The 56,031-nt window shown below is 71.3% G+C and carries 53 protein-coding genes (2 of these 53 running past the window's edge); 23 read left to right on the top strand and 30 right to left on the bottom strand.

Annotated elements, in window-relative coordinates:
* Both murQ and OG303_RS27570 read right to left on the bottom strand, forming a co-directional pair.
* Positions 1-627: the 5' portion of an N-acetylmuramic acid 6-phosphate etherase gene (gene murQ / locus OG303_RS27565; protein ID WP_405871649.1), read on the bottom strand. 309 nt of this gene lie to the left of the window's left edge; the window shows 627 of its 936 coding nt (coding positions 1-627); it begins with the start codon at positions 625-627; its stop codon lies off the left edge, out of view.
* A 140-nt stretch (positions 628-767) separates the two neighbouring features.
* The gene (locus OG303_RS27570) at positions 768-1,691 is read right to left on the bottom strand and encodes a MurR/RpiR family transcriptional regulator (RefSeq protein ID WP_405871651.1); all 924 of its coding nucleotides are present in this window, start codon (positions 1,689-1,691) and stop codon (positions 768-770) included.
* A gap of 55 nt (positions 1,692-1,746) precedes the next feature.
* Between OG303_RS27570 and OG303_RS27575 the strand changes: the two genes are divergently transcribed.
* Together OG303_RS27575 and OG303_RS27580 are read left to right on the top strand one after the other, a co-directional pair.
* Positions 1,747-2,130 carry a hypothetical protein gene (locus OG303_RS27575; RefSeq protein ID WP_405871652.1) on the top strand — a complete coding sequence of 128 codons (384 nt, stop codon included), beginning with the start codon at positions 1,747-1,749 and terminating at the stop codon, positions 2,128-2,130.
* A gap of 100 nt (positions 2,131-2,230) precedes the next feature.
* Positions 2,231-2,509, top strand: a complete 279-nt coding sequence (locus tag OG303_RS27580; RefSeq protein ID WP_405871653.1) for a DUF4031 domain-containing protein — start codon at positions 2,231-2,233, stop codon at positions 2,507-2,509.
* Here the strand turns inward: OG303_RS27580 and OG303_RS27585 are convergent.
* Together OG303_RS27585 and OG303_RS27590 are read right to left on the bottom strand one after the other, a co-directional pair.
* Complete coding sequence (locus tag OG303_RS27585; protein WP_405871654.1) at positions 2,491-3,558, bottom strand: GNAT family N-acetyltransferase; 1,068 nt, start codon at positions 3,556-3,558, stop codon at positions 2,491-2,493. The genes OG303_RS27580 and OG303_RS27585 overlap by 19 nt on opposite strands.
* 10 nt (positions 3,559-3,568) lie before the next feature.
* Positions 3,569-4,231 (bottom strand): hypothetical protein, encoded by a 663-nt coding sequence (locus tag OG303_RS27590; protein ID WP_405871655.1) that lies wholly within the window; start codon positions 4,229-4,231, stop codon positions 3,569-3,571.
* Positions 4,232-4,278: 47 nt separating this feature from the next.
* Here OG303_RS27590 and OG303_RS27595 point away from each other — a divergent pair, with 47 nt between their 5' ends.
* Entirely contained in the window at positions 4,279-4,953 is a 675-nt protein-coding gene (locus OG303_RS27595) for a maleylpyruvate isomerase family mycothiol-dependent enzyme (protein ID WP_405871656.1), read from the top strand.
* 119 nt (positions 4,954-5,072) lie between these two features.
* The gene (locus tag OG303_RS27600; protein WP_405871657.1) at positions 5,073-5,774 is read left to right on the top strand and encodes a copper homeostasis protein CutC; all 702 of its coding nucleotides are present in this window, start codon (positions 5,073-5,075) and stop codon (positions 5,772-5,774) included.
* A gap of 200 nt (positions 5,775-5,974) precedes the next feature.
* On the opposite strand, the gene OG303_RS27605 is transcribed toward OG303_RS27600, so the two are convergent.
* On the bottom strand, positions 5,975-8,101 hold the full coding sequence (locus OG303_RS27605; RefSeq protein ID WP_405871658.1) for a HelD family protein: 2,127 nt from the start codon (positions 8,099-8,101) through the stop codon (positions 5,975-5,977).
* Between the two features lie 191 nt (positions 8,102-8,292).
* Here OG303_RS27605 and OG303_RS27610 point away from each other — a divergent pair, with 191 nt between their 5' ends.
* Entirely contained in the window at positions 8,293-8,478 is a 186-nt protein-coding gene (locus OG303_RS27610; RefSeq protein WP_405871659.1) for a hypothetical protein, read from the top strand.
* A gap of 41 nt (positions 8,479-8,519) precedes the next feature.
* On the opposite strand, the gene OG303_RS27615 is transcribed toward OG303_RS27610, so the two are convergent.
* Positions 8,520-10,166: a DNA repair helicase XPB gene (locus tag OG303_RS27615; RefSeq protein ID WP_405871660.1), complete on the bottom strand. Its 1,647-nt coding sequence runs from the start codon at positions 10,164-10,166 to the stop codon at positions 8,520-8,522.
* A 177-nt stretch (positions 10,167-10,343) separates the two neighbouring features.
* Positions 10,344-12,848 (bottom strand): helicase-associated domain-containing protein, encoded by a 2,505-nt coding sequence (locus OG303_RS27620; RefSeq protein WP_405871661.1) that lies wholly within the window; start codon positions 12,846-12,848, stop codon positions 10,344-10,346.
* Positions 12,849-13,115: 267 nt separating this feature from the next.
* On the opposite strand from OG303_RS27620, the gene OG303_RS27625 reads away from it, so the two are divergent.
* Both OG303_RS27625 and OG303_RS27630 read left to right on the top strand, forming a co-directional pair.
* Entirely contained in the window at positions 13,116-14,099 is a 984-nt protein-coding gene (locus OG303_RS27625) for a hypothetical protein (RefSeq protein ID WP_405871662.1), read from the top strand.
* A gap of 132 nt (positions 14,100-14,231) precedes the next feature.
* Complete coding sequence (locus OG303_RS27630; protein ID WP_405871664.1) at positions 14,232-14,876, top strand: HAD family hydrolase; 645 nt, start codon at positions 14,232-14,234, stop codon at positions 14,874-14,876.
* Here OG303_RS27630 and OG303_RS27635 read toward each other — a convergent pair.
* Positions 14,855-15,103: a hypothetical protein gene (locus OG303_RS27635; protein ID WP_405871665.1), complete on the bottom strand. Its 249-nt coding sequence runs from the start codon at positions 15,101-15,103 to the stop codon at positions 14,855-14,857. The two genes, OG303_RS27630 and OG303_RS27635, sit on opposite strands and share 22 nt — an antisense overlap.
* A gap of 164 nt (positions 15,104-15,267) precedes the next feature.
* Here OG303_RS27635 and OG303_RS27640 point away from each other — a divergent pair, with 164 nt between their 5' ends.
* Positions 15,268-15,651 (top strand): cold-shock protein, encoded by a 384-nt coding sequence (locus tag OG303_RS27640; protein WP_405871666.1) that lies wholly within the window; start codon positions 15,268-15,270, stop codon positions 15,649-15,651.
* Between the two features lie 194 nt (positions 15,652-15,845).
* Here the strand turns inward: OG303_RS27640 and OG303_RS27645 are convergent, their stop codons facing one another.
* The 4 genes from OG303_RS27645 to OG303_RS27660 form a co-directional block, all read right to left on the bottom strand.
* Positions 15,846-16,700 carry a 1,4-dihydroxy-6-naphthoate synthase gene (locus OG303_RS27645; protein ID WP_405871667.1) on the bottom strand — a complete coding sequence of 285 codons (855 nt, stop codon included), beginning with the start codon at positions 16,698-16,700 and terminating at the stop codon, positions 15,846-15,848.
* A complete protein-coding gene (locus tag OG303_RS27650; protein WP_405871668.1) occupies positions 16,690-17,358 on the bottom strand; it encodes a futalosine hydrolase in 669 nt (222 codons plus the stop codon). The genes OG303_RS27645 and OG303_RS27650 overlap by 11 nt, the downstream gene beginning before the upstream one ends.
* Positions 17,359-17,369: 11 nt before the next feature.
* Positions 17,370-17,861: a DUF2771 domain-containing protein gene (locus OG303_RS27655; RefSeq protein WP_405871670.1), complete on the bottom strand. Its 492-nt coding sequence runs from the start codon at positions 17,859-17,861 to the stop codon at positions 17,370-17,372.
* A 61-nt stretch (positions 17,862-17,922) separates the two neighbouring features.
* The gene (locus OG303_RS27660; RefSeq protein WP_405871672.1) at positions 17,923-19,347 is read right to left on the bottom strand and encodes an MFS transporter; all 1,425 of its coding nucleotides are present in this window, start codon (positions 19,345-19,347) and stop codon (positions 17,923-17,925) included.
* A 467-nt stretch (positions 19,348-19,814) separates the two neighbouring features.
* On the opposite strand from OG303_RS27660, the gene OG303_RS27665 reads away from it, so the two are divergent.
* From OG303_RS27665 to OG303_RS27680, 4 genes are all read left to right on the top strand, one after another.
* A complete protein-coding gene (locus OG303_RS27665; RefSeq protein ID WP_405871673.1) occupies positions 19,815-20,741 on the top strand; it encodes a DUF3027 domain-containing protein in 927 nt (308 codons plus the stop codon).
* 313 nt (positions 20,742-21,054) lie between these two features.
* Complete coding sequence (locus OG303_RS27670) at positions 21,055-24,222, top strand: sacsin N-terminal ATP-binding-like domain-containing protein (protein WP_405871675.1); 3,168 nt, start codon at positions 21,055-21,057, stop codon at positions 24,220-24,222.
* A gap of 246 nt (positions 24,223-24,468) precedes the next feature.
* Positions 24,469-25,380: a hypothetical protein gene (locus OG303_RS27675; RefSeq protein WP_405871677.1), complete on the top strand. Its 912-nt coding sequence runs from the start codon at positions 24,469-24,471 to the stop codon at positions 25,378-25,380.
* Between the two features lie 206 nt (positions 25,381-25,586).
* Complete coding sequence (locus OG303_RS27680; RefSeq protein WP_405871678.1) at positions 25,587-26,456, top strand: hypothetical protein; 870 nt, start codon at positions 25,587-25,589, stop codon at positions 26,454-26,456.
* Between the two features lie 15 nt (positions 26,457-26,471).
* Here OG303_RS27680 and OG303_RS27685 read toward each other — a convergent pair whose 3' ends face one another.
* On the bottom strand, positions 26,472-28,865 hold the full coding sequence (locus OG303_RS27685; protein ID WP_405871680.1) for an HAD-IC family P-type ATPase: 2,394 nt from the start codon (positions 28,863-28,865) through the stop codon (positions 26,472-26,474).
* A 161-nt stretch (positions 28,866-29,026) separates the two neighbouring features.
* The gene (locus OG303_RS27690; protein WP_405871681.1) at positions 29,027-29,293 is read right to left on the bottom strand and encodes a DUF2530 domain-containing protein; all 267 of its coding nucleotides are present in this window, start codon (positions 29,291-29,293) and stop codon (positions 29,027-29,029) included.
* Positions 29,294-29,406: 113 nt separating this feature from the next.
* Here OG303_RS27690 and OG303_RS27695 point away from each other — a divergent pair, with 113 nt between their 5' ends.
* The gene (locus OG303_RS27695) at positions 29,407-30,858 is read left to right on the top strand and encodes an NCS2 family permease (RefSeq protein WP_405871682.1); all 1,452 of its coding nucleotides are present in this window, start codon (positions 29,407-29,409) and stop codon (positions 30,856-30,858) included.
* A 7-nt stretch (positions 30,859-30,865) separates the two neighbouring features.
* Here the strand turns inward: OG303_RS27695 and OG303_RS27700 are convergent, their stop codons facing one another.
* A complete protein-coding gene (locus tag OG303_RS27700) occupies positions 30,866-31,048 on the bottom strand; it encodes a ribbon-helix-helix protein, CopG family (protein ID WP_405871683.1) in 183 nt (60 codons plus the stop codon).
* 181 nt (positions 31,049-31,229) lie between these two features.
* Between OG303_RS27700 and OG303_RS27705 the strand changes: the two genes are divergently transcribed.
* Positions 31,230-31,667, top strand: coding sequence for a MarR family winged helix-turn-helix transcriptional regulator (locus tag OG303_RS27705; protein ID WP_405871684.1), 438 nt, complete (start codon positions 31,230-31,232; stop codon positions 31,665-31,667).
* 29 nt (positions 31,668-31,696) lie between these two features.
* Positions 31,697-33,058, top strand: coding sequence for an MFS transporter (locus OG303_RS27710; RefSeq protein WP_405871685.1), 1,362 nt, complete (start codon positions 31,697-31,699; stop codon positions 33,056-33,058).
* Between the two features lie 21 nt (positions 33,059-33,079).
* On the opposite strand, the gene OG303_RS27715 is transcribed toward OG303_RS27710, so the two are convergent.
* Positions 33,080-33,598: a GNAT family N-acetyltransferase gene (locus OG303_RS27715; RefSeq protein WP_405871686.1), complete on the bottom strand. Its 519-nt coding sequence runs from the start codon at positions 33,596-33,598 to the stop codon at positions 33,080-33,082.
* Between the two features lie 26 nt (positions 33,599-33,624).
* On the opposite strand from OG303_RS27715, the gene thpR reads away from it, so the two are divergent.
* Positions 33,625-34,197 (top strand): RNA 2',3'-cyclic phosphodiesterase, encoded by a 573-nt coding sequence (thpR, locus tag OG303_RS27720; RefSeq protein WP_405871688.1) that lies wholly within the window; start codon positions 33,625-33,627, stop codon positions 34,195-34,197.
* Positions 34,198-34,438: 241 nt separating this feature from the next.
* On the opposite strand, the gene OG303_RS27725 is transcribed toward thpR, so the two are convergent.
* The 3 genes from OG303_RS27725 to OG303_RS27735 are packed head-to-tail and all read right to left on the bottom strand — an operon-like array spanning position 34,439 to position 36,546.
* A complete protein-coding gene (locus OG303_RS27725; protein ID WP_405871690.1) occupies positions 34,439-35,431 on the bottom strand; it encodes an aldo/keto reductase in 993 nt (330 codons plus the stop codon).
* A gap of 6 nt (positions 35,432-35,437) precedes the next feature.
* Entirely contained in the window at positions 35,438-35,704 is a 267-nt protein-coding gene (locus OG303_RS27730; protein ID WP_405871692.1) for a DUF397 domain-containing protein, read from the bottom strand.
* Positions 35,701-36,546, bottom strand: a complete 846-nt coding sequence (locus OG303_RS27735; RefSeq protein ID WP_405871693.1) for a helix-turn-helix domain-containing protein — start codon at positions 36,544-36,546, stop codon at positions 35,701-35,703. Before OG303_RS27735 ends, OG303_RS27730 begins: the two co-directional genes overlap by 4 nt.
* Positions 36,547-36,593: 47 nt before the next feature.
* On the opposite strand from OG303_RS27735, the gene OG303_RS27740 reads away from it, so the two are divergent.
* Positions 36,594-37,049: a hypothetical protein gene (locus tag OG303_RS27740; RefSeq protein ID WP_405871694.1), complete on the top strand. Its 456-nt coding sequence runs from the start codon at positions 36,594-36,596 to the stop codon at positions 37,047-37,049.
* Here the strand turns inward: OG303_RS27740 and OG303_RS27745 are convergent.
* Positions 37,021-37,671 (bottom strand): maltokinase N-terminal cap-like domain-containing protein, encoded by a 651-nt coding sequence (locus tag OG303_RS27745; protein ID WP_405871695.1) that lies wholly within the window; start codon positions 37,669-37,671, stop codon positions 37,021-37,023. The two genes, OG303_RS27740 and OG303_RS27745, sit on opposite strands and share 29 nt — an antisense overlap.
* Before the next feature lie 144 nt (positions 37,672-37,815).
* Here OG303_RS27745 and OG303_RS27750 point away from each other — a divergent pair, with 144 nt between their 5' ends.
* Positions 37,816-39,432, top strand: coding sequence for an amidase (locus tag OG303_RS27750; RefSeq protein WP_405871697.1), 1,617 nt, complete (start codon positions 37,816-37,818; stop codon positions 39,430-39,432).
* A gap of 9 nt (positions 39,433-39,441) precedes the next feature.
* Here OG303_RS27750 and OG303_RS27755 read toward each other — a convergent pair whose 3' ends face one another.
* Positions 39,442-40,029, bottom strand: a complete 588-nt coding sequence (locus OG303_RS27755) for a Uma2 family endonuclease (RefSeq protein WP_405871699.1) — start codon at positions 40,027-40,029, stop codon at positions 39,442-39,444.
* Positions 40,030-40,234: 205 nt separating this feature from the next.
* The gene (locus OG303_RS27760; protein ID WP_405871701.1) at positions 40,235-40,909 is read right to left on the bottom strand and encodes an SGNH/GDSL hydrolase family protein; all 675 of its coding nucleotides are present in this window, start codon (positions 40,907-40,909) and stop codon (positions 40,235-40,237) included.
* 118 nt (positions 40,910-41,027) lie between these two features.
* On the opposite strand from OG303_RS27760, the gene OG303_RS27765 reads away from it, so the two are divergent.
* Positions 41,028-42,005: a WD40 repeat domain-containing protein gene (locus tag OG303_RS27765; RefSeq protein ID WP_405871702.1), complete on the top strand. Its 978-nt coding sequence runs from the start codon at positions 41,028-41,030 to the stop codon at positions 42,003-42,005.
* Positions 42,006-42,180: 175 nt separating this feature from the next.
* Positions 42,181-43,716 (top strand): cellulase family glycosylhydrolase, encoded by a 1,536-nt coding sequence (locus OG303_RS27770; RefSeq protein ID WP_405877510.1) that lies wholly within the window; start codon positions 42,181-42,183, stop codon positions 43,714-43,716.
* A 49-nt stretch (positions 43,717-43,765) separates the two neighbouring features.
* Here the strand turns inward: OG303_RS27770 and OG303_RS27775 are convergent, their stop codons facing one another.
* The 8 genes from OG303_RS27775 to OG303_RS27810 all read right to left on the bottom strand — a co-directional run bounded on the left by OG303_RS27775 (position 43,766) and on the right by OG303_RS27810 (position 51,376).
* A complete protein-coding gene (locus tag OG303_RS27775; RefSeq protein WP_405871703.1) occupies positions 43,766-44,248 on the bottom strand; it encodes a hypothetical protein in 483 nt (160 codons plus the stop codon).
* Between the two features lie 158 nt (positions 44,249-44,406).
* Positions 44,407-45,525, bottom strand: a complete 1,119-nt coding sequence (gene serC / locus OG303_RS27780) for a phosphoserine transaminase (protein ID WP_405871705.1) — start codon at positions 45,523-45,525, stop codon at positions 44,407-44,409.
* A gap of 85 nt (positions 45,526-45,610) precedes the next feature.
* Complete coding sequence (locus OG303_RS27785) at positions 45,611-46,831, bottom strand: cytochrome P450 (RefSeq protein WP_405871706.1); 1,221 nt, start codon at positions 46,829-46,831, stop codon at positions 45,611-45,613.
* A 101-nt stretch (positions 46,832-46,932) separates the two neighbouring features.
* A complete protein-coding gene (locus OG303_RS27790) occupies positions 46,933-48,147 on the bottom strand; it encodes a cytochrome P450 (protein WP_405871707.1) in 1,215 nt (404 codons plus the stop codon).
* A complete protein-coding gene (locus tag OG303_RS27795; RefSeq protein WP_405871708.1) occupies positions 48,144-48,776 on the bottom strand; it encodes a GTP-binding protein in 633 nt (210 codons plus the stop codon). The genes OG303_RS27790 and OG303_RS27795 overlap by 4 nt, the downstream gene beginning before the upstream one ends.
* Complete coding sequence (locus OG303_RS27800) at positions 48,757-49,104, bottom strand: DUF742 domain-containing protein (protein WP_405871710.1); 348 nt, start codon at positions 49,102-49,104, stop codon at positions 48,757-48,759. The genes OG303_RS27795 and OG303_RS27800 overlap by 20 nt, the downstream gene beginning before the upstream one ends.
* Entirely contained in the window at positions 49,101-49,508 is a 408-nt protein-coding gene (locus tag OG303_RS27805) for a roadblock/LC7 domain-containing protein (RefSeq protein ID WP_405871712.1), read from the bottom strand. Before OG303_RS27805 ends, OG303_RS27800 begins: the two co-directional genes overlap by 4 nt.
* Positions 49,505-51,376: an ATP-binding protein gene (locus OG303_RS27810; RefSeq protein WP_405871713.1), complete on the bottom strand. Its 1,872-nt coding sequence runs from the start codon at positions 51,374-51,376 to the stop codon at positions 49,505-49,507. The genes OG303_RS27805 and OG303_RS27810 overlap by 4 nt, the downstream gene beginning before the upstream one ends.
* Before the next feature lie 224 nt (positions 51,377-51,600).
* Between OG303_RS27810 and OG303_RS27815 the strand changes: the two genes are divergently transcribed.
* From OG303_RS27815 to OG303_RS27825, 3 genes are all read left to right on the top strand, one after another.
* Positions 51,601-54,534 (top strand): FAD-binding and (Fe-S)-binding domain-containing protein, encoded by a 2,934-nt coding sequence (locus OG303_RS27815; RefSeq protein ID WP_405871714.1) that lies wholly within the window; start codon positions 51,601-51,603, stop codon positions 54,532-54,534.
* Between the two features lie 294 nt (positions 54,535-54,828).
* The gene (locus OG303_RS27820) at positions 54,829-54,960 is read left to right on the top strand and encodes a hypothetical protein (protein ID WP_405871715.1); all 132 of its coding nucleotides are present in this window, start codon (positions 54,829-54,831) and stop codon (positions 54,958-54,960) included.
* A 93-nt stretch (positions 54,961-55,053) separates the two neighbouring features.
* Positions 55,054-56,031: the beginning of an ABC transporter ATP-binding protein gene (locus tag OG303_RS27825; protein WP_405871716.1), read on the top strand. 1,149 nt of this gene lie beyond the right edge of the window; only the first 978 of its 2,127 coding nucleotides appear in the window; the start codon lies at positions 55,054-55,056; its stop codon lies off the right edge, out of view.

The following is a 56,031-nucleotide window of genomic DNA, read 5'->3' on the forward strand; positions in this document are numbered from 1 at the left end:
GCCCGCCTTGAGCCGGGTGGAGCCGGTGAGGAGTTCGGGGCCGACGACGACCTCGATGCCGTGTTCGGCGGCCGCGGCGAGCGCGCTGTCGGCGTTGCAGGCGAGGCCGACGGTCAACGCTCCCAGCCCGCGCGCGTGTTCCACGGCGGCGATCGCGTACGGGGTGCGACCGGAGGCGGAGATGCCGACCACGGTGTCGGCGGCGATGAGGCGCAGGGCGTCGAGGTCGCTGCGGGCGAGCTCGGCGGAGTCCTCGGCGCCCTCGACGGAGGTGATCATGGCGCCGGGGCCGCCCGCGATCAGGCCCACGACCTGCTCCGGGTCGGTGTTGAAGGTCGGCGGGCACTCGGAGGCGTCCAGCACGCCGAGTCGCCCGGGGGTCCCGGCACCGGCGTAGATCAACCGCCCTCCCCGCGCCATGCGTTCGGCCACGGCGTCGATGGCGGCGGCGATCTCGGGGAGGCGTTCGACGACGGCGGCGGGGACGGTGGCGTCCTCGCCGTTCATCAGCCGGGCGATGTCGAGGGTGGGGAGTTGATCGATGTCCGCGAGTTCGGGCCGGAAGGCCTCGGTGGTCAGCGATTCCAACTCGGCGCGGAGTTCACGGGGGTTGGAGGTTGAGGTCATGGGGGGTCGGCTCTTTCGACGTACGGTTCGGTGAGGGTTTCTTCAGGGGCGCGGGTCTGTGTCCCTGTGCGGCTCCGCCGCGTGGCGCGACCAGCCACGACGGACCCGCAGACACCCGCGACCCTTGGTCCAGCAGGGCCCTAGCGCCTGTGCCGGTGCGCCAATGCCTCGTAGGAAGCGGCCAGCGCCGGCGCCGCCGTCTCATAGGTCCGCTGCGCCACCCCCACGAACAGACAGTCCACGACGAGCAGTTGACTGGTCCGCGAGGACATGGCCGCCGGCCGCAACTCGCTCTCCCGAGCGGTGGACGTCGTCAGCACATGGTCGGCGTACTGGGTGACCGCCCCGTCCGGGCGCCCGGTGATCGCCACCGTCGACGCCCCGTGCTCGAAGGCGACCCGCAGCGGCTCGATGACGTCCCCGGTCGACCCGGAGTGCGTGATCGCGATGGCGAGATCACCCCCGCGCAACTGCACGGCGTTGGTCACGGCGAGGTGCGGGTCGCTGTGCGCCTGGGCTATGAGCCCGATGCGCAGCAGCTTCTGCGCGAGGTCCTGGGCGACGAGTCCGGACGCCCCCACGCCGTACACGTCGATACGGCGAGCGGTGGCGGCCGCGGACACGGCGGCCCCCAACTGCACCGTGTCGAGCCCGGCCGCGGTGTCCGCGAGGGTCTGCTGCTCGTCGTAGGCGAGTTTGGCGACCACGTCGGCGATGGGGTCGTCCACCGCTATGTCGGTCGTGATGGCGGGCGCCCGCCCGGACTGCTGCTGGGCGGCCAGCCCGGCGAGGGCGAGGCGCAGATCCCGGTACCCGGGATAGCCGAGCAGCCGGGCCGTGCGGACGACGGTCGCCTCGCTGGTGCCGGTGAGCTCGGCGAGACCGGTGACCGTGAGGGCCGCGCAGCCGGCCGGATCGCCGGCGACGGCCTCGGCGACCCGCTGCATGGAACGGGTCATGGAGGGGGCGAGGGTCCGCACCTTGGCGGCGAGGGCGGCCGGCGCGGGGGGCGCGGGCGCCTGACTGCTCGGCATCGCGAAAATTTCCTTCACTTTCTGGGTCACATATGAAAGATATTTTCGGCTCGGTCTCGCGGTCAAGAGTGCGCACAATGGGGGCATGCACCCCATCAGCCCCCTGGAGCAGGCGTTGCACGCGGCACGCGCCCTCGTGCTCGCCGACCTGGCCGCGGGCGAGGTCGCCGCGGCGGACGTGGTGTCCATGGTCGAGGAATCCGTCGTACAGCGGCGCTGGTGGGTCGAGCAGTGGCCGGACGGAGTGGAGTACGTCGCAGGGCTGGTCGCGCAGGACGTCCAGGACGCCCTGCTGGAGGCGTACGGACGCTGGCCCCTGTGCCCGGTCTGCGGCGGGGGCGATCCGCACGCCCTGGACGTCGAGCCGGAACTCGGCCCCGACCCGCACTGGGTCTGCCACAAGGCGGGCGTGAAGGTGGCGGCGCTGGGGGCGTTGGGGCGGGCCACGGGCGGGATGTCGTCGTCATGAGGCTCGTGAGACTCCGAACAAAGCCCGTGAGACTCCGAACGAAGCCCGTGAGACTCCGAACGAAGCCCGTGGGGCTCCGCATGACGCTCGTGAGGCTCCCGTGACGATCTACATCGATCCACCCACCTGGCCGGGCCACGGCAGGATGTGGTCCCACCTGGTCAGCGACCTCTCGTTCGAGGAACTGCACACGTTCGCCGAGCAGTTGGGCGTGCCGGGGCGCGCCTTCGAGCGCGACCACTACGACATCCCCTCCCACCGGTACGCGGACGCGGTGCGCGCCGGCGCGGTGGAGGTCAGCAGCCGCGAGGTGGTGCGGCTGCTGACGGGGGCGGGGTTGCGGCGGCCGAAGGGGCGGGCTCAGCGCCCCAGTTCGTAGGCGAGCCCCTCCTCGTCCTCGCTCACCTTCCTGAAGCCCGCGCGGGTGACCACCGCCTGGGAGGGGAGGTTGTCCCGGTCGATCGTCGCGAAGAGGGTGCGGACGTCGTCGCGTGCGAGGGCCCACTGGGACAGTGCGCGCAGTGCCTCGGTCGCGTAGCCGTTGCCGCGGGCGCTCTCGACGAGGTCGTAGCCGATCTCGGTGCGGCCCTCCTCGTCCGGGACGCCGTGGAAGCCCATGCCACCGACCGCCCGGCCGTCCTCGCGCCGGACGAGGGCGAACACGCCGAACTCCGGTCGGTGCACGCCCCCTTCGTACGCCTTCAGCAGGAAGCTCGACGCCTCCCGTGTGCCGTCGAACGGGCCGCCCTCGGTCCACTCGAAGCCGCCGTCGCCGCCGGCCACCAGGTCGCGGGCGGCCGCGGGTGTGATGCCCTGCAGGGTGAGGCGGGCGGCGGGGATGACGAGGTTGTTGTGCCAGCGCCACTCGGTGACCGGGGCCCGGCCGGGAAGTTCGCCGCGGCCGGTGGCCCACAGGAAGGTGCGCCAATAATCGGGGCCCGGCTGCACGTGCGGGAAGATCTGGGTGAGGACGAACTCGGGCAGTGCGGCGGGCGGTTCGTACGGCAGGCCCAGGCCCTCGGCGATGTCGTGCGTGTGGGCGAGGATCTCGGCGATGCCCATCGCGGCGAAGCCCTCGCGGTTCGCGCTGCGGAAGGGGTACGGGTGGAAGCCCCGGGCCTCGCGGGGGGCGGTGCGGACGGCTGCGGCGAGCAGCGCGCCGGTCGCCTCGATCACGTGCACCAGGTCCGCGTTGCCGGTGCCCTCGTCGAGGGTGATCTCGAAGGGGACGTAGTCGTCCTGGGCGCGTCCGGCCAGGTTGGCGGCGTACGCGATGAGGTCCTCGGCGATGTGGAACGCCGTCGTGTGGCAACTCCACTCCACCCGGCCGGCGTTGACCGCCGCCCAGTCCCGGTCCAGTGCCGTCCGCAGCAGCGCCGCACAGCTCTCGACGGCCTCGCTGACTCGTTCCCCGCCCCATGCACGCATGGCTCGCAGACTATGTGGCCGGGTCCGTCGGAAGCGACAGCATTTCCAGCTCGGAGCCGATGTTGTAGCGCGCCGTCGCCTCCCACTCCGTCTGCCCGTACGGCGTCCTGAACAGCCTTGGCAGATCGAGGAGTTGGCGCAGGATCACGGAGCGGCCGTCGCGGAAGGCGTCGTTCGGGACGAAGTGGTACTCCTCGCGGACGGCTGCCGTGTAGCCGGCGTACGCGGACGGGGGCGCGGCGAGGATCGCGAGGTCGGCGTCGCACAGGACCTGGCCGTCGCGGTCGTCGTCGGACGGGTCGTGGGTGACGGTGAGGCGGACCAGGCGGGCGACCTCGGCGGTCCCGGCGTCCGGCACCCCGGCCTCGGTCAGGGCCCGTTCGGCCAGCCGGGCCGAGCGCTCCTCGTTCTCGGAGCGGTCGGGGAGGTAGACCGCGTCGTGGAACCAGGCGGCGAGGCGGACGAGGTCCGGTTCGGCCGCGTACTTCTCCAGTACGTCGATGTGGTCGAGGACCGCCGTGAGGTGCGTGAGCGTGTGGTAGTGGCGCTGCGGTTCCTGCCAGCGGGCGAGGAGGTTGTCGGCGTACGGGGCCGGGTCGGGGCCGGCGGCGGGGGGCCGGGCTCCTTCCAGGGCGTGGGTCCAGCGGGTGCGCAGGGCGTCGAGATCGGCCATGCGTGCATTCTCCCGCGATCCGCGGGCGGGGCCCTAGCGTGGGATCCATGACTGATCTACATGCCGAACTGCGGGATCCCGAGCTGCCCGGGCGGCTGCTGACCGGCGAGCGGGACGCCCTGGTACCGCTGCTGCGGTCCCGCCCCGACGCGGACTTCGCGCTGCCGACCGCCGGGTGTCCCGGCTGGACCGTCCGGGACGTGCTCGCGCACTGTTCGTCCGCGCTGATGCGGGTGGTGGAGAGCCGGTACGAGAAGGGGGTCTTCTCGCCCGAGTCGAACGACCGCGACATCGCCGAGCGCGCCGACTGGACGAACGCGCAGGTCGTCGACGAGCTGGAGCGCGGGATGACCGAGGCCGGGCCGGTGATCGCCAAGGCGGGCGGTGTGCTGGACATGGTCGCGCTGGGCGAGTGGGTGCACGCCGGCGACGTACGCGAGGTCTTCGGGGAGCCGGGGGCGTACGCGGGCGCCGGGCTCCCGGACGCGCTCACTCTCCTCGCGCGGATCACCCGGGAGAAGGGCCACGTGCCGCTGCACGCCGACCTCGACGAGGTGGACGAGCCGCTGCGGCTGGGCGAGGCGAGCGGTGAGCGGACGCCGGCCCGTTTCATCGGGGACGCCGCCACGCTCGTACGGCTGTATTCGGGGCGTCCCGTGGAAGAAGCCGGTGCGTACGAGCTCGCGGGGGCGGATGTCGGGGAGCTGAACATCTTCGGGTGACGGGAGCCGGACATCTGCGGATGACGGGGGGTGATCTCGCGGCCCTCCGCCCTCCCGTCGTACCCTGAGATTGGACTAGACCTGTAGCCGCTCCAGGGAGCACAGACGGAAGGGGTCCTATGAGCACGCGTGCAGTCCTGGAGGTGATCGCCCTCGGTGTCGAGGACGCGGTCGCCGCCCAGGCCGGAGGCGCGGACCGCCTAGAGCTGGTCACCGACATGGCGGCGGACGGACTGACCCCGCCGGTCGAGACCTTCGCCGGGATCCGGGCGGCCGTCGACATCGACCTGCGCGTGATGCTGCGGCTGGCGGACGGATTCGCCGCCGGGGATGCCGAGGATGTCGCGCGGCTGGTCAGGACCGCCCGGGCGATGCGGGCCGCCGGGGCCGACGAGTTCGTGCTCGGGTTCCTCGACGCGGACGGGGGCGTCGACCTGGCCGCCGTCGAGCGGCTGGTGGCGGAGCTGGACGGCTGCCGCTGGACGTTCCACCGGGCGATCGACCGGGCCGCGGACCGGGACGCGCTGCGCAAGCAGCTGGACGGTCTGCCGGGGCTGGACGCGTACCTCACGGCCGGTTCGCCCACCGGGGTGGACGACGGTCTCCCCACGCTGCTCGCCGAGGCGGCGCGGCACGGGGAGCCCGGGTACGAGCCGCAGATCATGGTCGGCGGCGGGCTGCGACTGGAGCACGTGCCGGGGCTGAAGGCCGCCGGGGTCGGCGCCTTTCACATCGGAGGGGCCGCCAGGCCGGGCGGCTGGGGCGAGCCCGTGTCGGTGGCGGCCGTGGGGGAGTGGCGGGGGGCGCTGGACGGGGAGTGAGGCGGCGTCGGATCCGCGGTGCGGGAGGGCGCTTCGGCGGGTGACGGTGCGGCGGCCGGCGCCCGCGTCGTCACCGCCGCCACCCCGGTGGCCACCACGGCGACCCCGCCCCGACCAGCAGGAACCACCAGTCCCCGAACAGTGCCAGGACCAGGCCGCCCGTGCCGCCCGCCGCTGCTCAAGTCCCTTCCGGACAGGCCCTAGGCGATCTGGGGCGGCAGCGGGGCCGCGTGCGTCACGATCAGGCCCGAGACCGCTCGGGTCAGGGCCACGTACAGGCGGCGCAGGCCCGTGCGCTCGTCCGGTTCGCCGTCGACCACGGCCCGCGGTTCGTCGAGGACCACGTAGTCGTACTCCAGGCCCTTGGCGAGGGATGCCGGGACCAGGGTCAGGCGCGTGCTGTGGGTGGTTTCCTCGCCCGGGGCGAGATGGCCGATCCCTGCCGCCGACAGCGCCTCGGCGAGTGCCGGGATGCGGGCGTCCGCCGCGATGAGGCCCGTCGAGCCCTCGTTGCGGAGCAACTCCTCGCAGGCGGCGACCACTTCGGCGGTGTCGGTGATCGGGCGCAGGTCGAAGAAGCCCGGGTTCTCGCGGACCGAGGCGACCGGGGTCAGGCCGGGTGCGATGTGCGGGAGCAGGCGGGAGGCGTAGGTGATGACGTCCGTCGGGACGCGGAAACCGGCCGTCAGTTCCTCGATGACCCCGTCGGTCTTGCCGAGGTGGGTGAGGGCCTCGTCCCAACTCCTCGTCGCCCAGGGGGTGGTGCCCTGCGCCAGGTCGCCGAGGACCGTCGCCGAACCGGTGGTGCAGCGGCGGCCGACCGCGCGGTACTGCATGGGCGACAGGTCCTGCGCCTCGTCCAGGACCACATGGCCCAGGGAGTGCGTGCGCTGCACCAGGTCCGTCGTCTCGTCGATCAGCACCGCGTCCGCGGGCGCCCACTTGGCGGACTTCACCGATCGCACGGGCTTCGCCCAGAGGATCGTCTTCTGCTCGTCCTCGGTGAGGACCCCGTCCGCGTGCACGGCGAGGAAGTCCGCGTCCGTGAGCAGGCGCAGGACCAGTTTCGCGGGGTCGACCGGCGGCCACATCTGTTTGACGGCCGCCTTCACCGCCGCGTTGCGGGCCACCGCGTCCTGCACCCGGTCGTCCGGCGCCTCGCCCGACCGCTCCATCTGCACCAGTACGGCGTGCGCGATGCGCTGCGGGAGGGCCTCGCGGGCGGCGCCGTAGCGGATGCCGCGTTCCAGCAACTCCCGGACGATGCCCTCGAGTTCGTACGCAGGCACCCGCCAGCGGCGCGAGCCGCGCACGACGACGACCTGCTCGGTCGGCAGGGTGACATGGGACTGGACGGCCTTGCGCAGGACCTCCGCCATCCTCGCGTCGCCCTTGATGATCGCGGCCGGCGCGTCGTCGGTCCCCCTGACCTCCACGTGGGCGACCAGGTCGTCGACGGTGGCCTGCTTGACCGTCAACTCGCCCAGTGCGGGGAGCACTTGCTCGATGTAGTGCAGGAAGGACTTGTTCGGCCCGATGACGAGGGTGCCGGTGCGGGCCAGCCGCTCGCGGTGGGCGTACAGGAGATACGCGACGCGGTGCAGGCCGACGGCGGTCTTTCCGGTGCCGGGGCCTCCCTGCACGCACACCGTCCCGCCCAGCCCGCTTCGTACGATCTCGTCCTGCTCGGGCTGGATGGTCGCGACGATGTCGCGCATCGGGCCGACGCGCGGGCGCTCGATCTCCTGCTGGAGGAGTTTGCTGGTGCGGGTCGCCTCGGCCGGGTCGGAGAGGTGCTCGTCCTCGTACGCCGTGAGGTCGCCGCCGGTGTACCCGAAGCGGCGGCGCAGCCCGACGTCCAGCGGGTCCTTCTTGGACGCCCGGTAGAACGGCTGCGAGACCGGCGCACGCCAGTCGATGACCATCGGGTCGCCGTCGTGGTCGTGCACGTGCCGGCGCCCGATGTAGAAGCGCTCGCCTCCCGCGCCCTCGGCCCGGTCGGCGCCCGGTGCGTGCAGGTAGTCGAGGCGGCCGAAGAACAGCGGGGTGTCGCTGAGGTCGGCCAGCGCCTTGATGCGCTCGTCGATCTGGCGGGCCAGGACCTCGGCGTTGACCCAGTTGGCGGTGACGTCCTTGATGTCGAGGGACTCGACGTCCTCACGCATGGCGCGCAGGGCGGCTCGGGAGTCGGCGAGGTGGGTGCGTTCGCGCGCGAGGGGGTCGTCGTCGACGTGCGTGGACAAGGGGGTGCCTCCGAAGGCCTGCGGTGTGGGTGTCGCGGGGTTGCGGTATGCCGACCGGTTTCCGTCCGGACGGCGGCGCTCCATGGAGGGAGGCGGGCAAGAGCGGAGATTGTAGGTCAGCGGCCGAGAGGGAGGCCAACGGTTTTTCCGACCCCTAGGGGATGTCCCCCTCATACCCGGGAGGGAGGGCCAGGCCCGAAGTCGTACGCGGCGGCGACGGAGTTTCGGTCCGCAGGCCGATGCCGGTCTTATGTGCTAAGAGCCACCATGGATACATGAGCGCAGCAACCTTCACCCCAGGCCATGGCCCGGGCCGGCCGGGCGGTGCCACGGCCGTCGCGGGCAGCCACCCCCACCGTCTCGGCGACGCCCTGCGTGCGATCAAGGTCTTCGCGGGCGCGGCCTTCAGCGTCGTCGTACTCGGCGAGTACGGCGAGGAAGCGGGCGTACGTCGTAAGTGACCGGATCCGGGCCAGCCCCGGGCCGAGTCCAGCGTCGTGCCCTACGCCTCCTCCGCCAGCAGCTCGTCCGCGTCCATGATCCGGTACGCGTAACCCTGTTCCGCCAGGAAGCGCTGCCGGTGGGCGGCGAAGTCCTGGTCGAGGGTGTCGCGGGCGACCACGGAGTAGAAGTGGGCCTGGTGCCCGTCGGACTTGGGGCGCAGGACCCGGCCCAGACGCTGGGCCTCCTCCTGGCGTGAGCCGAAGGTGCCCGACACCTGGACGGCGACCGTCGCCTCCGGCAGGTCGATGGAGAAGTTCGCCACCTTGGACACCACCAGCACGCTGATCTCGCCCTGCCGGAAGGCGTCGAAGAGCTTCTCGCGCTGGGCGTTGGAGGTCTCGCCCTTGATCACGGGCGCGTTCAAGTGCTCGCCCAGCTCGTCGAGTTGGTCGATGTACTGCCCGATGACGAGGATCTGCTGGCCCGCGAACCGGCGCACGATCGCTTCCGTGACCTTCCGCTTCGTCTCCGTCGTCGCGCAGTAGCGGTACTTCTCCTCCTGCTCGGCGGTGGCGTAGGCGAGCCGCTCGGAGTCGGTGAGGTTGACCCGGACCTCCACGCAGTCGGCGGGCGCGATGTATCCCTGCGCCTCGATCTCCTTCCACGGCGCGTCGAACCGCTTGGGACCGATGAGCGAGAAGACGTCGGACTCGCGCCCGTCCTCACGGACGAGGGTCGCGGTCAGTCCGAGCCGGCGCCGCGCCTGCAGGTCGGCCGTGAACTTGAATACCGGTGCGGGCAGCAGGTGCACCTCGTCGTAGACGATCAGGCCCCAGTCGCGCGAGTCGAAGAGCTCCAGGTGCGGGTAGACGCCCTTCCGCCGCGTCGTCAGCACCTGGTACGTGGCGATGGTGACCGGCCGGATCTCCTTCCTCGTCCCGCTGTACTCACCGATCTCCTCCTCGGTCAGCGAGGTCCGCTTCACCAGCTCGTGCTTCCACTGCCGGGCGGAGACGGTGTTGGTGACGAGGATGAGGGTCGTGGACTTCGCCTGGGCCATAGACCCGGCGCCGACCAGCGTCTTCCCGGCCCCGCACGGCAGCACCACGACCCCGCTCCCGCCGTGCCAGAAGTTCTCCACGGCCTGCTGCTGGTAGGGGCGCAGCGCCCACCCGTCCTCGTTCAGCTCGATCGGGTGCGCCTCGCCGTCCACGTACCCGGCGAGGTCCTCGGCGGGCCAGCCCAGCTTGAGCAGCGTCTGCTTGATCTGCCCGCGCTCGGAGGGGTGCACGGCCACGGTGTCGGGGTCGATCCGCGCCCCGACCAGCGGAGCGACCCGCTTGGAGCGCAGGATCTCCTCCAGCACCGGCCGGTCGGTGGTCGTCAGGACCAGCCCGTGCGCGGGGTGCTTGCTGAGGGTCAGCCGCCCGTACCGGTCCATGGTGTCGGCGATGTCGACGAGCAGCGCGTGCGGCACGGGATACCGGCTGAACTCCACGAGCGCGTCCACGACCTGCTCGGCGTCGTGCCCGGCGGCCCGCGCGTTCCACAGTCCCAGCGGCGTCACCCGGTACGTGTGGATGTGCTCGGGTGCCCGCTCCAGTTCCGCGAACGCCGCGATGGCCCGACGGCACTCGCCGGCCTGCTCGTGATCGACCTCGAGGAGCAGGGTCTTGTCGGACTGGACGATGAGTGGACCATTCACGCGGGGCACCCTTTCGGTAGGCCATGGCACGCGGCCAATCGTCCAGTCTGCCCTATGCACCGACGATCACCGCCGGTCGCGGTCGGTGATCGCGGTCGTCGGTCGCGGTCGGTGGTCGGCGGGTCGTCGTCCGTTGTGGTCGCCGGTCGCCGGCCGTCGGGTCGTCGTCGGTCGCGGTCAGTCGTCCGCGAGCTCCGCGACGCCCGTCACCCGGTGCAGCGGATACGTCCGTACCTCGTCCGCCGTGTGGTCGTACGCCGTGACGAAGCCGCCCTCGACGCGGATCGGGGCGATGACGCGCTGGCTGGCGGAGCCCTCCGCGTTGACGTAGCCGATCCACAGCGCCTCGCCGGTGAGGACGGCGGCCTGCATGGTGGCGAGGGTCTCGGCGGAGCTGGTGCGCGGAAGGTCGCCGCCGCTCGCCGACGGGGCCTGCTTGCGCGGGGTCGTGGAGGCCAGGTCACCGGCCCTGATGGCGCGGACCGCTGCCGCCAGGAGCGTGGCGTCGGGGGTGGGCGGGCCGTCCGGGACCGGCTGGGGGGCGGTGCGGGGCGGGGTGCGGTGGGCGTCGGCGCGGGTGATCAGGACGTCGCCCTCCGCCGACTCGGCGGCCGGTGCGAAGCCCATCGCGCGCAGGCCGTCGAGGAGGGTCGCCGGGTCGGCCTGCGTGGCGAGGACGGTGGGGGCGAGGCGGCGCAGGCGCAGGCCCGCGGCGCGCTTGTCGGCGATGATCTCGTTCAGCAGCGCGTCGTCGTCGCAGCGCACGTACGCGGAGGCCGCCCCGACGCGCAGATGCCCGTGTCTGCGGGCCACGTCGTCGATCAGATACGTCAGCGGCTGCGGGACGGGCGTGCGGGAGTGCGCGGTCAGGAAGGCGTGCAGGTCGGACGCCGCCCGCCCGGCGTCCAGGGCCCGCCGTACCGAACCCGGTGTGAAGCGGTACACCGTCGCCCCGCCCTTCGACTCCACGTCCGCCAGCACGCCCAGCATGTCGGCCAGCGGTCGCTTGAGCGGGCCCGGTGCGACCGCCGTCAGGTCCGCCTGGAGCAGGACATGGTCCAGGGGTTCAGGCAGGAGCGGGGTCAGGAGACGGGTGGCCGCGGCGGAGGCGGTGGCCTGTTCGGCGGCGGAGAGCGGTTCCAGGGCGACCGGCACGTGGTGGACGGGGAGCTTGTCGCCGGGACCCGACGGTTCCTTTGCGGGCTTGCGCGCGGGCGCCCCGAGCAGCGCCCGTCCGTGCGCCGACAGCGCGCCCCGGCCCGTCACGCCCAGCATCTCCGCCTCCGACAGCGTCCAGGTGGCGAGCCGCCCGCGCAGGTCGTCCTGCTGGGTGCCGCGCAGGGGCCGCTCCCAGCGCAGCCGGGCCAGCACGGAATCGGCGGACGGCGAGGCCCCCTCCGGCAGCCCGGCCAGCAGCGTCAGCACCCGGTGCCGCACCTCCGGCGCGGCGCTGCGGTCGAGTCCAGGGCCGAGCGCCGACAAGGTCCGCTCCTTCACGTCCCGCCCCCCGACGACCCCCGACGTACGCGTCGCCGTCAGCCACGCCTCCGCCAGCCGCGCCCAGCGCTCGGCGGCGGGCCGCTCCATCCACTCGTCGTGGGCCGGGGTCGCCGCGTACCGCTCGTCGGCATCACCGTCGGAGGCCAGTAGCCCCGCCGCGTAGGCGAGCTCGACCCAGAAGGCGGCGACGGGTTCGGACACGTCGAGCGCGACGGCGGTGCGCTTGAGGTCGCGCACGCTCAAACCGCCGGCCCGCAGCACCGTCGGGCCGCCCTCGTCCCAGTCCTTCAGCAGCTCCTCCACCGTCGCCAGCGCCGTGTACGCCTGCCCGGCCGCCGTCGCGTCCACAACCTGTGGACGGTGCGTGGCACTCGCCTCCAGGCCGGGCGGCAGCGGCTCGGTGGCGCGGTGCGCACGGCCGCCGCGCAGGTGCAGGGCCACTTCGCGGGGGAGTACGACGGTCCCGGGCGCCGTCGGCAGCAGCAGCCCGCGGTCCAGGAGCCAGCGCAGCCGGGCCGCCGGATCGGCGGTGACCTGCCCGTACGGCGGCCCCCAGACCAGCCGGTCCAGCACCTCCCGCGACTCCTCGGGCGCCTCGGCCAGCAGCGCCGCCATCCGCCCCCGGTCCGTGAACAGGCCGGTGAGCGCTGCGACGGCGGAGACGGAGTCGTGCGTCGAGGGCAGCCCGGCCGCGGTGACGATCTCCTGGATCCGCCCCGGCGACATGGCCGCCGTCACCTCCTGCGCCGCCGGACCGAGCCCGGTCGGCGACGGGTGCTGCGGCGAGGGCGCGAGCAGCTCACGGGCCGTCCGCACCAGACGCAGCCGGTCGTCGGCACCCCACACCAGGGCCTGCTCGCGCAGGGTGGCGAGGGCACGGGGGAGCGCGGCGGCGACCGCCGGGTCGCGCTCGTCGCCGGCCATCAGCCCGAACAGCTCGTCGTACGTCGCCGGATCCGCCGCCACCGCCAGCGCCTCCGCCGTCTGCAGCGCGAAACGGTCCAGCCGCTCCAGGGCGCGGACGACCGACGCGCGCGTGCCGGCGCGCGTCGCCAGCTGCGTGAGGTCGGTGGGGACGGGCGTGATGAGGTCGGGACGGCTGCGCAGCAGCGTCGCCAGGGAGGCGTCGTCCCTGACTCGGAGTGCCTCTGCGAGGGAACGCGGGGCGGCCGGGGTGCTCATCTGACTCACGGTAGCGGGTGCCCTGCGATGCAGCGGGCGTCCCTGGGGGCTGGCGCCCCGGACCCCCGCATCGGCCTGAAGGGCCTCGTCCTCGAACGCCGGACGGGCTGAAAGGATCCGACCGACGCTCGCAGGACGGGCCCGGACGGGCCGAGAGGACTCGACCGGCGCCCGTGCGCACCGCCCGGGGCAATCCCGCACACCCGGGACATACGCGGTACCGTCGTCCCGCGGGATTTCAACAGCCCGACCCCGGAGGGGACTTCGTTGGGGATCGAGAGCGACAAGGTCGTCTACGAGTATCTGAGCCGCGTCGGCGACGTGGCTCAGCAGCGGCAGTTGCCGTCGGCCACGCGCATGCGCCTGGTGTCGGAGCTGCGCAACGAGATCGACGCGCGCCGCGCCAAGACGACCGTCGACAGCCCCGCCGCGGTCCGCCGCATCCTCTCCCGGCTCGGCAGCCCGGACGAGGTCGTCGCGGCCGCGGGCGGCGGCTCCGGCACACCGCAGGCGACCCCCGCCCAGGTGCCGGTACAGCGGGACGACGAGCCGGACGACAGCAAGCGGCTGCCGAAGAGCCTGCGCCGCGTGGTGCCGCGTCCGCGCCCCGCCGACCGGCCCGAGCCGTCCGCCCCCTCCGACGCTCCCTCCCCGCCGCACATGGCGAGCGCCCAGGAACTCGGCGCCAGCGCGACCCAGCCCGACTGGTGGCGGGTCGACAGCACCCCGTTCGGCGACAGCGTCCCGGGCTTCACCGGCGGTGTGGAGATCCCGGAACTGCTCAAGCCGCCGCCGCGGCCGAAGGAGCCCGAGAAGGAGCAGGCGCCGGCGCTCGAGAAGGCCGCAGAAGTCGAAGAGGACGTCGTACCCGAGACCACCGCCACCCGTCGCCGCCGCCTCTCCCTCCCGGCCGGCGGCTGGACCAACCCCCTTCTCCTGGTCGCCGCCGGGCTGCTCGTCGTCGGCGCGATCCTCGGCAACTGGTTCGCCCTGCTGGGCGGTTGGCTCATCGCCTACGCCTCCCGCCGGCTGACGCAGAACGAGTCGAAGTGGGCGGTCATCGGCATGCCGAGCCTGGCGCTCACGGCCGGAATCGTCTGGCTGTGGGGCAGGAACGACGGCCGCTGGGGCACCCCCATCGCCCAGGGCCACATGAACGACGCGATCGCCGAGACCTGGCCGTGGGTGGTGCGCGGCGCGGCGGTGCTGTCGGCGCTGTATCTGGTGTGGCGCTCGCAGCGGAGGGCGTAGGCGAAGGCCGGCCGCAGGCGCAGCCGAAGTGAGGGCGAAAGCGCAGGCAAAAGTGCAGGTAAAGGCCCAAGTAGGTGTAGGTCACACCGGCCGCGCGACTCGCCACCGCAAGGCCTGGGCACAATGGCCGATATGGCCTCTACGACTGCCCCCGTCCCCGTGCCCGCCCCCACCGTCGGCTTCGACCTCGACATGACCCTCATCGACTCCCGGCCCGGCATCCGCGCCTGCTACCTGGCGCTGTCCGAGCGGACGGGGACGTACATCGACGCCGACCTCGCGGTCACCCGGCTCGGGCCGCCGCTCGCCGAGGAGCTGATCAACTGGTTCCCGGAGGACCGGCTGGAGGAGATGGGCGACCTGTACCGGTCGATGTACCCGGCGATCGCCATCACCGCGACGCCCGCGATGGCCGGCGCCCGCGAGGCCATCGACGCGGTGCGGGCGGCCGGTGGGCGCGCGATCGTCGTGACCGCCAAGTACGAGCCGAACGCCAAGCTGCACCTGGAGCACCTGGGCATCCACCCCGACGAGGTCGTCGGCAACCTGTGGGCCGAGCAGAAGGCGGAGGCGCTGCGCGAGCACGGGGCCCAGATCTACGTCGGCGACCACATCGGCGACGTGCGCGGCGCGCGCAAGGCCGACGCGCTGGCCGTCGCCGTGGCGACCGGTCCGTGCAGCGCGCAGGAGTTGAGCTCGGCCGGGGCGGACGTCGTGCTCGGGGATCTCACGGAGTTCCCGGGCTGGCTGGCGAACTACCGTCCGGCACGCGCCTGACGGCGCCCCGCCGCAATCGACTGGAGCACTCCGGCACCTGCCATCAGGAAGCCGACACCCATGAGCATGCTCAGTCCGAACATGTAGGTCGGAAATGGCTTCGCGTGGAGGAAGAGCGGAGCCACTGTGACGAGTGTGGCCAGGGCACCGAGGAAGAACACGATGGCACCGGCACGGATCAGACGGTCGCCGGGATCGGTGGAATTCGTTTGGGTTTTGTCACGCACCGGACCAGGGTAGTTCCCTGCCCGAAGGAACAACCCGGCGACGTCTTGTCACCGGCCTGAAGACCATTAGCCTTGGTACCGGCGGGTCCGTGACGACCCGCCCAAGTGCTATCAAGAGCCGTTTCCGAAGCAGTTTTCCGACGAGTACGAGGACGAGGACAGACGTGCCTACCGGCAAGGTCAAGTGGTTCAACAGCGAGAAGGGCTTCGGCTTTCTCTCCCGTGACGACGGCGGTGACGTCTTCGTCCATTCCTCGGTCCTCCCCGCCGGAGTCGAGACGCTCAAGCCGGGCCAGCGCGTGGAGTTCGGCGTGGTCGCCGGTCAGCGGGGCGACCAGGCCCTCTCGGTCACCGTCCTGGACCCGACCCCCTCGGTCGCGGCCGCCACCCGTAAGAAGCCGGACGAACTGGCCTCCATCGTCCAGGATCTGACGACTCTTCTGGAGAGCATCACGCCGATGCTCGAGAAGGGCCGTTACCCCGACAAGGCCTCCGGCGCGAAGATCGCGGGCCTGCTGCGCGCGGTCGCCGACCAGCTGGACGTTTAACCGCGAATTACCGAAACCCCGCAACCCTTACGGAAATTCGAGCGCACCCGGGCCGAGGGGCGGCACCAGCCCCTCGGCCGCCGCACGGGGCACCTCTTTCTGCCGCCCTTGCGCCGCTTCGCGGGCTGCGGACGGCTGCGCCGGACTCCGTCCGTCGGCCTGCGGTGGGCGTGAAGGCGAGGGTGTGGGTCAGGTCAGGGAAACGCCAGCGCATCGGGCCCGAGCGCCGGCACCAGCCCCTCGGCCGCCGCACGGGTGAGCAAGCCTCGGATCGCTGCGTAGCCGTCCTCGCCGAGGTCGGCGGTGAACTCGTTGACGTACAGGCCGATGTGCTGGTCGGCGACGGCCGGGTCCATCTCCTGGGCGTGTTCCATGACGTACGGGCGGGAGGCCTCGGGGTCGTCCCAGGCGGCGCGTACGGAGGTGCGGATCGAGTCGGCCAGTCCCGTCAGGGTCTCGGCGCCCAGCGACCGCTTCGCGATGATCGCGCCCAGCGGGATCGGCAGCCCGGTCGTGTGCTCCCAGTGCTCGCCCATGTCCGCGAGCTTGTGCAGCCCGTAGTTCTGGTACGTGAAGCGCGCCTCGTGGATGACGAGTCCCGCGTCGACCTTCCCGTCCCGCACGGCGGGCATGATCTCGTGGAAGGGCATGACGACGATCTCGCCGACCCCGCCGGGGACCGTGTCCGCCGCCCAGAGCCTGAACAGCAGGTACGCCGTCGACCTCTCGCTCGGCACGGCGACCGTACGGCCCGTGAGATCCCCCGGTCCACGGGTGAGGACGAGCGGCCCGCAGCCCCGCCCCAGCGCACCCCCGCACGGCAGCAGCGCGTACTCGTCGAGGACGTACGGCAGCACGGCGTACGACACCTTCAGTACGTCGAACTCGCCGCGCTCGGCCATGCCGTTGGTGATGTCGATGTCCGCGAAGGTCACGTCCAGCGCGGGCGCGCCGGGCACGCGGCCGTGGGCGAGGGCGTCGAAGACGAAGGTGTCGTTCGGGCAGGGCGAGAACGCGATCTGCAGGGGCTGTACGGGCTCACTGGTCATGCTTGTTCCAACTCTCCAGGACGGGCGCGAGCTTCCCGAAGGCCTCCGTCAGGGCCGTGAGGGCGTCGCCGATGCGCCAGGCGGCGCGGTCGCGCGGGCCGACGGGATTGGAGACCGCGCGCAGCTCCAGCACCGGCACCCCGTGCGCGGCGGCCGCCTCGGCCACCCCGAAGCCCTCCATGGCCTCGGCGAGGGCGCGGGGGTGGCGGGCGCGCAGGGCGGCGGCGCGTTCGGCGGTGCCGGTCACCGTGGAGACGGTGAGTACCACGCCGGGACGGGCGCCGGTCGCGGCCGCGAGCTCCCGTACGAGTGCTTGCGGCGGACGGTGGGTGACGGTCCCGAAACCGAGCTCGGTGACCGGTACGAAGCCCTCGGGCGTCTCGGCGCCCAGATCGGCCGCGGTGATCTCGTCGGCGACCACGAGGGAACCGACCGGGGCCTCGGGCTGGAAGCCGCCGGCGATCCCGGCGGAGACGACGAGGTCGTACGGGGTGCCGCGGAGGGCGGCGGTGGTGAGGGCGGTCGCCGTGGCGGCGGCGGCGAGGGCGGGGCCCACCCCGGCGGCGATCACCGTGACGTCGTCACCCGTCAACGCCCGTGCCACCGCGTCCCGTTCGGCGGGAACCGCGGTGGCCACGAGGACACGTACGGAAGACACTGAGGACGCTGTCAGTCGTCCTTCTTGAGCTTGAAGGACCACAGGCCGGTCACTCCGGTGCCGCTCTTCTTGCCGTCGCCGGCCTTGATGGAGACCAGGGTGGAGTTGCCGGTGGCGCCGTACTGCTGGTTGAAGAAGACGCTGCCCGGGATGGTGCGGTAGGTCTTGTCGCTGTCCTCGGTCAGGGGCTGACCGTTCATCAGGATCGTCCACCGCTTGTCGGCGACGTCCGGGTCGACGCCGAAGCGGACCGTGTCGTCGGGGTCGACCTTGATGGACTTGATGTCGTTGTCCTTCAGGCACTTCGCCAGGTCCGCGGCCTGCAGGGTCTTGCCCTCACCGCCGCAGGTGGCCTCCTCGCTGACCGAGGAGCGGCCGACCGTGATCGTGGACAGCGGCGTCGGCTTGTCGCACGCCGACAGGACGAGCAGTCCGGCGGAAACGGCGCCGGCGGCGGCGACGGCGCGGCGGCGTCGCACAGCAGCGGATTGCATCGAGGTCATGGCCGAAGGTTATCGGGCACGCCCGGGGCTCCCCCCACGTGGGGTACGGCGTGGCTGTGTGTTACGCCACGCGTGGCTTCGCCGCCCCGCCGTGCCGGGCGGAGCTCAGCAGTCCGCGGATCGTGGTGACCCAGCCCAGGGCGATGACCGCGGCCGCCAGGCACAGGCCCACCGCGCCGTTGAGCGGCATCACGATGCCGATCGCGCCGCCCAGCACCCAGGCCATCTGCAGCATCGTCTCGGACCGCGCGAACGCCGACGGGCGCACCGTCTCGGGCACGTCCCGCTGGATCAGCGCGTCCAGGGACAGCTTGGCGAGCGCCTGCGAGAACCCGGCGATCGCGGCCAGGCACGCCACCAGGAACGCGCCGAAGAAGATCGCGGCCGTGATCGCCGCGCAGAGCACGATCGGCAGGACCGCCACGATGATGATCTCCGGCGCCCGCTGCCGCAGCCACGCCCCGACCGCCGTACCGAGCGCGTTGCCCACGCCCGCCGCGACGGCCACTATCCCCAGCGACACGGCCGCACTGGAGCCGGTCAGCGGGTGTTCGCGCAGCAGGAAGGCCAGGAAGAAGGTCAGGAAGCCGGACAGCCAGCGCAGGGCCGCGTTGGCGCCGAGCGCGTGGGTGACGGCGATGCCGACCGTCCGCAGGCCGGGCCGCTTGACCGGTTTGAGGTGCGGCCCGTGCAGATGCTCCGCGTCCGCCGCGAGCAGCGCCGTGTCCTCGCCCTTGGCCGAGTCGACCTTCGGCGGCAGGGTGAAGGACAGGAACATGCCCCAGATGTAGATCACGAAGGCGCCGTACAGCGGCCAGCGCGGCCCGATGGCGTGCAGCCCCGCCCCGATCGGCGCCGCGACACCGGTGGCGAGGAGCCCGCCGAGAGTGACCCGGGAGTTGGCCTTCACCAGGGAGAACTTGGGTGGCAGCAGCCGGGGCACGACGGCGCTTCTCACCACTCCATACGCCTTCGACGCGACGAGTACGCCCAGCGCCGCCGGATACAGCTGGAGGCTGCCGCTGGAGACGGCGCTGGCGATGATCAGCGCGAGCAGGGCGCGGGCGAGCATGGAACCGGCCATCGCGGCGCGGCGGCCGTGCGGGAGCCGGTCGAGGAGCGGCCCGATCACCGGGGCGAGCACCGTGAAGGGCGCCATGGTGATCGCGAGGTACAGCGCGACGCGCCCGCGCGCCTCGTCGGTCGGCACGGAGAAGAAGACGGTGGAGGCGAGCGCGATGGTGATCATGACATCGCCCGCGCCGTTGACCCCGTGCAGTTCGATCAGCTTGCCGAGGCCGGACTCGCCGGCGCCCTGCGCGTGGGTGGCCTTCCTGATCCCGCGGGCGGTTCCGGTCACCGGGAAGTGCAGCGCACGGCCGAGCGCGCGGACGGACCCGCCGAACCGGCCCGAACCGCCACCACGACTGCTGCCCTTGACCCCACCGACCCCGGTGGCTCCTTGGGGCGTCCTTGCGGCTGCCACTCCGTCATAGTGCCCCGAGAAACGTGTGTGTAGTGCGGTTACCGCGCGTATGGGCGCGTACTTCCTATGGACTTCCCAGGTGCTTCCCAGGAACGCGCCGAATCGCGGGGCGGCGTCGGCTGTCTTTCGTGACCGGGCCGGAAGCACGTCGGAACCCGGCGGGAGGTACTTCGGAACCGGGCGGAAGGCATTTCGGAACCCGGCGGGAGGCACGTCGGAACCGGGCAGGTGGGGGGAAACGTCCCGTCGGTGTAGGCCGAGCGGTCGCGAGAAGGTAGCGTGCGTAGCGCGTCGTGGCGAACGTTCTCGGCCGCGCGCCTCTCGGACATCCCGCAGAATGGATGTATGAGGTGCGCCCGAGCGCGATCGGGCGCGGACGTCGACGCGGTCCTTCGGTCCGCTCCGTCCGCACCCACCGCCTTCAGGCCGGCGCACCCGAGTGACGGCGTAGGAGAGAAGCGATACCTGTGAGCGCAGCGACAACGCGAAGCCGCACCCCCGACCGTCTGTGCGCCGAGGCCGTCGACCTCGCCCGCTCCGCAGCCGAGGAGGCCGCCGCACCCGGGGTGGTCGGCGAGCACGCGGGGCTGGAGTCCGAGGGCGACCGCGTTGTCACGCACTTCTTCGAGTGCAAGGAACTCGGGTACCGCGGCTGGCGCTGGGCCGTGACGGTCGCCCGCGCCTCCCGCGCCAAGTTCGTCACGCTGGACGAGGTCGTCCTGCTGCCCGGCCCGGACGCGCTGCTCGCCCCCGAGTGGGTCCCGTGGAGCGAACGCCTGCGCCCCGGCGACATGGGCCCCGGCGACCTGCTCCCCACCGACGCCGAGGACCTCCGCCTGGAGCCCGGCTACACCGGCGTGGAGGAGCCCCCGCCGAACTCGGCCGTCTCCGAGGAGATGGCGGAGCTGGTGGAGGCGGAGGACGCCGAGGTCACCGAGGGCACCCCCGCGAGCCTCCCCTTCGCCCCGTCCCGCGGCTCCATCGCGGCCGTCGCCGAGGAACTGGGCGTGCGCCGCTCCCGCGTCCTGTCCCGCTACGGCCTGCACATCGCCGCGGACCGCTGGGAGGATGCGTACGGCTCCAAGACGCCGATGGCCCAGGCGGCCCCCGCGTCCTGTATGAGCTGCGGTTTCCTCCAGCGGATCGGCGGCTCGCTGGGCCAGGCCTTCGGCGTCTGCGCGAACGAGTTCTCACCGGCCGACGGCCGGGTGGTGTCCCTGTCCTACGGCTGCGGAGGTCACTCCGAGGCCGCCGTCATGCCCAAGCCCCCACAGCCGGCCCCACCGGTGATCGACGAGACCAGGGTGGACCCCTTCCCCCTGCGCCCGGCACCGGACTCGGGCTCGGTGCCGGTGGCCGCGGACGAGGACACGGCGGAGCTGGGGCACTCGTAGCGCTGGGGCCGGGTGGCGGGTCAGTGGCCTTCGTCGAGCGGGTGAGGCGGCGGCGAGGGCGAGCGGGCGAGGATCGCCACGCCCTCGATGCGTGAACCTCTTGCCGTCGGTCGGCCCTGTTCGGGCACCGGACGCCTGCGTAGCCGGAGTTGCTGAAGGCCGTCGCAGGACAGAGCTCACCCTGCCCGTCGGCAGGCCGAGCGGGGAACCCCGGAAGGTCTGATTCCGAAGGGGGCGTCCATGGCTGGGTCGGCCCCGTCTCCCCCCGCGTCGGCGCGGTACCTTCAACCCCACGCCGATGAGGAGAGTCAACGTGAGCAAGTTCGTGCGGCCGGCGGCCGAGGGGGCCGATCCGTTCGGGACGGCCCGTCTGCGCCGGGGTGTCCTGGACGCCTGGGCCACCAGCCCCGCCCGGTTCCGTGAGGACGCCAACGCCGAGGAGGACCTCGTTCTCGGCGGCTACCGGGACCGGCTCGTCGTGGAGCTGGCCCAGAACGCCGCCGACGCCGCGGCCCGCGCGGGCGTACCCGGACGGCTCCGGCTCACCCTCCGCGACGGCGTCCTCGCCGCCGCCAACACAGGCGCCCCCCTGGACGCTTCCGGCGTCGAGTCGCTGTCCACGCTGCGCGCCTCCGCCAAGCGGGACGCCCACGACACCGCCGTCGGCCGTTTCGGCGTCGGCTTCGCCGCCGTGCTCGCCGTCACCGACGAGCCCGCCGTCGTCGGCCGGCACGGCGGCGTCCGCTGGGCCCTCGCCGAGGCCCGCGAGCTGGCCGCCGACACCGCCCGGCACAGCCCCGGGCTGGGGGACGAGATCCGGCGCCGCGACGGGCATGTGCCGCTCCTGCGGCTTCCGTTCGCCGCCGAGGGGACAGCACCGGATCCGTACGACACCGTCGTCATCCTCCCGCTGCGCGACACGGCCGCCACCGACCTCGCCGAGCGGCTGCTGGGTGCCGTCGACGACGCCCTGCTCCTCGCCCTCCCGGGCCTTGAGGAGGTCGTGGTCGAGGTCGGCCAGGGCACTCCCCGCACCCTCCGCCGCCGCACCGACGGCCCTTTCACCGTCGTGGAGGACTCCCTCAACGGCACCACGTACTGGCGTACTTCGTCCGCGGACGGCCCGCTCACCCCCGATCTGCTGGCCGACCGTCCGGTGGAGGAGCGGCTGCGCCCCCACTGGTCTCTGACCTGGGCCGTGCCCGTCAACGCGACCGACGGCACCCCCGACCGTCCCCGCACCGCCCCCGTCGTCCACGCCCCCACCCCCAGCGACGAGCCCCTGGGCGTCCCCGCTCTCCTCATCGCCTCCCTCCCCCTCGACACCACGCGTCGGCACGCGGCCCCCGGTCCCCTCACCGACTTCCTCGTGCAGCGCGCGGCGGACACGTACGCCGAACTCCTCGCCGGCTGGCGGCCGGTGAGCGAGGGCATCATCGGGCTCGTGCCCGGACCGCTGGGGAAGGGGGAGCTGGACGGCGCGCTGCGGGCGGCGATCCTGGAGCGGCTGCCGCGGACTTCCTTTCTTCCTCCCGCCGCCGAGCCGGACCAGGACCGGGAAGAGGAGCAGCGGCAGGGGGAGGGGCAGGATCAGGGGTTTGAGCTGCCCGAGTCCCTTCGGCCCCGTGACGCCGAGATTGTCGAGGGGGCCGGTGTCGACACCGTGGGCGTCCTCGCCGAGGTGCTGCCGACCCTCCTGCCCGCCGGGCTCGAACGGCGCGTGGAACTGCGGACGTTGGGCGTCGCCCGCGTCCCGCTCACCGACGCCGTCGACCGGCTGGCGGGGCTGGAGAAGGAGCCCGGCTGGTGGCGGCGGCTCTACGACAGCCTCGCCGGGGTCGACCCGGACCGGCTCTCGGGGCTGCCCGTCCCGCTCGCTGACGGCCGTACGACCATCGGGCCCCGACAGGTGCTGCTGCCCACCGCGGACGCCGCCCGGATCGACCCCGAGGTGCTCGCCCGGCTCGGCCTGAAGGTCGCCCACCCGGACGCCGTGCATCCCCTCCTGGAGAAGCTCGGCGCCCTCCCGGCGACGCCCCGCGCGGTCCTGACCACCCCCCAGGTCCGCGCCGCCGTCGCCGCCTCCCTCGACGACGAGGGCGGCCTCGACTGGGAGCAGGAGGCGCCCGACGCGGAGGAACTCGCCGACACCGTCCTCGCGTTGGTGCGGGACGCGGGCCTCGAACCCGGTGACGAACCCTGGCTCGGCGCCCTCGCCCTCCCCGACGAGGAAGGGGAACTCGCCCCCGCCGGCGAACTCGTCCTCCCGGGCAGCCCCTTCGCCCAGGTCATGCGCGAAGGCGAACTCGCCTCCGTCGACATCGAGTTGGCCGAGAAGTGGGGCGAACAGCCGCTGGCCGCCTGTGGCGTGCTCGCCAACTTCGCGCTCGTACGGGCCACCGACGTCGTCCTCGACCCGGATGAACTGGAGCCCCGCGAAGGGGACTTCGCCGAGCCCGACGACGCCGGGCTCCTCGACGCCGTCGACGTGTGGAGCGAGGACGTCCTCGACCGGTTCCCGGACACGCCCGTACCGCCGGTCGCCACCGAGCTGGTCGCCGTACGGGACCTGGATCTCGTGGACGACGACCAGTGGCCGCAGGCACTCGCCCTGCTCGCCCGGCCGCCGCTGCGCGACGCCCTCACCCAGCCCGTGCGGATCCTGCTGCCGGACGGCACCCACGAGGTCGTACGGCCTTACACGGCCTGGTGGTTGCGCGGGCACCCCGTGATCGACGGGCGCCGCCCGGCCGGACTGCTCGCCGCCGGTGGCGACCCGCTGCTGCGTGGGCTCTACGACGAGGCCGACGCGACCGGGTTCGACGACGAGCAGGTGCTGCGGGCGCTCGGCGTGCGGACCTCCGTGGCCTCACTGCTCGACGAGCCGGGCGGCGCCGCCGAGCTCCTCGACCGGCTCGCCGACCCCGAGCGGGAGGTCACCGGCGCCCAACTGCACGCCCTCTACGGTGCGTTGGCCGACCTGGACCCCGAGCAGGTGACGCTGCCGGACGAGCTGCGTGCCGTCGTCGACGGGCGGGTCGAGGTCGTGGACGCCGCCGAAGCGGTGGTCGTCGACTCGCCCGACCTGCTGCCCTTCACCCAGGGCGTCCCGCTGCTGCCGGTACGGCCGGCGCGCGCCGCCGAGCTGGCCGAGCTGTTCCAGGTGCGGCGGCTGAGCGAGTCCGTGACGGGGGCGGTGGACTCCGAGGGCGCCGAACGCGACGTACCGGACTCGGTGCGGGTGCTGCTCGGGGCACGGACCCCGGCGACCTACGTCGAGCACGAGGAACTCTTCGTCGACGGCGTGGAGTTGGACTGGCGGCTGACCGGCGACGGGGTGCTGCACGCGGCCACCCTGGAGGGCGTCGCCGCCGGGCTCGCCTGGGCGGCAGGGCAGTGGCCCCGGCGTTTCGAGGTGGCGGCCCTGATGGAGGACCCGTCGCGCACGGAGGAGCTGGCGCGGGACCGGTGGTTCGACTGAGGCGTGGCCCAGACGGAGGCGCAGGCGTAGGGGGCAGGCGCAGGGCGTAGGACGTGGAGCGCGGCGCGTACGGTCGGTGATCTTCAAATCACCTTCAAGAAATGTTCACCGGCCGTACAACCATTCCCATCCGTCACGGATCTGATCACGTGAGCCAACAGGCTCCATGACCACTTGGGCCCCGACGTGCACGCGCGCCGTAGGGAACGACGACCACCGGGGCCCCTTTCTCCACGTGGGGAACGCATGCGCATACGTGCCACTGTGGCCGCCGTCACCGGCGCCCTGGCCCTCTCCGCCCTCGTCGCGCCGGCCGCGCTCGCCGCCGACGGCCCGAAGGCTCCCGCGGATGTCGCCGCCGCCGTCGACGCCCTCCACTCGGGCTCCGGCAAGAGCGCGTTCAGCACCGAGGCGACCGGTACTCCGTACGCCCTGGACGCCTCCTTCTCGAACGTGAAGGTCAACAAGGGCAAGAACATCGCCGTCGGCACCACCAACGTGGTCAAGGTGCCGGTGTCCTTCACGCTGACGCACGGCGCGGACGTCGACATCCACGCCTCCGACTTCGTCACCGGCATCGAGCTGTACCGCGGCTCCTCGTTCGAGGACGAGATCTGGTGGTTCGACAGCAACGACGCGACCTGCACCGACGGCTCCACGACGGTCGCCACCTGCACCGCCACCGTCGCGATCGACCCGCTGGAGCTGCTGAACGAGGACGCCGGCGCCTGGAAGGCGGCCGGATTCGCGGTCGCGTTCAACGGTGAGGACCAGGAGAACCCGAACCTGGACAACGTCGGTGTCGCCGTGACGGACAAGGTCGCCGCCTTCAACCTGCAGCGCTACTCGAAGCTGACGGTCAACGCGGCGCCGGAGCCGGTCAAGAAGGGCAAGACCGTCACGGTCACCGGCAAGCTGTCCCGCGCCAACTGGGACGACGGCAAGTACCACGGCTACACCGTTCAGCCGGTGAAGCTGCAGTTCCGCAAGAAGAGCTCCAGCACCTACACCACGCTGAAGACGATCAAGTCGGACTCCACGGGCAACCTGAAGACGACGACCACGGCGACCGTCGACGGCTACTTCCGCTACTCCTTCGCGGGCACCACGACCACCCCGGCGGTCAGCGCCGCGGGTGACTACGTCGACGTGCAGTAGGCAATCAGCACCACGAGCAAGTGCCAGCAGTGAGTGACGGCCGCTACCGGACGGGGACCCCGGGGGCGGCCGTTGCTCTGCACATGGCAAGGGCTTCGTCATCCCCGCATAAAATCCGTCTCGGCCGTACAACCAGTCACAAGCGTCACGAATCTGATGCGTTGAGCCAACAGGCTCCACGATCACTTTCTCCACTTGGGGAACACATGCACATACGTGCCACCGTGGCCGCCGTCTCCGGCGCCCTGGCCCTTTCCGCCTTCGTGATGCCGGCCGCGCAGGCCGCCGACTCCGCGCCGTCGTACCGCGCGGAGGCCGCGAAGGTCCTTGCCGGACACTCCGGCAAGACCGCGTTCAGCGCCGACGCCGCCGCGGCCGACCTGGACGTCAGCTTCTCCGACCTCAAGATCGCCTCGGCGGTCAAGGTCGGTACGACGAACCACGTCTCCACCACGGTCACCTACACGCTGACCCACGGAGCGGACGTCGACATCACGTCGGACGACTTCGCCAACGGCCCGCTCATCTACAAGGGCTCGTACACCACCCCGGACAACGTGCTGTTCGGCGACGACCCGGCGACCTGCACCGCCACCTCGGCCACGACGGCCAGCTGCTCGGGCAAGATCGACATCTACCCGGCCGAGGGCGACCTCATCAACTCGGACGCGGGCAAGTGGTCGGCCGGCGCCCTCGCGCTCAACTACAGCACCTCGGCCAGCCACGAGCAGGGCGACCTCGGCTCCACCCTCGTCCAGCGCTACTCGAAGCTGACGGTCAACGCGGCGCCGGAGCCGGTCACGAAGGGCAAGACCGTCACGGTCACCGGCAAGCTGTCGCGTGCCAACTGGGAGGACAACAAGTACCACGGCTACACCGTTCAGCCGGTGAAGCTGCAGTTCCGCAAGAAGGACTCCAGCACCTACACCACGCTGAAGACGATCACGTCGGACTCCACGGGCAACCTGAAGACGACGACCACGGCGACCGTCGACGGCTACTTCCGCTACTCCTTCGCGGGTACGACGACGACTCCGGCGGTCAACGCCACGGGTGACTACGTCGACGTGCAGTAAGTCCTCGCGCTACCGCTAAGCGGGAAAGCGGCGGTCGACCCACTTCCACAGCAACTCCAGGGCGACCGCCGCCACCGCCGCGATGCCGACCGCGATCCACGGCATCGTCACGCCCACCAGCTTCAGCGCGAAGAAGTGCTGGAGCGACGGCACGATCAGTACGAACACGAACGCCGCGCCCATCGTGGCGACGAGGGCGATCCGCCACCAGGTGTAGGGGCGGGCGATGATCGCCAGGACCCACATGGAGATCAGGAAGAGCGTGAGCGTCGCCGCGCTGGTCTCCGCGTCCAACGAGCCCTCACCGACGTAATAGTGACGGGCGATCAGGTAGCACACGAAGGTCGCCACGCCGGCCACCACGCCACCCGGGATCGAGTACCGCATCACCCGCCGCACGAAGTGGGGCCTGGCCCGCTCCTTGTTGGGGGCCAGGGCGAGGAAGAAGGCCGGGATGCCGATCGTCAGGGTGGACAGCAGCGTCAAGTGCCGTGGCAGGAACGGGTATTCCACCTGCCAGCACACCACCAGGACGGCCAGCAGCACCGAGTAGACCGTCTTCACGAGGAAGAGCGTGGCGACTCGCGTGATGTTGCCGATGACCCGGCGGCCCTCCGCGACCACCGAAGGCAGCGTCGCGAAGCTGTTGTTGAGCAGCACGATCTGGGCGACCGCGCGGGTGGCCTCCGAACCCGAGCCCATGGACACGCCGATGTCGGCGTCCTTCAGGGCCAGTACGTCGTTCACGCCGTCGCCGGTCATCGCGACCGTGTGCCCGCGCGACTGCAGCGCGCCGACCATGTCCCGCTTCTGCTGCGGGGTGACCCGCCCGAACACCGTGCCCTCGTCGAGGGCCTTCGCCATCCCGTCCTGCTCGGCGGGCAGCCGGCGGGCGTCGACGGTCGCTCCGGTCAGGCCCAGCTTCCCGGCCACCGCGCCCACCGACACCGCGTTGTCGCCGGAGATGACCTTGGCGCTGACGTCCTGCTCGGCGAAGTAGCGCAGGGTGTCGGCCGCGTCGGGCCGCAGCCGCTGTTCCAGTACGACCAGGGCCGTGGGCCGCGCTCCCTTCGCGGGCTCGGAATCGTCGAGGTCACGGCCCGCCCGGGCCAGCAGCAGGACGCGCAGTCCCTGCTCGTTGAGCCGCCCGGTCTCGGCGAGGGCCGGGTCGCCGTCGTCCAGCAGCACGTCGGGCGCCCCCAGCAGCCACGTACTGGACTCGCCGTTGCCCTCGCTGAAGGTGGCGCCGCTGTACTTGCGGGCGGAGGAGAAGGGGAGGGACTCCGTGCAGCGCCAGTCCTCGACGTCCGGGTAGGCGTCGATGATCGCCTGGAGGGAGGCGTTCGGGCGCGGGTCGGACTCGCCGAGGGCGCCGAGGACCTTGCGGACATACGTGTCGTCGGCGCCCTGCAGCGGCCTGAGCTCGGTGACGTCCATGCCGCCCTCGGTGAGGGTGCCGGTCTTGTCGAGGCAGACGGTGTCGACGCGGGCGAGGCCCTCGATGGCCGGGAGTTCCTGGACGAGGCACTGTTTTCGGCCAAGCCGGATGACGCCTATCGCGAAGGCGACGGAGGTGAGGAGGACGAGTCCTTCGGGGACCATGGGCACGATCCCGCCGACCGTGCGCGCGACCGAGTCCTTGAAGCCGTGCTCCTTGACGACCAGTTGGCTGATGATCAGGCCGATCGCGGTCGGGATCATCATCCACGTCACGTACTTGAGGATCGTCGAGATGCCGCTCCGCAGTTCGGAGTGGACGAGGGTGAAGCGGGAGGCCTCCTCGGCGAGTTGGGCGGCGTAGGCCTCGCGGCCCACCTTGGTGGCCTTGAAGGCGCCGCCGCCGGCGACCACGAAGCTGCCCGACATGACCTGGTCCCCGGGCTTCTTGACCACCGGGTCGGCCTCACCGGTGAGCAGCGACTCGTCGATCTCGAGCCCGTCGGCCTCGACGCACACCCCGTCGACCACGGCCTTGTCCCCGGGCCCGATCTCGATCAGGTCGTCCAGCACGATCTGCGACGTACTGACCTCGGCCGCTCTCCCGTCCCGCCGCACCGTCGGCCGTGCCTCGCCGATCACCGCGAGGGAGTCCAGGGTCTTCTTCGCCCGCCACTCCTGGATGATCCCGATGCCGGTGTTGGCGATGATCACGTAGCCGAACAGGCTGTCCTGCAGCGGCGCGACGACCAGCATGATCAGCCAGAGCACACCGATGATCGCGTTGAACCGGGTGAAGACGTTCGCCCGGACGATCTCGCCCATCGACCGGCTGCTGCGCACCGGAACGTCGTTGACCTGCCCTCGCGCGACTCGTTCGGCGACCTCGGCCGCGGTCAGACCACGCGCCGTCGCGGGGACGGGCACGGGGTGCACAGGGTCGAGCTCGGCGCCCGCGTCGATGTGCGTCATGCACTCGACGGTACGTGCGGATTTGCGGCTTCACCCGCCGAGTGACCGGAAGATCCGACCTGGGGAGGAGCGAACTCGTGCGGTGGTAGTACGCCTTGCCCGGCCGACCCCGATACTGCGGTCCCGCCCTGTCCGGTCGTCTCCGCTGCTCCGGTACGGCCCTATTCGGCCGACCCCGGGTCCAGTGCCGCCGCCCGCTTGATCGCCGCGTCGCGCCCCCGGACGTACCAGATGCCGATGAGCCCGAGCCCGCCGCCGGCCAGGCAGGTCCACACCCACCAGGTGTGCCCGTGGTCGTCGAACCAGCCGTAGAAGGGGAGCTGCACCAGGAAGAGGACGAACCAGAGGATCGTGCCGCCGGTGATGGTGGCCACGATGGGGCCCTCGAGGGGCTCCGGTGCCTCGTGCTTGGGTGTCCACTTCTCCATGGGGGACAGCTTACGAGGCGGTCCGGTCTACGCGCGGAGATAGCGCTGCAGGGTTCATATGTTCATACTGAAACCGTTTGCTTCATGTCCACTTCTGCTCGTAGGAACACCCAATGTCCACCTCGGCCCCCGCCAAGGTTCCCGCCCCCGAACAGCCGGGGGACGCGCCCGCGTCCGGCGCGCTCGACCGCTACTTCAGGATCTCCGAGCGAGGCAGCACGCTCTCCCGTGAGATTCGTGGCGGCTTCGCCACCTTCTTCGCGATGGCCTACATCATCGTGCTGAACCCGATCATCCTCGGCAGCGCGAAGGACATGTACGGGCACCAGCTGGACAACGGACAGCTGGTCACGGCGACGGCCGTGACGGCGGCGTTCACCACGCTGCTCATGGGCGTCGTCGGCAACGTGCCGATCGCGCTGGCCGCCGGTCTGGGTGTGAACTCGGTCGTCGCGCTCCAGCTCGCCCCCCGGATGTCCTGGCCGGACGCGATGGGCATGGTCGTCCTGGCCGGCCTGATCGTGATGCTGCTCGTCGCCACCGGACTGCGCGAGCGCGTCATGAACGCCGTGCCCTACAGCCTGCGCAAGGCCATCTCCATCGGTATCGGCCTGTTCATCATGCTGATCGGGCTCGTCGACTCCGGCTTCGTCTCCCGCATCCCGGACGTCGCCCAGACCACCGTCCCGCTCCAGCTCGGCGCCGACGGCCACCTCAACGGCTGGCCGGTCCTGGTCTTCATCCTCGGCGTGCTGCTCACCCTCGCGCTCATCGTCCGCAAGGTCTCCGGCGCGATCCTGATCTCGATCGTCACGATGACGGTCCTCGCGGTGGTCATCAACGCCGTCGCGAAGATCCCGACCTGGGGCCTCACGACGCCCAAGTGGCCCGGCAACCCGGTCGCCACCCCGGACTTCGGTCTGATCGGGAAGGTCAGCCTCTTCGGCGGCTTCTCCCACGTCGGCGTGCTGACCGGCGTCCTCTTCGTCTTCACGGTCCTGCTGTCGTGCTTCTTCGACGCGATGGGCACGATCATGGGCGTCTCCGACGAGGCCAAGCTGACCGACGCCAAGGGTCAGATGCCCGGCATCAACAAGGTCCTCTTCGTCGACGGCATCGCGGTCGCCGCGGGCGGCGCCAGCTCCTCCTCGGCCACCACCTGCTTCGTGGAGTCCACGGCCGGTGTCGGCGAGGGCGCGCGCACCGGCTTCGCGAACGTCGTCACCGGCGCGCTGTTCGCCGTGGCGCTGTTCCTGACCCCGATCGCCACGATGGTCCCGTCCCAGGCGGCCACCCCGGCCCTGCTCGCGGTGGGCTTCCTGATCCTGGCCGGCTCGGTCAAGGAGATCGACTGGGCCGACTACACCATCGCCATCCCGGCCTTCGTGACGATGGTGATGATGCCGTTCACCTACTCGATCACCAACGGCATCGGCATGGGCTTCATCACCTTCGCCGTGCTGCGCCTGGCGGCCGGGCGGGGCCGGGAGGTCCCGGTGGCGATGTACGTCGTGGCGGCGGTCTTCGGCTTCTACTACCTGATGCCCGCACTGGGTCTCACCTGAGCCGTGCTCACGTGACCCCGTAGAACTTCTCGGTCTCGTCGACGGCGGCCTGGAACCGCTCGTCGAAGTCGTCTCGAATGAGCGTCCGGATCACATAGTCCTGGACGCTCATTCCCCTTTTCGCGGCATGGTCCCGGAGCCGTTCGAGCAGCTCTCCGTCCATCCGCAGGCTGAGCACGCTGGTCCCCATGAACACGAGGGTCGCTGGCGAACTCCGGGTGCCGTTCACTTTCCGCCCACGACTCACTCGTACGGGTGATGCCGTGTTTATCGGGGGAAGTCCCGGAATCCCCGGCTCTCCGTGGCATGGGTCACGGGAATCCTCGTGCACCCCAGCTTGTTTAGCGAGAGTAATGAGTTACGCTAAAGACATGTCGGACCTCACCCATGGCGACGATGTTGCCGCTGTGAACTCCCTGCGATCAGCTGTCATGCGGCTGTCACGTCGGCTCAAGCACCAGCGGGTCGACGAGTCGCTCAGCCCCACCGAGATGTCGGTGCTGGGCACCCTCTCCCTCTGTGGCAGTGCCACCCCGGGCGAACTCGCCCGCAAGGAGCATGTGCAGCCGCCGTCGATGACCCGCATCGTCGCTCTGCTCGAGGCCAAGGGACTGGTCCGGTTGGAGCCCCACCCCGAGGACCGGCGCCAGAAGGTCGTCACCAAGACCGAGCAGGCCGAGTCCATGCTCGCGGAGAGCCGCGCCAAGCGGAACGCCTTCCTGGCCAACCTGGTGGAGGGCCTGGACGAGGACGAGTGGGCGACACTGCGCGCCGCCGCCCCCGTGCTGGAGAAGCTCGCACACCTCTGATATTCGGCAACAACAAGGAGGCGACCCTTTTGAGTACGGGATCCGGAGCAGACTCCGCCCCCGCACCGACCACCCACGACTCCCCGCCCGACCCCGGAACCGCTCGCAAGTCCTCGATGTTCAGCTCGCTGAAGGTCCGCAACTACCGCCTGTTCTTCGGCGGCCAGGTCGTCTCCAACATCGGCACCTGGATGCAGCGCATCGCCCAGGACTGGCTGGTCCTCAGCCTCACCGGCTCCGCGACCGCCGTCGGTGTCACGACGGCACTGCAGTTCCTGCCGATGCTGCTCTTCGGTCTCTACGGCGGCGTCCTCGTCGACCGGCTGCCCAAGCGCCGCACGCTGCTCTTCACGCAGTCCGCGATGGGGGTCGCCGGTACCGCGCTCGCGGTGCTCACGCTCTCCGGACACGTCCAGGTCTGGCACGTCTACCTCGCCGCCTTCGCCGTAGGCCTCGCCACGGTCGTCGACAACCCGGCCCGGCAGTCCTTCGTCAGCGAGATGGTCGGTCCCGAACAGCTGCAGAACGCGGTCAGCCTCAACTCCGCCAACTTCCAGTCCGCCCGACTGGTCGGCCCGGCGGTCGCCGGCCTGATGATCACCGGCGTCGGCACCGGCTACGCGTTCCTCTTCAACGGCCTGTCCTTCGTCGCGCCCATCGTCGGCCTGCTGCTGATGCGCGCGCGTGAGCTGCACGTCGTCGAGCGGGCGCCGCGCGGCAAGGGCCAGTTGAGGGAGGGGCTGCACTATGTCGCCGGGCGCCCCGAGCTGATCTGGACCATCGCCCTGGTCGGGTTCATCGGCACCTTCGGCTTCAACTTCCCCGTGTACCTCTCAGCCTTCGCCGACGACGTCTTCCACGCCGGCGCCGGCTCCTACAGCCTCTTCAACACGCTGATGGCGGTCGGTTCGCTGGCGGGCGCCCTGCTCGCGGCCCGGCGCGGAACGGCCCGGATGCGGGTGATGATCGCGGCGGCGGTGGCCTTCGGCGGACTGGAGCTGGTGGCGGCCACGGCGCCCTCGCTGTGGCTGTTCTCCCTGCTCATGGTCCCCATCGGCATGTTCGGCATGACGGTCAACGTCACCGCCAACACCAGCGTCCAGATGGGCACCGACCCGGCCATGCGCGGCCGCGTGATGGCCCTCTACATGATGGTGTTCATGGGCGGCTCACCGATCGGTGCGCCCATCGCCGGGTGGATCACGGACGTCTACGGCGTCCGGGCGGGCCTCGCCGTCGGCGGCGCGATCGCCGCCGCCGCGGCGATCGTCATCGGCCTCGTCCTGGCCCGCGTCGGCAACCTGCGCCTGTCGGTCGGCTGGAACCGCGGCCACCCGCATGTGCGGTTCGTGCCGCGGGAGCCCCAGGAGCAGCTGGCCGCCGCGGCGTGACAGCTCCGCCGGCCCGGGGGGTCACACCCTCCGGGCCAGCACCTGTCCCGGCCAGTCGTTCTGGCCGGTGTAGGTCTCGGTGCGGAGGAAGCCGTTGCTCTCGTAGTAGCGGACGAGCTTGCCGTCGTCGCCCGCGTAGCAGTCGACCCGCAGCAGGGCGACGCCGGCGCGCCTGGTCTCCTCGGCGGCGTGCGAGAGCAGCGCGCTGCCCACGCCGTGGCCCTTGAAGCGGCGGTCGGAGGCGAGCCAGTGGATGTACCGCTCGGGCTCGCCGGGCGGCGGCAGATGGGACAGGTAGGCGCCGGGTGCGTCGGTCAGGGTGAGCGTGGCGGCCGGTACCCCGTCGGCCTCGGCGATGTACACATCGCCCTCGTCCATGTACCGGACGACCGACTCCACCGTCTTCTGACGCTCGGACAGGGGCTGGTCCCCCCACTGCCCGGTACGGCCCTGCCCCACCAGCCACTCCACACAGCTGTCGAGCATGCCGAGGATCGCGGGGACGTCGTCGTGGCCGCCTTCTCTGATGGTGATCTCCATGCCCCCATGGTGGCAGGCTGGTGCGCATGAGACTCTTCGCCGCCGTGCTGCCGCCCGAGGACGTCGCCGCCGAACTCGCCTCGGCAGTCGCCGAGTTGAGGAGACTCCCGGGCGCGGACGGACTGCGCTGGACCGGCCGCCCCGGCTGGCACTTCACCCTCGCCTTCTACGGAGAGGTCGACGACGGCGTCGCACCCGATCTGTCGGAACGGCTGGAGCGGGCTGCGCGCCGGACCGAGCCCTTCGCGCTGGCGGTGCGCGGTGGCGGCCAGTTCGGGCACGGGCGGGCGCTGTGGGCGGGGGCGGAGGGGGAGCTGCGGACCCTGCGGCTGCTCGCCGAGCGTGCGGAGGCGGCGGCGCGGAAGGCGGGCGTGCCGATGGGGGAGCACCGGCGCTACAAGGCCCACCTCACGGTGGCCCGCAGCCGGGAGGCCATCGACGCCCGGCCCTATGTGGCGGCACTGGAGGAATTCACGAGCCGTACGTGGACCGTGGCGGATCTCGCGCTGGTGCGCAGCAATCTGCCGACGTCGGGGGTGCCGGGGGAGCAGCCGCGCTACGAGGCGGTCGCCCGTTGGGCGCTCGGCGGGGCCGGTTAGGCTCGGGGGCGTGGACCCGAAGACCCGGAACCGGATCATGGCCGGTGTGCTCGTGCTGTTGTTCGTCGTGGTTGCGCTGGCGGCTGCCCTCGGCAGGTAGCGCTGCGCCGGGCGGGGGGCGCCGGGAACCGCGCGTTCGTTGCCGGGTGCGGCCCCGTGCGGGGCTGGTCGCACCCACGCGGCGGAGCCGCACATCGACACAGCCCCGCGCCCCTCTATGCCCGACGTACGCCTGACGGCGTTACCAGGCGAAGGCCTCCGGGGACGGGCCCGGGCCCGGGAAGATCTCGTCCAGGCCGGACAGCAGGTCCTCGCTCAGCTCCAGCTCGGCCGCGCGCAGCGCCGACTCGAGCTGCTCCGCCGTGCGCGGGCCGACGATCGGGCCGGTCACGCCGGGGCGGGTCAGCAGCCAGGCGAGAGCGGCTTCACCCGGCTCGACACCGTGCTTGTCGAGCAGGTCCTCGTACGACTGGATCTGGGCGCGGATGGTGGTGTTGGCGAGGGCGTCGGCGGCCCGGCCGCTCGCCCGGCGACCCCCCTCGACCTCCTTCTTGATCACGCCACCGAGCAGGCCGCCGTGCAGCGGTGACCACGGGATGACACCGAGGCCGTACTCCTGCGCGGCCGGGATGACCTCCATCTCGGCGCGGCGCTCGGCGAGGTTGTAGAGGCACTGCTCGCTGACGAGACCGATGGTGCCGTCGCGCTGCGCGGCGATCTCGTTGGCCTGGGCGATCTTGTACCCGGGGAAGTTGGACGACCCCACGTAGAGGATCTTGCCCTGCTGCACCAGCACGTCGATGGCCTGCCAGATCTCCTCGAAGGGAGTGCGGCGGTCGACGTGGTGGAACTGGTAGACGTCGATGTAGTCGGTCTGGAGCCGCTTCAGGCTGGCGTCGACCGCGCGCCGGATGTTCAGCGCGGACAGCTTGTCGTGGTTGGGCCAGGCGTCGCCGTCCGCGGCCATGTTGCCGTAGACCTTGGTGGCGAGGACGACCTTGTCGCGGTGGCTCGCGTCTTTGGCGAACCAGTTCCCGATGATCTCCTCGGTACGGCCCTTGTTCTCGCCCCAGCCGTACACGTTCGCGGTGTCGAAGAAGTTGATGCCGGCTGTCAGCGCCGCGTCCATGATCGCGTGGCTGGCGGCCTCGTCCGTCTGCGGTCCGAAGTTCATCGTGCCGAGGACCAGTCGGCTGACCTTGAGTCCGGTGCGTCCGAGCTGCGTGTACTTCATGAGTATCTAGCCAACGGCTTGGAGTGCGCTCAAGGCAAGCGGTGAGCGAAGGAAGGCCGACCACGTGGTGGGGGTTACCTGGAGGGTGGCCCCGCCGTGATCTTTGGGGTTCTTGGAGTCGCGGATGTGGATGGTGGTGGAGGTGGGGGCTATTTCCAGGCATTCGCCCTCACCGTCGCTGTAGCTGGACTTCGTCCACTCCAATGCGAGCTCGACGCATTCGCCCTCGCTGCCGCTGTAGCTGCTCTTGAACCAGACGAGGTCCGTGTTCATAGCTCCCGTGCCACCTTTTCGATCAGCGTTGCGGACTCCTCGGGGGTGAGAGCCTGCGCTCGCAGAATGCCATATTTGCCGAACAGGTCTCCTACGTCGGGCTGTTCACTGACGAAGTAGCCGCCCCGGTGGCCTTCCACATAGGCGAGTTGCTGTCGCTCGGCAGTCTCTAGAAGGCTCATGCGGCCAGCGAGCCCGGCGTGAGCCTCCCGGTGGTGTGGCATGACCTGGACTTCGACGTGGCGGAGTTCTCCGATCGCGAGAACGTGGAGCAGCTGCTCCTTGAGTGCGGCGTTGCCGCCCAACGGCCGGGTGAGGAGGCTCTCTTCGAGTACGAAGCTGACGGTCGGTGCGGGTCTGCGGGTGAAGAGTTGTCGACGCTCCAGCCTGGAGGAAACACGCCGTTCGATCTCCTCGTCGTCCAGGGTCGGGCAGCGGTTGGACGTGAAGACGGCCCGTGCGTACGCCTCGGTCTGAAGCGAACCCGGAATCAGGTTGGTCTGGTAGACGTGCAGCGCTGCGGCCTTCGCCTCCTCTGCCAGATAGTCCTCGGTCCACGGCCGGAGCCCGCCCTTGCCGAACTCTTTCTCTGCCAGGACCAGCAGTGCACCTTGTGCACCGAGCACCTCGTCCGCGATCTCCACCAGTCGGCCCTTCGGCGACCGCTCACCCCGCTCCACCATCGCCACCTGCGACTTGGAGTAGCCGACGTGTTTGCCGAGCCCCTCCTGAGTCATCCCGGCCCGCTCCCGGTGAAACCGGAGCATCGCACCGAAGGACTCCGATCCACGATCACCGAAGTGCACAACCGCCTCCCCAAGTGCACAGCCGTGCACGGACATTGCTCAGCCCTGGTCACAGTATGTGAGCACCCGGAAGCATTTGCGTCATGAACGAGAGAATCGCCGCCCCCTGGATCCCGACCTGGATCCCCGCCACCGGTCACTCCCTCCGGCACGCCGGCATCCACTTCGACGCCGTACGGATGAAGGGTGAGCTGGGTGAACGCGTCGCCACCGAGCTGATGTTGTGCACGGACTTCGACGCCGGGCCGATCGTCCGGGAGTTCACCGGCGAGCGGTACCTGTACTTCCTGTTGCCTCCGCAAACCGCGTCGGATCTCCGATGGCCGCCAGGGGTACGGACGTTGACGCGCGGTGACGGCCTGCTGGCGTACGTGGGGGTGCCGGCGCTGAGTGGGGAGACGTGGCCGTTGGGGTGGCGGTCGGTGCCGTCGGAACGGGTGCTGTTCGTGGCGGGGGCGTTGTTGGAGGAGGTCGTGGAGAGGGTGGCCGCCTGCTGTCGGCCCGGGCCGGTCAGGTGCCAGGGGCGGGGTGCAGAGTGACGAACACGGCCCGGGTGCGGGTGTCGTCCGGTGTCTGCCAGGCGCCGGTGACGTGGCCGAGCACTCCCTCCGGCGGGAGTGGCGTGGGGTGCAGGACGCGGTGCAGGTGCACCAACTTGCCGTCCCCCGTGCGGAGTTCGGTGCCCTTGGCGGTGTCCCTGGCCGTGGAGAGCGGGCCCTCGATCGTGGGGGAGTCACCGGTGTAGGAGCGGGCGACCTCTCGGTCGGGGGTGTCCGTGATGCTCTGGGCCATGGCCTGGGCGCGGCCCTCGACCAGGGCCAGGAGTTCGGCGTGGAGCACCGGGTCGTGGCAACCGTCGTAGGCCCAGCGCGGGCCCAGTACGCCGTGCTCCATGGTGCCGACGAGGGCGTGTTCCGCGCCGGTCAGCGGGGCGGCCCGGTAGGTGAGGGGGACCAGATAGGCGGTGGGCTCGGGGCCGGACGTGTCGACGGCCACCATGAACTCGATCCCGACCTCGCCCTCCGGGTCGTCCAGCCGGAACCCGCCGGCTTTGGTCAACTCCGGTGCGCCCGCGCCGACGTACCACGGGCGGGTGGGCAGCCAGGTGGTGAGCAGTTCCAGCTTGGTGGGCTTGAGGGTGGTGTGGTGGATGATCGCCATGCGACGGAATTCTGTCAGTCGGTTTCGTGTCGCCGCAGCGGAATTTCAGGCTGTCCCCCGGTGCCGGACTGGGGTTGTCACCCGGGCTGAACAGGGGGGCAGCCGGGGCGAGTTACGGCGCTTGCGGCTCTAGCGTCGATGTACATGGAGGACACGGAGCGGAATCACACCACCCGCCGCAGCGTGCTCGCGCTCGGCACCGCGGCGGCGGCCACGCCATGGCTCGGACCGGCCCCGGCTCAGGCCCAGGAACAGGCTCACGCCGCCGCCCCCGGAGAGCTCGACGAGCTCGGTATCGCGGAGTTGCGCAGCCGGATGGCCGACGGGCGGCTCGACGCCGTACGCCTGACCCGTTACTACCTGGAGCGGATCGAGCGCATCGACCCGCTCCTGCACTCGGTGATCGAGGTCAATCCCGACGCCCTGCGCGAGGCTCGGCGGCTGGACGGCGAGCGGCGTCCGCGGGGGCCGTTGCACGGCCTGCCCGTCCTGTTGAAGGACCTGGTGGAGACCGGGGACCGGATGCACACGACGGCCGGATCGCTCGCCCTGGAGGGGCTTCGGCCTGCGAAGGACGCCACCGTCGCCGCCCGGCTGCGCGCCGCCGGTGCCGTGATCCTCGGCAAGACCAATCTGAGCGAGTGGGCGGGTGGCATGTCGATCACCCACCATGCCGGGTGGAGTGCGCGCGGGGGCCAGACCCGCAACCCGTACAAGCTGGACCGGTCGCCGAACGAGTCCAGCTCCGGCACGGGGGCCGCCGTCGCGGCCAACCTGTGCGTCGCCGGGATCGGCACCGAGACGAACGGCTCGATCATCGACCCGGCCTCCGCGAACTGTGTCGTCGGGGTCAAGCCGACCGTCGGACTGGTCGGGCGAGGAGGTGTGATCCCCGGTGTGCCGAGTCAGGACAGCGTCGGTCCGCTCGCCCGTACGGTCCGTGACGCCGCGATCCTGCTGGGCACCCTCGTGGGTGTCGACGAGCGCGATCCCGCGACCGGGGCGAGCCGCGGCCGCTTCCACCGTGACTACACCCGCTTCCTCGACGCCGACGGGTTGCGCGGCGCACGCATCGGCGTACCGCGCAACGTCTACTTCGGCTACGACGTCCACGCCGACGCGATCGCGGAACGGGCGATCGGCGCGATGCGCGAGGCCGGTGCGACCGTCGTCGACCCGGCCGACATCCCGACGGCGGAACAGCTGGAAGACCTGCCCAGCTCGATGGTCGTCCAGGCGTACGAGTTCAAGCGGGCGCTGAACGCCTATCTGGCCGCCGGCCCCGGCGACCACCCGCGCAGCCTGGCGGAGTTGATCGAGTTCAACCGCGCGCACGCCGACCGCGAGCTGCGCTATGTCCGGCAGGACGGGCTGGAGGCGGTGCAGCGGCTGGACTTCACCGAGCGCGAGTACCGCGAGGCGCTGGCGACCAACCACCGGCTGTCGCGCGCGGAGGGCATCGACGCGGTGCTGCGTCGGCACCGGCTGGACGCGTTGGTCATGCCGACCACCGGCCCTCCGGCCAAGATCGACCTGATCCGCGGGGACACCTACGGCGGCGGCGCCTCCACACCCGCCGCCCTCGCCGGCTACCCCGCCATCAGCGTCCCGGCGGGCTTCGCCTTCGGCCTGCCGGTCGGCCTGACCTTCATGGGCACGGCGTGGAGCGAGCCGACACTGCTGCGGCTGGCGTACGCGTACGAGCGGGCGAGCCGGGTGCGCCGGACGCCGACGTATCGGCCGGCCGACGTGGGGTTCTGAGGGGCGGCATCAGTCGCGGGGGAACTCGTCGGTTTTGAGGGTGAGGCCGATCACGGTGCCGGTGAGGTCCAGGTCGTCCCCGAACGCGACCTTCGTTTCGGTCGCGTAGTCGTCGCCCTTGGGGTGGGTGTAGATGTGGCAGCGCCCCTGGTATGGGTCGGCGATGACGTAGACGGAGACCTCGGCGAGGGCGTAGGCGGTCTTCTTCGGGCCGTAGTCGTTGGCGGCGGTGCCCTTGGAGATCACCTCGGCGACGAACTCGACGTCCTCGAAGCGCCAGCGCCCTTCCTGCGTCTTGGCGGCGCTCTCGGCCATCGCCGTCACGTCGGTCGCGAATCCGTTGAGATGACCCGGGTAGTCGATACGGACGTCGGACTTCAAGCGCTTCCGGGGGTACTTGGTCCGCAACTGCTCGACGATGTCCAGGATGATCTCCCAGCGGGTGTCCCGCTGCGGCGACATGAAGACGGTCCCCTCGACGATCTCGACCTTGTATCCCTCGGGGACGGGCATCTTCTCGAGCCGCTCGAACATCTCGTCCAGCGTGCTCGTGTTGTCGCTCTCGGCCATCGCGATCCTGTCTTCAAGGACGGTCATCGTGGCGCTCCTCCCCGGCTGCCTCATGGACGAGCACAGCCGCGCAGTACAACGATACGCACGGTGACCAGGACACGCGGAGGGACGCGCATGCCGGACGACCACGCACACCTCGCACACCTCGTCCGCCGCACTCTCGGCGACGACAACATCCGCGCCATCCACCCAACTGCCAGTTCCTGTAGGGGGAATGGCTCCGGGACGACTACGCCTCGTAGGGCTCGCCCACGTCCCATGCCTGGTGCATGGCGTCCGCGAACGCCGCCGCGATCTTGTGCTCGCCGCTCGCGTTCGGGTGCGTGCCGTCGTACGTGTCCAGGTGGATGTCGTACGACCGCGGAGGCGAGGCCAGCAACAGCGGGGAGCGCGGCTCGTCCAGGTCGGCGACCGCCTTCCCGAGCAGCTCGTTGAAGAGCTTCACCTGGGCCCCGAAGGGGGCGTCGTCAACGGCGCGGACGTTCGGGATCACCGGCAGCACGACCATGCGTACGCGCGGCCCGGCCGCCCGCGCCTCTTCCACGAACCGGCGCACGTTCTCCGCCGTCTGCTCCGCGTTGGTGTAGAACCCCAGGTCGATCAGGCCCAGGGAGACGAGGAGCACGTCCGCCCGGTGCGCCCGCACCGCCTCGCCGATCAGCGGCGCCATGTGCAGCCAGCCCTCGCCCCAGCCGGCCAGGTGGGCGCGCGGGAAGTCCGGGTCGGCGTACTCGTACGACGTCGGTGCGTCCGTCGCCTTGTCGTGCAGCGTCTCGCGCGGGCCGACGAGGGCGAACGGGCCGCCGTACGTCTCGCGCAGGTGCTCCCACATCCGGTAACGCCATGTGTGCTCGCCCGCGCTTCCGATCGTCATGGAGTCGCCGACCGGCATGAACCTAAGCATCCGCTCATGATGGGCGATCGGGGAGGGATCAAAGGGGCGGTCGGCGTGTGAGGCCTGCCACGGTGGGGCCTCGGGGCGCTCACCGTGAACCGTCCGCCGGGATGGCAGGCTTGGGGGCATGCGCCGACCGTTCGCTCTCACCGCCGGAGTCCTGCTTGTGGGCGTCCTCGCCCTGCCCGCCTCCGCCGCCGACGGCGACGGCAAGGGTGATCAGGGGTTCACCATCAAGGACTCGCGCATCACCGAGTCCAGCGGCCTCGCCGCCTCCCACCTGCACCCCGGCATCTACTGGACCCACAACGACAGCGACGACGGGCCGTACCTCTACGCCGTCGACAGCAGCACCGGGAAGACGGTCGCCCGCGTCACCCTCAGCGGCATCGGCTCGCCCCGCGACGTCGAGGCCATCTCCATCGGCCCCGACAACCAGATCTACGTCGGCGACATCGGCGACAACCTCGGCGGCAAGTGGCCGTATGTGTGGATCTATCAGCTGCCCGAGCCGAAGAAGCTGGTCGACCAGACGATCCGGGCCACGCAGTACGTCGTGAAGTACTCGGACGGGGCCCGCAACGCCGAGTCGCTCGTCGTCGATCCGAAGACCGGGCGCGCGTACATCATCGACAAGAACGAGGACGGCGGGCACCTGTACGAGGGCCCGGCCAAGCTCTCCGCCTCCGGCACGAACATCTTCAAGCCCGTCGCCGCCGTCGACCTCTGGGCCACCGACGCCGCCATCTCCCCCGACGACGAACAGCTCGCCGTGCGCGGCTACTTCGGCGGCATCTACTACGACTGGAACGGCGGGAAGATCAAGCGAAAGGGCCGGCTCGACGTGCCCCTCCAGGGGCAGGGAGAGTCCGTCAGCTACTCCGCCGACGGTTCCAAGCTCATGTACGGCAGCGAGGGCGACGACAGCCCCGTAAAGGCGGAGGACCCACCGGGCGGCTCCAAGTCCCCCTCGGCAAGCGGCAGTTCGGACGCCTCGGGAGGCGGCGACGACGGCTCGGCCGGCAACATCAAGGTCGGCGCCGTCGCGGTGGCGGTCGCGGTCCTGGCACTGTTCGGGCTGCGCCGTCTGACGCGTCGTCACTAGTGCCGCGACAGGCAGTGGTCGGCCGCCTGATCCGCCAACAGTCTCGCTCCTCGGCTCTCCTCTCCTCCCTCCTCTCTTGACGCGAGCATGACTTATCTGTTCCCTGGGAGGCGTGCGGGGCATGGGAGCGCTCCCATCTGTTCCGGGCCCGCGCCTCCCGAGAGGAGATCGCGACATATTCCGCAGCCTGCGAAGAGCGCTGTGTGCTGTTGCCGCGGCGCTTCTGTTACCGCTGGCCGGTGTTGGTGTTGGTGTTGGTGTTGGTGTCGGTACGGCGGATGCGGCCGAGGCGCCCGGTGGTGGTTACTGGCATACCAGTGGCCGGCAGATCCTGGACGAGGCCGGGCAGCCGGTGCGCATCGCCGGGATCAACTGGTTCGGCTTCGAGACCGGCAACTACGTCGTCCACGGGCTCTGGTCCCGCGACTACAAGTCCATGATCGACCAGATGAAGTCGCTCGGCTACAACACCATCCGGCTGCCCTACAGCGACGACATCCTCAAGTCCTCGACCGTGCCCAACAGCATCGACTTCAGCAGCGGCAAGAACGCCGACCTGCAGGGTCTCAACTCCCTGCAGGTCATGGACAGGATCGTGGCGTACGCCGGTCAGGACGGCCTCAAGGTCATCCTCGACCGGCACCGGCCGGACTCGGGCGGGCAGTCGGCGCTCTGGTACACGGCGGCGGTCCCCGAGTCGACATGGATCGCCGACCTCAAGGCGCTCGCGGCCCGTTACGAGGGCCAGGACGCCGTCATCGGCATCGATCTGCACAACGAGCCGCACGATCCCGCCTGTTGGGGCTGCGGGGACGCGGCGACCGACTGGCGGCTGGCCGCGCAGCGCGCGGGCAACGCCGTGCTCTCGGTCAATCCCGAGCTGCTGATCTTCGTCGAGGGCGTGCAGACCTTCAACGGCGTCTCCGGCTGGTGGGGCGGCAACCTGATGGGGGTCGGCCAGTATCCGGTGCAGTTGGACGTCGCGAACAGGGTCGTCTACTCCGCCCACGACTACGCCACCAGCGTCGCCCAGCAGTCCTGGTTCAGCGACCCGACGTTCCCCGACAACATGCCGGGCGTCTGGGACAAGTACTGGGGCTACATCTTCAAGCAGAACATCGCGCCCGTGTGGGTGGGGGAGTTCGGTACGACGCTGGCCTCGACGGTGGACCAGAAGTGGCTGGCGGCGCTGGTGAGTTACCTGCGGCCGACGTCGACGTACGGCGCGGACTCCTTCCACTGGACCTTCTGGTCCTGGAACCCCAACTCCGGTGACACGGGCGGGATCCTGAAGGACGACTGGGCGACCGTGGACACCGTGAAGGACGGGTATCTGGCGAGCGTCAAGGCGCCGCTCTTCCCGAGCACGGGCACGGGGGACGGCGGCGGTGGCGACGGCGGCGGGAGCACCGCCGCGTGCAGTGCCGCGTACACCGTCAGCAGTGACTGGGGGAGCGGATTCAACGCCGAGGTGAAGGTGACCAACACCGGGACCGGCGCGATCAGTTCGTGGAAGGTGAGCTGGGCCTTCGGCGGCTCGCAGCAGGTGACGAACATCTGGAACGCGTCGTACACCCAGAGCGGGGCGACCGTCACCGCGGTGAACGCCGATCACAACGGCAGTGTCCCGGCGGGCGGTTCGGTGAGCTTCGGGTTCGGGGCCGCGCCGGGAGGTGGTGGGGTGCCGAGTGTGACCTGCACGGCGGTGTGAGGAGGGGCGCCCGGTGCCGCCGGGCGCCCTCGTCGCCGTATGCCGGTGTTCAGCCGCGCAACGGCAGGATTCTGTGGGCCCGGCGTGGTTTGGGGGCGTCGAGCATGCTGACGCCGTTGTAGTGGCGGCCCCGGGCGAAGAGCACGGGAGTGGCGACGAACGTGACGAAGATCGAGACGACGCTGACGGAGAACAGCGTCGGGAGCGACTGGCCCTCGGGGAGGGTCTTGCCGCCCTCGTGGATGGCGTAACCGAACGCCACGAAGAAGACGATCGCGGACAGCGCGGCCAGGACCAGGAGGACGACGCCGGTCCGGCGGGTACGGGCCTCGGTGCGGACCTCGGCCAGAAGGGAGGCCTCGCACACGGTGCAGGTGAGTTCCACGGTCTGCTTGCCGGACTCCGGCCGACGCACCCGGTACTGACTGTCCCGCCAGGTGACCCTGCGGGTCCGGGTGAGGACGCCGGTCGTCCTGTCGCTCAGGATGTGGCGCACCGCAACCTGCGCTGTTCCCGGTATCGGTCTGTTCATGTCCTCGCAGTCCCCTCCGTCGCACGGCCCTATGCGGGCACATGGGGCACACAGTCTCGGGTGCGCGACGGCGGGGACTCAACGGCACGCGGAAGGCTTTGCCTTGATCATGCCTTCCGCGTAAACCAGCAGCTTTTGCGGGGAGTTGCTACGACCGGTTACAGCTTCTCGATCACGTAGTCGATGCACTTGGTGAGCGCCTCGACGTCCGCCGGGTCGATCGCCGGGAACATGGCGACGCGCAGCTGGTTGCGGCCGAGCTTGCGGTACGGCTCGGTGTCGACGATGCCGTTGGCGCGCAGGACCTTGGCGACGGCGGCCGCGTCGACCTCGTTGGTGAAGTCGATGGTGCCGATGACCTGGGAGCGCTTGGCCGGGTCGGTGACGAACGGCGTCGCGAACTTCACGTCCTCGGCCCAGCCGTACAGGCGGGTCGAGGAGTCCTTCGTGCGGGCCGTGGACCAGGCGAGGCCGCCCTGGCCGTTGATCCACTCCAGCTGCTGGTTCAGCAGGAAGAGCGTGGCGAGCGCCGGCGTGTTGTACGTCTGGTTCTTGCGGGAGTTGTCGATCGCCGTCGGGAGGCTGAAGAACTCCGGGACGTGGCGGCCGGACGCGTGGATGCGCTCGGCGCGCTCGATCGCGGCCGGGGAGAACACGGCGATCCACAGGCCGCCGTCGGAGGCGAAGGACTTCTGCGGGGCGAAGTAGTAGACGTCCGTCTCGGTGATGTCGACGGGCAGACCGCCGGCGCCGCTCGTCGCGTCCACCAGGACCAGCGCGCCCTCGTCGGCGCCCGCGACCCGCTTGATGGGGGCGGCGACACCGGTGGAGGTCTCGTTGTGCGTGAAGGCGTAGACGTCGACGCCCGCCTCGGCCGCCGGCTCCGGGTGGGTGCCGGGGTCGCTCGTGATCACGGTGGGCTCGGCCAGCCACGGGGCCAGCTTGGAGGCCTTCGCGAACTTCGAGCTGAACTCACCGAAGGTGAGGTGCTGCGACTTGTTCTCGATCAGACCGTGGGTCGCGACGTCCCAGAAGGCCGTGGAGCCGCCGTTGCCGAGGACGACCTCGTAGCCCTCGGGCAGCTGGAAGAGTTCGGAGATGCCCTCGCGCACCTGACCCACCAGGTTCTTGACCGGGGCCTGGCGGTGGGAGGTGCCGAGCAGGGAGGTACCGGTGGCGGCCAGCGCGTCCAGCGCTTCCGTCCGCACCTTGGAGGGGCCCGCGCCGAAACGTCCGTCGGCGGGCTTGATGTCAGCGGGAATCTGGATCTCAGCCACGAGCCGGAGCGTATCCCCTCGGTGAAACCGCACGGAAACGTGTCCGTTCGATGAGACGACTTCTCCGGCCCGTGGATGGGTGGGATCAGCTGGGAGGGGCGAGCCGTACCGGCAGCTCGAACAGGTCGTTCTGCGTCACCACCGGCTTGTTGCGCAGCTCGCTCGCCGGGACCGCGAGGTCCAGGGCCGGGAAGCGCTCGTACAGGGCCGGGAGGGCGACGGCCGCCTCCAGGCGGGACAGGGCCGCTCCGGGGCAGACATGGGGGCCGTGGCCGAAGGCGATGTGGCGGTTCTCCGAGGTGCGGGTGATGTCGAAGTCTCCGGCGGTCGGGCCGTGGGCCTGCTCGTCGCGGCCGATCGCGGCGTAGGAAACGATCAGCGCGTCACCTGCCGGGAGGACTGTGTCGCCGACCTGGACGTCCTCGGTGGCGAAGCGGATCAGGACGTGCGAGGTGGGGGTGGAGTGGCGGAGGGTCTCCTCGACGACGGACGACCAGTCGGCCTCGCCGGACAGGACCAGGGCCCGCTGGTCGGGGTGGAGCGACAGGTTGACCACCGCGTTGACGATGAGCGAGATCGTCGTCTCGTGGCCCGCCGCGACCATCAGCTGGAGCGTGGAGACGATCTCCGCGTCGGTGAGGTGGTCGCCGTTCTCCGAGGCCAGGATCAGGGCGGAGGTCAGGTCGTCGCCGGGCTCGGCGCGCTTGGCGGCGACCGTCTCGGCCATGATGCCCGCGAGTTCGGTGAGCGTGGCGATGACCTCGGCGGGCGGGGTCTGCGTCGAGAAGAACTTCTCGAAGAGCTCCTTGAGGCGGGGGAGCTTCGCCTCGTCGATGCCCATCAGGTCGGCGACGACGTACATGGGGAGGGGGTAGGCGAAGTCGGCCTTCAGGTCGACGACCGTGCCGGGGCCGGTCGGCAGCCGGTCCAGCAGGCCTGCGGTGAACTTGGAGATCCGCTCCCGCATCTGCTCCACCCGGCGCGGGGTGAGCGCCTGCGCGACCAGCGTGCGCATACGGCGGTGGTCGGCGCCGTCCACGGTGAGCATGGAGCGGCCCGGGTTGGCGAGCCCGATCAGCGGCCAGTCCGGCGGGATCTCGCCGCGCCGCCAGGCGCCCCAGACCTCGATGTCCTTCACGAGCCGGGGATCGGTGAGGAGTTGTTTCGCCTCGGCGTGGTGCGTGACCGCCCAGACGGGGACACCGCCGGGCAGTTCCACGGCGGCCAGCGGGCCCGCCGCGCGCAGCCTCGCGCTCTCGCCGTCCAGGTCGGTGACGAAGGGGTCGAGCGCGATACGGGTGGTCATGTGGACGTGCCTCCAAGGGCCGGGGTCGGGGTACTGCGCCAGCTGGGGGGACAACCCCCGGACCCCCGGCAGAACGGCAGGCCGGCCGGGGTGACGCAGGGTCAGAGGGCGGGTACGGGCGTGAACCGGACAGGCAGCTCGGTCAGCCCTCTGAGCCACGGCGAGGGCCGACGCGTCAGGGACTCGGCCCCGACGGCCAGGTCGATGTCGGGGAGGCGGTCCAGTACGACCTCGATGCCCGTGCGCGCGATGACCTCGGCGACCTCCTGCGCGGGGAACGGGCACCGGTGCTCGCCGTGCCCGAACGAGAAGTGCGCGCTGTTGCCGCCGGTGAGCGCGGAGCCGTCGGTGCGCACCTGCGGGTCGGAGTTGGCGCCCTGCAGACCGAGCAGCAGCAGGTCGCCGGCGCGGATGCGGCGGCCGCCGAGCTGGGTGTCCCGGGACGCCCAGCGGCCGGCCACGTTCTGGGTGGGCGTGTCCTCCCACAGCACCTCGTTCATGGCGTCGGCGACGCTGTTGCGGCCGCCGAACAGGGAGGCTGCGAAGCGGTCGTCGGTCAGCATCAGGCGCAGCGAGTTGCCGATCCAGTCGGCGGTGGGCTGGTGACCCGCCGCCATCATCACCATCAGGTCCTGGGCGATCTCCTCGTCGGTGAAGCCGCTGCGGTTCGCCAGCATCCTCGACACGACGTCGTCGTCGGGCCGGGCCCGCCGGTCGGCCAGCAACCGGACCATGGAGGAGGCCAGATGGGTCTGGCCGGCGATCGCCCGGTCCCGGCCGTCGATCATGTCGTTCAGCGCGGTCACCAGGCCGGGCCCCTGCTCGTCCCGGAAGCCGTAGAGGCGGGCCAGGACACGCACGGGCAGCAGCATGGCGTAGTCCGCCACGATGTCCGTCTCGCCGCGCGAGCAGATCGCGTCGATCAGTTCGTCGGCGAACCTCTCGGCGTACGCGCGCAGTTCGGAGGGGTTCACGGCCTCCAGCGCGTCGCTGATCATCGCGGCCCGCTCGCGGTGGCGCTCGCCGACCGTGTAGAGGATCGACGGCTGCCTGCGGCCGATCATCGGCAGCAGCGGCCAGTCGTCGGGGATGCGGTCCCACTGGTTCCACAGGTCCGAGTCCCGGCTGAACAGCACCGGATCGCCGGTGACCTGGTGCAGCTCGCGGTAGCCGAGCACCAGCCAGGCCGGTACGTCGCCGTCGAGCACGACCGGCGTCACGGCACCGTGCTCGCGCCGCATCTCCCGGTACAGCCGCGCCGGTTCGGTCTGGAACCTGGGCCCGCCGAGCGGGACGGGGGCGGTGGGGGCGGTCACAGCGCCAACTCCTCGGGAATGGGCGGTACTTGAGCGACGTACCGGTTCTTGACGTGTTCGACCAGGGTGATCAGGACCTGCTTGCCGGAGGCGCGGGAGCGGGCGTCGCAGTCGAGCAACGGGACGTGCGGGTCGAGGTCGAGGGCCTCGCGGATCTGCCGCCGGGCGTAGGTGGGGCCGCCGAAGTCGTTGCAGGCCACGATGAACGGCGTGCCGTGGTGTTCGAGGCGGTCGATGGCGTACCAGGAGTCGTCGATACGGCGGGTGTCGACGAGGACGACCGCGCCGAGCGTCCCGGAGAACAGGCGGTCCCACAGGAACCAGAAGCGTTCCTGGCCCGGCGCGCCGAACAGGTAGAGCACGTTGCGGGCGTCGAGCGTGATGCGGCCGAAGTCGAAGGCGACCGTGGTGGCCTTCTTGTCGCGCACCTCGCTGATGTCGTCGACGGTCTCGCCGGCCCGGGTCATCGTCTCCTCGGTGTTGAGGGGGCGTATCTCGCTGACCGAGCGGACCAGGGTGGTCTTGCCGACGCCGAAGCCGCCGACGACCACGATCTTCAGGCCGTTGTCGGCGGAGGCACCCAGGGGGGCACGCGTCTCGGCGGCTGTGTCAGAGGTTGCGGAGTCCAACGAGCACCTGTTCCAGGACGTCGGGATCGAGGACGGCGGCCTTGCGCGGGTGGCGGGCGCTGACGCGGCCGGCCGCGAGGAGGTCGGCGAGCAGGATCTTGGTGATGCTCACCGGCAGCTTCAGCTCGGCGGCCAACTCCACCACGGCCGTGGGGAGTTGGGTCAGCCGCAGGATCGCCGCCTGCTCCGACTGCAGGCCGGGCGCCGGGTCGGACTCGGCGACCACGAGGGTCACCAGGTCGAAGGGGCTGTCCGGCGCGGAGTGGGCGCGGCCTCCGGTGAGGGTGTAGAGGCGGTCGGGTGAGTCGTCCCTGCCGGGGCGGCTCATGACATGCGGGGCTGCGCGGTCAGATGTTCGCCGAGCTGCTCCACGAGTTCGGTCATGTTGTGGCCGACCAGGCCGGCGTCGGCGTCCTCGGAGGTCACCACCGCCAGATGGGCGCCGTCGCCCGCCTCGACGATGAACAGCACCCCTCCGTAGAACTCGGTCATCGCCGAGCGCACGCCCCCGCTGCCGTCCCCGAACTCCACCGAGGCGCCGTGCGACAGCGACTGGATTCCGGCGGCGATCGCGGCGAGCTGGTCGGCCTGGTCGACGGTGAGCTCGGGTGTCCGGCACAGCTTCAGGCCGTCCCGGGACAGCACGAGCGCGTGCCGCGTGCCCGGGGTGCGCTCGAGGAGGCCCTCGATGAGCCAGGTGAGCTTCTCGTCGGCGGTGGACGTGCCGGTCATGACGTGGGGTGGCCTTCCGGGTGCGGGTGGGAGGGGGCTGAGGTGTCCGGGGTGCGTACGGATGGGTCCGGGCTGCCTGTGGCGGGTTCGGGCGTGGTTGCGTCGCCGTCCTCGTCCGGTGCCGGTGCGCCCTGGTCCGAGAGCGAGCCGCGTACCGCCCGGCGGAAGCTGCTGAAGCGGGCGGCGCGGGTCAGCGGGTCGTCCAGGGAGACGGGGGCGGGTTCCGGCTCGGACCCGGCAAAACCGACGGCACGCGCACGCGTGCGGTCACGTTCGCGGTCCGCCTCGACGGCACGCGCGCGTGCGCGCTCCCGTTCCCGCTCGGCCTGGGCGAGGGCGTGACCCCGGCGGCGCTTGGGCAGGCCCGCGGAGAGGGAGGCGGGGAGGGAACCGGCACCGCGGTCCGGGGACTCGTGGGTGGGCACGGGGTCCCGGTCGAGCCCTGCGGTGACGTGGTGGTCGTCGTCGTACGGCACGTGCGCGTGACCGTCGCCGTACGACTCCTGCGCCGGCTCGTCGGCGGACGGCCAGGGCTTCCCGGCGGCCGGCCGCTGCGGGTCACTGTCGGCCGGTGTCCCGGACATGCCGTCGGCCGACGCGTGGGGGCTCCCCTCGGCCGGTGTCGCGGGCGTCCTGTCACCCGGCACCCGGGGTGTGCCGTCGGTCGGCCGGGGGCGTGCCGCCGGCGTCTCCGGAAGGGTGGTGAGCCCGTCCGGGGGGCGCGGCGCGTACTGCTCGGGGACGAGGATGTCCTGCGGGACGAGCATCAGGACGCCGGTGCCGCCGCGCGCGGACGGCCGGAAGGACACCTTCACGCCGTACTTGCGGGCGAGGCGCCCGACGACCGCGAGGCCGAGCCGGGTGCCGGTGAGGCCGCCCAGTTCGACGTCCTCGCCGGACACGGCGCGTTCGGCGCGGCGCAGCTGCACCTCGCTCATGACCAGCCCGCTGTCCTCGACGGACACGATGACCCCGGCCGGCACCTCCTCGACGTAGACGTGCACCTCGGCGGTCGGCGGCGAGAAGTTGGCCGCGTTGTCGAGGAGTTCGGCGAGCGCGTGCATCACGCCCTCGGCGGCGTGTCCGGCGACGGCGGCCTCGCAGGCGGAGTGCACGCGCACGCGTTGGTAGCCGCTGATCCGGCCCATCGCGCCGCGCAGGATCGACTCCATGGAGATGGGGCGGGCCCAGCGGCGGCCGGAGCGGGCGCCGGTGAGGACGGCCACCGAGTCGGCGAGCCGGCCCGCCTGCGCGGTGCGGTGGTCGAGGTGGAGCAGGTCGGCGAGGACGTCCTCGTCGGCGTGCCGCTCCTCCATGGCGCGCAGGTCGGCGAGCATGCCGGTGGCCAGGGCCTGCATCCGGCCCGCCGCGTTGGCGGTCGCCGAGACGGCGGCGGCGCGGTCGTGGTCGGCGCGGCGGGCGGTCTCGGTCAGGCGGGCGTTCTCGGCGGCGAGGCGGGTGCGCTCCTGGGTGAACTCGGCGTTCAGCCGGGCGCGTTCCTGGGCGAGCTCGGCGGCCGAGCGGCCACGCTCACGCGTCAGCTCCTCGGTCAGCCGCACGCGCTCCTGGTCGAACTCCGCGCTCTGCCGGATCCGGTCCTGCAGCAGCCGGCCGGTGTCCTGGGTGACGGCCTCCAGGCGGCGGTGGGTGATCCGGGCCGTCTGGACCGCATGGGTGGCCACGGCGACGACCGCGCACAGCAGCAGGGCACCGCCGCCCGCGCCGAGCGCGAGCGGGACGCGGTCCGCCTCCGGTGCCCGGGCGACCGCGCCGGCCACCGCGAGGGCGGCCAGTACGGCGGTGAGCAGGGGGACGGTCGCGAGGGTGCGGAAGGAGGGTCGTTCGCCGGGATGGGTGGGGGCGGTCATGAGTGGGGTCCTCGGTCGGGGTCCTCGGTCGCCCTGGTTCGGGAGGTTCGCTGTCGCTCCTGGGCATGAAGCGACACAGGTTGCTCAACTGGCCGTCACTATATGGGAGTTGGTGATCATTTTGGGAAGGTTCTGAAGGCGTTTAACAGATTCCGACCGGCACTTGACGGGTCCGGGTGGACAAAGGCGTCGTCACTGTCAGTGGCGGGATGCATGCTGGTTGCATGACGGATCTCGAGGCGGAGCTGCTCAGGGCCGTCCGGGGTGAGGTCGGGTTCGACGTCACGTCCCGGGCGCTGGTCACCATGGACGCGTCCAACTACCGGCGGGTCCCGCTGGGGGTGGTGGCTCCTCGGGACGCCGAGGACGTGGCGGCCGTGCTGGGGGTGTGCCGGGAGCGCGGGGTGCCGGTCGTCGCCCGCGGCGGGGGGACGTCCATCGCCGGGCAGGCCACCGGCACCGGCGTCGTCCTGGACTTCACCCGGCACATGAACCGCCTGGTGTCGATCGACCCGCAGGCGCGCACCGCCGTCGTCCAGCCCGGCCTGGTCCTGGACCGCCTCCAGGAGGCCGCCGTCCCGCACGGGCTGCGCTTCGGCCCCGACCCGTCCACGCACAGCCGGTGCACGCTCGGCGGGATGATCGGGAACAACTCGTGCGGCTCGCATTCCGTGGCGTGGGGGACGACCGCGGACAGCGTGCGGGAGCTGGACGTGCTCACCGCGCGCGGGGAGCGGCTGCGGCTCGGGCAGGAGTGGGCCGGGGCGCCGGAGGGGCTGCGGACGCTGGTGGAGGGCGAGTTGGCGCGGCTGCGGACCGGGTTTCCCCAGCTGCCCCGCCGTATCTCCGGGTATGCGCTGGACGCGCTGCTGCCGGAGAAGGGCGCGGACGTCGCCCGCTCCTTCTGCGGCAGCGAGGGCACCTTGGGGGTGCTCACGGAAGCCGTCGTACGGCTGGTCGAGGCACCCCGCGCGCGGGCGCTCGCCGTGCTGGCGTACGCCGACGAGAGCGCCGCCGCCGAGGCCGCGGCCGGCCTGTTGACGTACGGGCCGCTGACGGTGGAGGGGATGTCGGCGGACCTGGTCCCGTCCGCGGCCGCGCTGCCGCGAGGCGCGGCCTGGCTGTTCGTGGAGACGGGAGGGGAGTCGGCGGGGGAGGCACGCGCGCGTGCGGAGGCGATCGTGCGGGCCGCCGATGTCGTCGACTCGCTCGTCGTCACCGATCCGGGCGGGCAGCGGGCGCTGTGGCGGATCCGGGAGGACGCGAGCGGTACGGCGACCCGGATGCCGGACGGGAGCGAGGCCTGGCCGGGGTGGGAGGACTGCGCGGTGCCGCCCGCCCGGCTCGGCGCGTATCTGCGGGACTTCAGGGTCCTGCTGACCGCACACGGCCTGCGCGGCACGCCTTACGGGCACTTCGGGGACGGCTGCATCCACGTCCGCATCGACTTCGACCTGCTGAGCGAGGCGGGCGTCGGCCGCTTCCGGCGCTTCTCGCAGGAGCTCGCCGACCTGGTCGTGACGCACGGCGGTTCGCTGTCCGGGGAGCACGGCGACGGTCAGGCACGCGCCGAGCTGCTGCCGAGGATGTACGGCGAGGAGATGGTGGCCCTCTTCGAGCGCGTGAAGGGAGCCTGGGACCCGGACGACCTCCTCAACCCCGGCATCCTGGTGCGCCCTTCGCCCCTGGACACGAACCTCCGCTTCTCCGTGCTGCCCCGCAAGCCGGTGGACGTGGCCTTCGGCTACCCGGCGGACGGCGGCGACTTCTCCGCGGCGGTCAGGCGCTGCGTGGGCGTCGCCAAATGCCGTACGACATCGGCGTCCGGCTCGTCCGTGATGTGCCCGTCCTTCCGGGCGACCGGCGAGGAGGAGCACTCCACGCGCGGGCGGGCCCGACTGCTGCACGAGATGCTCGCGGGCGAGCTGGTGACCGACGGCTGGCGGTCCACGGAGGTCCGGGACGCGCTGGACCTGTGCCTGTCCTGCAAGGGCTGCCGCTCCGACTGCCCGGTCGAGGTCGACATGGCCACGTACAAGGCGGAGTTCCTGCACCACCACTACGAGGGGCGCCGCCGCCCGGCCGCGCACTACAGCATGGGGTGGCTGCCGGTATGGCTGCGCTGGACGGCCCGTACGCGCACGGCGCCGGTCGTCAACGCCCTCGCGTCCGTACGGCCGTTGGCGTGGGCGGCGAAGCGGCTCGGGGGGATCGCGCCCGAGCGGGGGATCCCGCGGGTGGCGACGGTGCCGTTCAGCCGGTGGTGGAAGCGGCAGTTCAGGAAGCGGGTGCGGGGGTGGGCCGCCGGGGCGCGTGCGGGGCTGCGCCCCGACTTCCCCACCACGATGGTCTTCCTCTGGCCGGACACGTTCACGGAACACCTGTCGCCCTCCGTGGGCCGGGCGGCCGTGCGGGTGCTGGAGGCGGCCGGTCTGGGCCCGGTACCGCTGCCGACCCGCCGCTGGGTCGTGAAGCGGTCCCAGGACGGCGAGGTCGAGAGCGTCGGCGTGCATCCGTTGACGTCCCGCCGGGCACGCGCCTGCTGCGGACTGACGTACCTCTCGACGGGCCAACTGGACCGCGCCCGCGCGGTGTTGACCACCACACTCGACCTGCTCGGCCCCTATCTGCTGCCGGAGCTGGGGGTGGAGGATCCGCCGCCCGTCGTCGTCCTGGAACCGAGCTGCGCGGCCGCCCTCCGCACGGACCTGCCCGAACTCCTCCCCGACGACCCCCGGGCCGCCCGCCTCGCCGCGAGCGTCCTCACCTTCGCGGAGGCCCTGGAGAAGCTGGCCCCCGACTGGACCCCGCCCCGCCTGGACCGCCCGGTCACCGGACAGACCCACTGCCACCAGCACGCGGTCCTCGGCGACGGCGCGGACCGCCGCCTGCGCGAAGCCGCGGGTCTCACCGGGGAGCTGACGGGCGGATGCTGCGGCCTCGCGGGCAACTTCGGCTTCGAGAAGGGGCACTACGAGGTATCGGCGTCCTGCGCGGAGGATCAGCTCCTGCCGTCCGTGCGCAAGGCACCGAAGGAGGCGGTCGTGCTGGCGGACGGCTTCTCCTGCCGAACCCAGCTGGAACAGCTGGCCGGGGTGCGGGGGCGGCATCTGGCCGAGGTGCTGGCAGAGGGGCTGGACAGAGCGGGGGACGAGTGAGCCGACCCCGGAGTTCCGCGTGTTCCCCGGCCGCCTGCCGGGCTTCATAAGCCCACACTCAGGTTCATAAGAGAACTCTCAGGTTCGGTGCGCCATCAAAGGAATCTCCTAGGTTTTCACAGCCTCTGTTTGCCGTTACCACGCCGACTTTGCCGTTGCTTTAGATGGGGGACGTGTAAGTTCCTCGGTGTCGGGCGGCGGGGAGATCCCGGATGACGATCCGGAAGGAAATCCCCGCCCGTTTCCGTAGAGAATTCTCGCACCACCAGCACCGCACACTCTCAAGGAGTCGGAATGAGCCTCAAGAAGCTCGCCCCGCTGCCCCCCAAGCCCAAGTCGAAGCAGCTGCCTCCGCCGCCGCCGAAGCCGAAGCGGAAGCACCCCAAGCCGCCGGTTCCCAAGCCGATCCCGGGCGACGACAACTGAGTGAGCTGACAGAGGGTCGACGGTGCGCCGTCGGCCCTCTTCATCCATGGAATTCCTGGAATTCCTGGAAATGGTGAGCGGGAGGGAACAGTCGTGCGTGAGAACAAAGCGGATTCCTGGTCGGAGGACGAGGAAGACGAGGAACTCGAATACGGCACACCCACTATTCCCGCCCGTACCGCATTTCGTCGCTTCTGGCCGCTGACCAAGGGTCTCAGAAAATGGCTGCTCGCCGTCTGGGCGTGCACGGTGCTCGCCGCGCTGGCCGAGACCGAGGCCATCCTGGTCTTCAGCGACCTCACGGACCACGCCCTGCAAAAGGGCTCCCTGGCCGCGTTCTGGGGTCCGGCCGCGAAGTGGCTGGGCGTGGCGGTCGTCGGCGCGATCGTGGCGTACGCCGGCAATTCGATCGCCGCCTGGCTGACCGAACGCTTCGTGATGAGACTGCGCGAGCACGTCTTCGACCACGTACAGCAGTTGCCCCTGCACTTCTTCCAACGCCACCGTCAGGGCGACCTGTTGTCCCGTCTGACCAGTGACGTCGAGGCGATCGAGACGATGGTCGTCTCCGGGCTGGTCGGCGCCGCGTCCGCCGCGTTCAGCGCGCTCTTCTATGCCGCCGCCGCGTTCTGGCTGCGCTGGGACCTGGCCGCGGCCACCTTCGTGCTGGCCCCCCTGTTCTGGCTGGCGGCCCGCCGTTTCTCGGGCTCCATCAAGGACGTCTCCCGCGAGGGCAGGGTCGCCGACGGCGCGATCACCTCCGTCGTGGAGGAGTCCCTCGGCAACATCGTGCTCACCCAGGCCTACGACCGCCGGGACGCGGAACGGCGGCGTCTGAACGAGGAGGCGAGCGCCTGGTTCCGCGCCTCGGTCCGCTCGACGCGCCTCAACGAGGCGTACGAGCAGCTGGTGGCGGTCATCGAGACGGTGTGCGTGCTCGCCGTGATCGGCATCGGCGCCTGGGAGATCTCCACCGGCCGCATGACCCTCGGCCGGCTCCTGGCCTTCTCGGCCTTCCTCGGCTACCTCTACCCGCCCGTCCGCGGGCTGGCGCAGCTCGGGCTGACGATC

Source organism: Streptomyces sp. NBC_00005 (assembly GCF_045160215.1).
GTDB lineage: Bacteria > Actinomycetota > Actinomycetes > Streptomycetales > Streptomycetaceae > Streptomyces.

Coding starts and splice junctions, on each gene's coding strand:
- OG303_RS27575 (WP_405871652.1), top strand. CDS start 1,747: ATGCACCCCATCAGCCCCCTGGAGCAGGCGTTGCACGCGGCACGCGCC.
- OG303_RS27585 (WP_405871654.1), bottom strand. CDS start 3,558: ATGCGTGCATGGGGCGGGGAACGAGTCAGCGAGGCCGTCGAGAGCTGT.
- OG303_RS27590 (WP_405871655.1), bottom strand. CDS start 4,231: ATGGCCGATCTCGACGCCCTGCGCACCCGCTGGACCCACGCCCTGGAA.
- OG303_RS27595 (WP_405871656.1), top strand. CDS start 4,279: ATGACTGATCTACATGCCGAACTGCGGGATCCCGAGCTGCCCGGGCGG.
- OG303_RS27600 (WP_405871657.1), top strand. CDS start 5,073: ATGAGCACGCGTGCAGTCCTGGAGGTGATCGCCCTCGGTGTCGAGGAC.
- OG303_RS27605 (WP_405871658.1), bottom strand. CDS start 8,101: ATGGAGCGCCGCCGTCCGGACGGAAACCGGTCGGCATACCGCAACCCC.
- OG303_RS27610 (WP_405871659.1), top strand. CDS start 8,293: ATGAGCGCAGCAACCTTCACCCCAGGCCATGGCCCGGGCCGGCCGGGC.
- OG303_RS27620 (WP_405871661.1), bottom strand. CDS start 12,848: ATGAGCACCCCGGCCGCCCCGCGTTCCCTCGCAGAGGCACTCCGAGTC.
- OG303_RS27630 (WP_405871664.1), top strand. CDS start 14,232: ATGGCCTCTACGACTGCCCCCGTCCCCGTGCCCGCCCCCACCGTCGGC.
- OG303_RS27645 (WP_405871667.1), bottom strand. CDS start 16,700: ATGACCAGTGAGCCCGTACAGCCCCTGCAGATCGCGTTCTCGCCCTGC.
- OG303_RS27655 (WP_405871670.1), bottom strand. CDS start 17,861: ATGACCTCGATGCAATCCGCTGCTGTGCGACGCCGCCGCGCCGTCGCC.
- OG303_RS27675 (WP_405871677.1), top strand. CDS start 24,469: ATGCGCATACGTGCCACTGTGGCCGCCGTCACCGGCGCCCTGGCCCTC.
- OG303_RS27680 (WP_405871678.1), top strand. CDS start 25,587: ATGCACATACGTGCCACCGTGGCCGCCGTCTCCGGCGCCCTGGCCCTT.
- OG303_RS27685 (WP_405871680.1), bottom strand. CDS start 28,865: ATGACGCACATCGACGCGGGCGCCGAGCTCGACCCTGTGCACCCCGTG.
- OG303_RS27690 (WP_405871681.1), bottom strand. CDS start 29,293: ATGGAGAAGTGGACACCCAAGCACGAGGCACCGGAGCCCCTCGAGGGC.
- OG303_RS27695 (WP_405871682.1), top strand. CDS start 29,407: ATGTCCACCTCGGCCCCCGCCAAGGTTCCCGCCCCCGAACAGCCGGGG.
- OG303_RS27700 (WP_405871683.1), bottom strand. CDS start 31,048: ATGGGGACCAGCGTGCTCAGCCTGCGGATGGACGGAGAGCTGCTCGAA.
- OG303_RS27705 (WP_405871684.1), top strand. CDS start 31,230: ATGTCGGACCTCACCCATGGCGACGATGTTGCCGCTGTGAACTCCCTG.
- OG303_RS27715 (WP_405871686.1), bottom strand. CDS start 33,598: ATGGAGATCACCATCAGAGAAGGCGGCCACGACGACGTCCCCGCGATC.
- thpR (WP_405871688.1), top strand. CDS start 33,625: ATGAGACTCTTCGCCGCCGTGCTGCCGCCCGAGGACGTCGCCGCCGAA.
- OG303_RS27725 (WP_405871690.1), bottom strand. CDS start 35,431: ATGAAGTACACGCAGCTCGGACGCACCGGACTCAAGGTCAGCCGACTG.
- OG303_RS27730 (WP_405871692.1), bottom strand. CDS start 35,704: ATGAACACGGACCTCGTCTGGTTCAAGAGCAGCTACAGCGGCAGCGAG.
- OG303_RS27735 (WP_405871693.1), bottom strand. CDS start 36,546: ATGTCCGTGCACGGCTGTGCACTTGGGGAGGCGGTTGTGCACTTCGGT.
- OG303_RS27740 (WP_405871694.1), top strand. CDS start 36,594: ATGAACGAGAGAATCGCCGCCCCCTGGATCCCGACCTGGATCCCCGCC.
- OG303_RS27745 (WP_405871695.1), bottom strand. CDS start 37,671: ATGGCGATCATCCACCACACCACCCTCAAGCCCACCAAGCTGGAACTG.
- OG303_RS27750 (WP_405871697.1), top strand. CDS start 37,816: ATGGAGGACACGGAGCGGAATCACACCACCCGCCGCAGCGTGCTCGCG.
- OG303_RS27755 (WP_405871699.1), bottom strand. CDS start 40,029: ATGACCGTCCTTGAAGACAGGATCGCGATGGCCGAGAGCGACAACACG.
- OG303_RS27760 (WP_405871701.1), bottom strand. CDS start 40,909: ATGCTTAGGTTCATGCCGGTCGGCGACTCCATGACGATCGGAAGCGCG.
- OG303_RS27765 (WP_405871702.1), top strand. CDS start 41,028: ATGCGCCGACCGTTCGCTCTCACCGCCGGAGTCCTGCTTGTGGGCGTC.
- OG303_RS27775 (WP_405871703.1), bottom strand. CDS start 44,248: ATGAACAGACCGATACCGGGAACAGCGCAGGTTGCGGTGCGCCACATC.
- OG303_RS27785 (WP_405871706.1), bottom strand. CDS start 46,831: ATGACCACCCGTATCGCGCTCGACCCCTTCGTCACCGACCTGGACGGC.
- OG303_RS27800 (WP_405871710.1), bottom strand. CDS start 49,104: ATGAGCCGCCCCGGCAGGGACGACTCACCCGACCGCCTCTACACCCTC.
- OG303_RS27805 (WP_405871712.1), bottom strand. CDS start 49,508: ATGACCGGCACGTCCACCGCCGACGAGAAGCTCACCTGGCTCATCGAG.
- OG303_RS27810 (WP_405871713.1), bottom strand. CDS start 51,376: ATGACCGCCCCCACCCATCCCGGCGAACGACCCTCCTTCCGCACCCTC.
- OG303_RS27815 (WP_405871714.1), top strand. CDS start 51,601: ATGACGGATCTCGAGGCGGAGCTGCTCAGGGCCGTCCGGGGTGAGGTC.
- OG303_RS27820 (WP_405871715.1), top strand. CDS start 54,829: ATGAGCCTCAAGAAGCTCGCCCCGCTGCCCCCCAAGCCCAAGTCGAAG.